General features: G+C 69.6%; 35 protein-coding genes and 1 pseudogene. 16 read left to right on the forward strand and 20 right to left on the reverse strand.

Annotation, left to right across the window (positions count from 1 at the left end; translation table 11 throughout):
* Nucleotides 1–5,385, reverse strand: a 5,385-nt coding sequence (locus VGR06_RS34490; RefSeq protein WP_327563386.1) for a PA14 domain-containing protein, incomplete at its 3' end; no start/stop codon positions are given.
* 259 nt (nucleotides 5,386–5,644) lie between these two features.
* Here VGR06_RS34490 and VGR06_RS34495 point away from each other — a divergent pair.
* Nucleotides 5,645–6,259, forward strand: coding sequence for a class I SAM-dependent methyltransferase (locus VGR06_RS34495; protein ID WP_327563387.1), 615 nt, complete (start codon nucleotides 5,645–5,647; stop codon nucleotides 6,257–6,259).
* On the opposite strand, the gene shbA is transcribed toward VGR06_RS34495, so the two are convergent.
* Nucleotides 6,256–6,870 (reverse strand): RNA polymerase sigma factor ShbA, encoded by a 615-nt coding sequence (gene shbA, locus VGR06_RS34500; protein WP_327563388.1) that lies wholly within the window; start codon nucleotides 6,868–6,870, stop codon nucleotides 6,256–6,258. The two genes, VGR06_RS34495 and shbA, sit on opposite strands and share 4 nt — an antisense overlap.
* A gap of 847 nt (nucleotides 6,871–7,717) precedes the next feature.
* Between shbA and VGR06_RS34505 the strand changes: the two genes are divergently transcribed.
* From VGR06_RS34505 to VGR06_RS34515, 3 genes are all read left to right on the forward strand, one after another.
* The gene (locus VGR06_RS34505; RefSeq protein WP_327563389.1) at nucleotides 7,718–8,683 is read left to right on the forward strand and encodes a D-2-hydroxyacid dehydrogenase; all 966 of its coding nucleotides are present in this window, start codon (nucleotides 7,718–7,720) and stop codon (nucleotides 8,681–8,683) included.
* A 113-nt stretch (nucleotides 8,684–8,796) separates the two neighbouring features.
* A complete protein-coding gene (locus VGR06_RS34510; protein ID WP_327563418.1) occupies nucleotides 8,797–10,092 on the forward strand; it encodes an acyl-CoA dehydrogenase family protein in 1,296 nt (431 codons plus the stop codon).
* Entirely contained in the window at nucleotides 10,089–11,297 is a 1,209-nt protein-coding gene (locus VGR06_RS34515; protein ID WP_327563390.1) for an acyl-CoA dehydrogenase family protein, read from the forward strand. The genes VGR06_RS34510 and VGR06_RS34515 overlap by 4 nt, the downstream gene beginning before the upstream one ends.
* On the opposite strand, the gene VGR06_RS34520 is transcribed toward VGR06_RS34515, so the two are convergent.
* The 4 genes from VGR06_RS34520 to VGR06_RS34535 all read right to left on the reverse strand — a co-directional run bounded on the left by VGR06_RS34520 (nucleotide 11,298) and on the right by VGR06_RS34535 (nucleotide 15,236).
* A complete protein-coding gene (locus tag VGR06_RS34520; protein WP_327563391.1) occupies nucleotides 11,298–12,326 on the reverse strand; it encodes a hypothetical protein in 1,029 nt (342 codons plus the stop codon).
* 51 nt (nucleotides 12,327–12,377) lie between these two features.
* A complete protein-coding gene (locus VGR06_RS34525) occupies nucleotides 12,378–13,532 on the reverse strand; it encodes a threonine synthase (protein ID WP_327563392.1) in 1,155 nt (384 codons plus the stop codon).
* A gap of 9 nt (nucleotides 13,533–13,541) precedes the next feature.
* Nucleotides 13,542–14,018, reverse strand: coding sequence for a nuclear transport factor 2 family protein (locus VGR06_RS34530; RefSeq protein WP_327563393.1), 477 nt, complete (start codon nucleotides 14,016–14,018; stop codon nucleotides 13,542–13,544).
* A gap of 159 nt (nucleotides 14,019–14,177) precedes the next feature.
* Nucleotides 14,178–15,236, reverse strand: coding sequence for an alpha/beta fold hydrolase (locus VGR06_RS34535; RefSeq protein WP_327563419.1), 1,059 nt, complete (start codon nucleotides 15,234–15,236; stop codon nucleotides 14,178–14,180).
* A gap of 98 nt (nucleotides 15,237–15,334) precedes the next feature.
* Between VGR06_RS34535 and VGR06_RS34540 the strand changes: the two genes are divergently transcribed.
* The gene (locus VGR06_RS34540) at nucleotides 15,335–16,144 is read left to right on the forward strand and encodes an SAM-dependent methyltransferase (protein WP_327563394.1); all 810 of its coding nucleotides are present in this window, start codon (nucleotides 15,335–15,337) and stop codon (nucleotides 16,142–16,144) included.
* An 18-nt stretch (nucleotides 16,145–16,162) separates the two neighbouring features.
* Entirely contained in the window at nucleotides 16,163–16,960 is a 798-nt protein-coding gene (locus tag VGR06_RS34545) for an SAM-dependent methyltransferase (protein ID WP_327563395.1), read from the forward strand.
* Here the strand turns inward: VGR06_RS34545 and VGR06_RS34550 are convergent.
* From VGR06_RS34550 to VGR06_RS34575, 6 genes are all read right to left on the reverse strand, one after another.
* A complete protein-coding gene (locus VGR06_RS34550; protein WP_327563396.1) occupies nucleotides 16,957–17,367 on the reverse strand; it encodes a hypothetical protein in 411 nt (136 codons plus the stop codon). The two genes, VGR06_RS34545 and VGR06_RS34550, sit on opposite strands and share 4 nt — an antisense overlap.
* 70 nt (nucleotides 17,368–17,437) lie before the next feature.
* A complete protein-coding gene (locus VGR06_RS34555; RefSeq protein WP_327563397.1) occupies nucleotides 17,438–19,027 on the reverse strand; it encodes an alpha/beta hydrolase in 1,590 nt (529 codons plus the stop codon).
* Between the two features lie 2 nt (nucleotides 19,028–19,029).
* Nucleotides 19,030–19,326, reverse strand: coding sequence for a hypothetical protein (locus tag VGR06_RS34560; protein ID WP_327563398.1), 297 nt, complete (start codon nucleotides 19,324–19,326; stop codon nucleotides 19,030–19,032).
* Nucleotides 19,327–19,412: 86 nt separating this feature from the next.
* A complete protein-coding gene (locus tag VGR06_RS34565; protein WP_327563399.1) occupies nucleotides 19,413–20,642 on the reverse strand; it encodes a cyclopropane-fatty-acyl-phospholipid synthase family protein in 1,230 nt (409 codons plus the stop codon).
* A gap of 18 nt (nucleotides 20,643–20,660) precedes the next feature.
* Nucleotides 20,661–22,019, reverse strand: coding sequence for an FAD-binding oxidoreductase (locus VGR06_RS34570; protein WP_327563400.1), 1,359 nt, complete (start codon nucleotides 22,017–22,019; stop codon nucleotides 20,661–20,663).
* An 11-nt stretch (nucleotides 22,020–22,030) separates the two neighbouring features.
* The gene (locus tag VGR06_RS34575) at nucleotides 22,031–22,867 is read right to left on the reverse strand and encodes a hypothetical protein (RefSeq protein ID WP_327563401.1); all 837 of its coding nucleotides are present in this window, start codon (nucleotides 22,865–22,867) and stop codon (nucleotides 22,031–22,033) included.
* Nucleotides 22,868–23,027: 160 nt separating this feature from the next.
* Here VGR06_RS34575 and VGR06_RS34580 point away from each other — a divergent pair, with 160 nt between their 5' ends.
* Together VGR06_RS34580 and VGR06_RS34585 are read left to right on the forward strand one after the other, a co-directional pair.
* Nucleotides 23,028–23,249 (forward strand): hypothetical protein, encoded by a 222-nt coding sequence (locus VGR06_RS34580; RefSeq protein WP_327563402.1) that lies wholly within the window; start codon nucleotides 23,028–23,030, stop codon nucleotides 23,247–23,249.
* The gene (locus VGR06_RS34585; protein WP_327563403.1) at nucleotides 23,249–23,560 is read left to right on the forward strand and encodes a hypothetical protein; all 312 of its coding nucleotides are present in this window, start codon (nucleotides 23,249–23,251) and stop codon (nucleotides 23,558–23,560) included. The genes VGR06_RS34580 and VGR06_RS34585 overlap by 1 nt, the downstream gene beginning before the upstream one ends.
* Before the next feature lie 32 nt (nucleotides 23,561–23,592).
* Here VGR06_RS34585 and VGR06_RS34590 read toward each other — a convergent pair whose 3' ends face one another.
* Nucleotides 23,593–25,485, reverse strand: a complete 1,893-nt coding sequence (locus VGR06_RS34590) for a Xaa-Pro dipeptidyl-peptidase (protein WP_327563404.1) — start codon at nucleotides 25,483–25,485, stop codon at nucleotides 23,593–23,595.
* Between the two features lie 133 nt (nucleotides 25,486–25,618).
* Nucleotides 25,619–26,698, reverse strand: a complete 1,080-nt coding sequence (locus VGR06_RS34595; protein ID WP_327563405.1) for a hypothetical protein — start codon at nucleotides 26,696–26,698, stop codon at nucleotides 25,619–25,621.
* Nucleotides 26,699–26,759: 61 nt separating this feature from the next.
* Here VGR06_RS34595 and VGR06_RS34600 point away from each other — a divergent pair, with 61 nt between their 5' ends.
* The 3 genes from VGR06_RS34600 (at nucleotide 26,760) to VGR06_RS34610 (ending at nucleotide 29,481) form a co-directional block, all read left to right on the forward strand.
* Nucleotides 26,760–27,497 carry a class I SAM-dependent methyltransferase gene (locus VGR06_RS34600; RefSeq protein WP_327563406.1) on the forward strand — a complete coding sequence of 246 codons (738 nt, stop codon included), beginning with the start codon at nucleotides 26,760–26,762 and terminating at the stop codon, nucleotides 27,495–27,497.
* 137 nt (nucleotides 27,498–27,634) lie between these two features.
* Nucleotides 27,635–29,032 (forward strand): O-antigen ligase family protein, encoded by a 1,398-nt coding sequence (locus VGR06_RS34605; RefSeq protein WP_327563407.1) that lies wholly within the window; start codon nucleotides 27,635–27,637, stop codon nucleotides 29,030–29,032.
* A complete protein-coding gene (locus VGR06_RS34610; RefSeq protein ID WP_327563408.1) occupies nucleotides 29,029–29,481 on the forward strand; it encodes a hypothetical protein in 453 nt (150 codons plus the stop codon). The genes VGR06_RS34605 and VGR06_RS34610 overlap by 4 nt, the downstream gene beginning before the upstream one ends.
* A 170-nt stretch (nucleotides 29,482–29,651) precedes the next feature.
* Here the strand turns inward: VGR06_RS34610 and VGR06_RS34615 are convergent, their stop codons facing one another.
* From VGR06_RS34615 to VGR06_RS34635, 5 genes are all read right to left on the reverse strand, one after another.
* Complete coding sequence (locus VGR06_RS34615) at nucleotides 29,652–30,806, reverse strand: acyl-CoA dehydrogenase family protein (protein ID WP_327563409.1); 1,155 nt, start codon at nucleotides 30,804–30,806, stop codon at nucleotides 29,652–29,654.
* Entirely contained in the window at nucleotides 30,803–32,791 is a 1,989-nt protein-coding gene (locus VGR06_RS34620; RefSeq protein ID WP_327563410.1) for an acetyl/propionyl/methylcrotonyl-CoA carboxylase subunit alpha, read from the reverse strand. The genes VGR06_RS34615 and VGR06_RS34620 overlap by 4 nt, the downstream gene beginning before the upstream one ends.
* Before the next feature lie 5 nt (nucleotides 32,792–32,796).
* Nucleotides 32,797–34,410 (reverse strand): carboxyl transferase domain-containing protein, encoded by a 1,614-nt coding sequence (locus tag VGR06_RS34625; RefSeq protein WP_327563411.1) that lies wholly within the window; start codon nucleotides 34,408–34,410, stop codon nucleotides 32,797–32,799.
* Between the two features lie 102 nt (nucleotides 34,411–34,512).
* Complete coding sequence (locus tag VGR06_RS34630) at nucleotides 34,513–35,301, reverse strand: SGNH/GDSL hydrolase family protein (protein ID WP_327563412.1); 789 nt, start codon at nucleotides 35,299–35,301, stop codon at nucleotides 34,513–34,515.
* Between the two features lie 93 nt (nucleotides 35,302–35,394).
* The gene (locus VGR06_RS34635; RefSeq protein ID WP_327563413.1) at nucleotides 35,395–36,174 is read right to left on the reverse strand and encodes an SGNH/GDSL hydrolase family protein; all 780 of its coding nucleotides are present in this window, start codon (nucleotides 36,172–36,174) and stop codon (nucleotides 35,395–35,397) included.
* A gap of 413 nt (nucleotides 36,175–36,587) precedes the next feature.
* On the opposite strand from VGR06_RS34635, the gene VGR06_RS34640 reads away from it, so the two are divergent.
* From VGR06_RS34640 to VGR06_RS34655, 4 genes are all read left to right on the forward strand, one after another.
* Nucleotides 36,588–37,196: a helix-turn-helix domain-containing protein gene (locus tag VGR06_RS34640; RefSeq protein WP_327563414.1), complete on the forward strand. Its 609-nt coding sequence runs from the start codon at nucleotides 36,588–36,590 to the stop codon at nucleotides 37,194–37,196.
* Nucleotides 37,197–37,240: 44 nt separating this feature from the next.
* Complete coding sequence (locus VGR06_RS34645) at nucleotides 37,241–37,747, forward strand: hypothetical protein (protein ID WP_327563420.1); 507 nt, start codon at nucleotides 37,241–37,243, stop codon at nucleotides 37,745–37,747.
* 163 nt (nucleotides 37,748–37,910) lie between these two features.
* Complete coding sequence (locus VGR06_RS34650; RefSeq protein WP_327563415.1) at nucleotides 37,911–38,798, forward strand: hypothetical protein; 888 nt, start codon at nucleotides 37,911–37,913, stop codon at nucleotides 38,796–38,798.
* On the forward strand, nucleotides 38,795–39,142 hold the full coding sequence (locus tag VGR06_RS34655; protein WP_327563416.1) for a transcriptional regulator: 348 nt from the start codon (nucleotides 38,795–38,797) through the stop codon (nucleotides 39,140–39,142). The genes VGR06_RS34650 and VGR06_RS34655 overlap by 4 nt, the downstream gene beginning before the upstream one ends.
* Here the strand turns inward: VGR06_RS34655 and VGR06_RS34660 are convergent.
* The gene (locus VGR06_RS34660; RefSeq protein ID WP_327563417.1) at nucleotides 39,024–39,449 is read right to left on the reverse strand and encodes a hypothetical protein; all 426 of its coding nucleotides are present in this window, start codon (nucleotides 39,447–39,449) and stop codon (nucleotides 39,024–39,026) included. The genes VGR06_RS34655 and VGR06_RS34660 overlap by 119 nt on opposite strands.
* Nucleotides 39,450–39,531: 82 nt before the next feature.
* Here VGR06_RS34660 and VGR06_RS34665 point away from each other — a divergent pair.
* Nucleotides 39,532–40,517 (forward strand): annotated as a pseudogene (locus VGR06_RS34665) (PucR family transcriptional regulator); the annotation flags it as partial.

Consider the following 40,517-nt stretch of genomic DNA (forward strand, 5'->3'; position numbering starts at 1 on the left):
GAGGGTGCCGGTGGGGGTGAGCGGGTCACCGAACGGGGTGTAGGTGCGCAGCGGGCCGGATTGATGACCAGCCTGATCGGTGGTCAAACACAGGTCGCCGCGCACAGACGGATGGTCCCACGTTGACGGGGTGGTGCCGCCGTGCAGGGTGTAGAGGGCCCCGCCGGGCAACACGATGGTGCGGGTGAGCAGGCGTTGGGTGGCGTCGAGGGTGATGTCGGCGGTGTCGCCGCTACTGGTGTAGGTGTAGATGACGGTGGTGGTGGTGTCGCCGGTGGAGGCGTCGCGGCGCACGATGCGGTTGGTCGCGTCGCGGGTATAGGAGACCTCGGCCGGGTCCGGGCCGGTCACCCTCGCGGTGGTGTTGCGGCCGGCGCCGTCCCAACCCAGAGTCGTGGTGGCACTGCCCTGGCTCCAACCCTGGGTGTTGCCGTGGCTGTCGTAGCTGATGGTGGTGATCGGGTTGGTGGCGGTGGTGGCCAGCAGGCGGTCGGCGGCGTCGTAGCAGTAACCGGTGTCGATCGTGCCTGTCGAGGTCTGGTCAAGCAGGTGAACACGGTTGGTGTTCATCCCGGCGGTGCCCTGCGTACCCGACGGGCAACCGGCCGGCGCCAGCGAGGTGAAGTCATAGCTGTAGTGGTGACCGCTCACCCACGCCTGGGTCAACCGACCCACCGCGTCGTAGACATAGTTCGGCGCATTCGGGCGCGCATCGATGCCGCCCAGGGACTCATCGACCACCGTGCCCGCACGGGTGCGACCCACTGTCGAGATCACCGAAACCTGATCACTGGTGCGCCACGTCAACGACGTCACCCGGCCGGCCGGGTCCCTACCGACCGCCGAGAGCGACGAACCGTTGGCGTAGGTCACCGACGCGAGTTCGCCGGCCGCGTCGTAGCTGGGGGTGGCCAAGGTGGTGGTGCCGAGGCGGTGGGTGAGGATGCGGCCGGCGTCGTCGTAGGTGTAGGTGCTGGTCTGGGGCGGGTCGGCCGGGTTGGGTGGGGTGACGGTTTCGGAGACCACCCGGCCGGCCTGGTCGTAGCCGGTGTCGGTGCGCAAACCATAAACGTCCACATAGGACACGACGCGGCCGAGCAGATCCATGCGGGTGGTGATGGTGCCGCGATCGTCCGATACCGAAGTGGTCAGCGGATCACCACCCACCGCGTAGTTCGTCGTCACCGTGCGAGCCGGGGTGCCGGGGAAGGTTTGGGACACGACGCGGTCGCGGGCGTCGTAGCCGGTGCAGGCCCAGTCGCCGGCGGTGGACTTGGCCACCACCCGGCCGGAGGCGTCATAGACCTGTTCGTCCACCCGGGACGGTCCGGTGGCGGGTGTGTGCCCGGTGCTGCGTTTGGCCAGGCCGCCCTGGTTGACGGCGGGGCTACCTGGGATGCAGGGGTTGGTGCGGGTTTCGGTGTCGCCGTAGTAGGTGTAGGTGGTGTGGGCGCTGGTGGGCAGGTCGTGTGCGGTGCGGCGCAGGTAGCCCGTGCCGGGCGGTTCGTAGCTGGTGTTGCGGGACAGGCCGCCGGTGGTGGTGGAGGTGGCCAGCCCGTACACCGGGTCCAGGCCGAGCCCGTCGTAGCGGGTGGTGGTGGTCTGGTCGGGGACACTGTCGGATTCGGTGGTGGTGGAGGAGGTGGTCAGGCCGTAGCGGGGGTGCACGTACTGGGCGGGGATGTTCTCCTCGGCCTGGCCGGGGCGGGCCCAGTTCAGCTGCAGTACCCCGGAGGCGGCGTTGTTGAAGTAGTCGACGCGGATGCGGTGGATGGTGCCGGCAGTGGTGTTGGTGTAGCTGCCGGTGACCTTGGTGGGTGATTGGTCGACCCAGCCGTTGACGACGAGTTGGTCGTCGATCCAGATCCGGACGCCGTCGTCGGACAGCGGCGCGAGCTGGTAGGTGCCGGTGTCGGGCAGTTGGATTTCTCCGGTAAACCGCACGGAGAAGCCGGTGGGTGGGATGCCGGGCGCCGGTGGGGTGGTGCCGTCCCAGCCGGCGATCATCCGGCCGCTGGAGTCGCCGGACCAGGTGGCGTAGACCTTGGGTGTGCCGGTGAGGCCGGTGTTGTCGTAGAGGGCCATGGACAGCCCGGGCAGGCCTTCGTCGTAGCTGGTGTGCTGGTGGGGCACGGTGTTCGCGCAGGCGGTGGTGGGGAGTTGGCCGGTGAAGCAGGACGCGGGGGCGGGTCCGTAGGTGTCGGTGGGGCGGTCGGCATAGTCGTAGACGGTGGTGGACGTCCGCCCGGCCGGGTCGGTCGAGGTGAGCAGTTGGTCCTTGACGCTCCATGTTTGCGAGCTGGTGTGTCCGGTGGCGTCTGTTGTGGACAGTAGACGGTAGACGTCGTCGTAGACGACCTTGGTGAAGAACCCGGCGGCCGGGGACAGGCCGTCGACGTCGACAAAGGTCTGACGGCCGGCCTGAGCGAAGCGGTAGGTGCGGCGCGGTCTCGGCCGGCCGGGTGCCGGTTCGGGCGCGGTGAGCTGGAAGCCTTGGACCCGACCGTTAACCACCGTGTACCCGATGACGGTGTAGGTGCCAATGGTGTTGCGGTTCGGCGGGTCCACGGCGGCCCAGTCCAGGGCGAGGGGATCCCGGACGGCGACGACGCGATCGGCGCTGTCGTAGAGGTAGTCGCTTTCCTCAGCGCCAGGATCCTCGATCCGCTCCAGCCGGCCGCCCTGGTACCACAGGCGGGTTTCGGTTCCGTCCCAGTAGGTGACGCGGCACAGCATCTGCGGCGGCGCGGCGTTGTCCGCGCCGGGCGGCGGACTGGTGGAGCCATAGCAGTCGTCGCCGGGCCGGTTGTAGTGCAGCACGTGCGAGCGGCCGGAGACGGGGTCGCGGATCTCCCGCAGCCGGGACGGGGTGCCGTCGTAGAGGTTCTGCAGTGCGGCCGGGTGCCGCGAGTCCAGTGCCGAGCTCTGGGTTTCCAGCTTGCCGTCGGCGCGGAACACGTACACGTCCGCGCCCTCGGACAGGGTGATGCGGCCCGCGGTGTCGAGGGCGAGGATGCCGTCCTCCCCGTCGGGGGGTGCGTAGCCGCCTGCGGACCTCCTGGTCCAGGTGTGCTTGGCGCCGGTGGCGTCGGTGAGCACGACGGTCTGGTCGGTGCTCACGGCCTGGGTGTAGGTGGCGCCGGTGCCGTCAAGATCGGCGGACAGCGTCCAGCCCTTCGGTAGTGGTGGGGAGTCGCTGGGCGAAAGCCAGTCGGCGGGGATGATCTGCGGCGGCACGGTGGTGCCGTCGGTGGTCTGGGTGAACAGCCGCAGGTAGGCGAAACCGGTCTGCTCGGCCAGTTCCACCTTGACCGGCACCCGCTGCCCCGCCGTCAAGGTGACTGCGGTGGACTGCGACCAGTTCACGTCGCTGCAGCAGCCCACGTTGTAGACCTGGGTGTTGTTGACCCAGATCTTGAGCATGTCGTCGTGCCAGCCGGCGAACTGGTAGCTACCCGCGGCCGGTGCCTGGAAGAAGCCCTCCCAGCGCACCACGAACCAGTCCGCGCCCAGGGCCGGGGCGAACGGCGAATCCAGCACCCAGTCCACGTTGACCTGCGGCTCGGTGCGCACCAGCACCGGTTGCTGGGCGGGATCGATGTTCCCGTTGTGCGACAGGTCGTTGAAGTACGACGCCCGCAGGCCCTTGGCGTCCTGCTGCTGGGAGTTGTAGGTCAGCGTCACCCCGGCGGTGCCGCCGACCGTGGTGAACGTCGGCGACCCGGACGAGGTGGTCACGTTGCCGTTGGCCAGGTTCACCGAGACCGGACCCAGTGTGTCCACCGGCGCCGGGCCCCGGTCGCCAATCCGCTGATCCACCCGGAAATGCCCGGCCCACGGCGGAGCGGCCGTCGTGATCCCGCTGAACGTGCTGGCCGTCCAGGTATAGGCCACCCCGTCCTGCAGCACCCCCACGGGCACCGTCCACGAAGGACCAGGCAGGCAGCCGGAGTCCACCACGACCCCCGACTTGCCATCGCTGCCGGTGGCCACCTTGAAACAGTAGGAAACCGGATCACCGTCCGGATCGGACACCGGGCTGACCGACAGCGCCGGGGTAAGCGTCGTCACCACGCTGTTGTCCGCGGGCGCCACCAGCGCGGCCACAGGCGGGGCGGTCCCGAGGTCCACCGACAGGGTGACCGCAAGGTTCTTGTAGGTCCACACGTCCGGGATCTCCGAACCCACCAGCAGATACCACGCGTCGGCGCGCCCGGCTTCCACCTGACTGCGCAGAAACCAGGTGAACTGATCGAACCGGCCGACCTGACCCACCAGCGCGCTGCCCAGATACGCCCCAACACCGCCGAACCCCACCGGACAGCAGGCGTGATACAGATCCGCGTTGAACGTCCGGTCCACCACCGCCGGGCCGCGCTGGTTGACCACGTCCATCCGCGCGGAGACCACCGTCCGGCCGAACAACGGCGACACGTCGAAATGAAACGCGCTGCGCCACACCTTTCCCTGATCCAGCGGGTTGCCGATCTTCAAACCGCAGTTGGTGCAGGTGGCCCCGTCAGACTTGTAGGCGATGGAGATGTCGTCACCGACGGAGAACGTCGGATCGACACTCACCGGGTAGACCCGCTTCGGGTCCCGCAGCCACGTCTCGTCCACCGAAACCGTGAGCACCCAGCCGTCCGCGGACTTCTCCACGGAGTACCGGCCGCCGGTCAACGCCGGGGGACGGTCCGCGGTGCCGCTCGAGTCCCAGGTTTCGACCGGCGGCAGCACGATCGGGGCCTGGCCGGCTCCGTCGACAAGGGCCACCGCGCCGTCGGGCGTCAGGCCCGGGGTCAACCCGTTGGTGCGCAACCGGAAGCGCCACGACGACGCGCCGGGCCGGGTCAACCGCACGGTCTCCTTCACCGCACCCGCGGTGATCTCGTAGCCCAGATCGGTCTCCGGCAGCACCCCGGCGTAGCCGACCCGGCTGCCCTCCACACTCGCGGCCCTGCCGGCGGCGCCCTCCAGCGCCAGCGACGCCCGCACGCCGTCCACCTCCACCGAGACCAGCGCCGGGTCGTCGGCCCGGGTGGCCAGTGAGGGGTTCAGCGGATGCCGGTTCACCCGCACCCGGCCCGCCTCGGTCCGCAGGCCGGTGTCGACGGGTTGCCACACCCCCCTCGAATCCCGCGCGTTCACCGGAACCGAGGACTGCCTCAAGGTCCGCGTGCCATCCGGGTTCGCATACTCCGTGGCAAACAACGAGCGGGTCGCCACCTGAGAGCGCAGCGCGTCGAAATGCCGTCCTCCGGCCAGCGGCGCGAAGTTCGCGTGTGGATCGGCCGGTGCGGTCGGCTCCGGCGCGGGCGGCTGGCTCGGCAGCAGGGGCACGTCCCGCGGGTCGACGGCGGGCGACGGAGCGGCACGCGCCGTCAATACCGGACCATTCACCGCTTCAACTCCGGAGATTGCCAGGCAGGAAACCAGGGCAAGCAGAAACCAGCGCGCGCGAGCGGGCACGGAAAACCCCCAGAGAGTTCGGCGCGGCCTCCCACAACCGCGCTACCAAACGAACAATGGGGTATCCACCCTGGCGCTGTCACTCCGCCGAACGGCGCAAACGCGGACCGTGTGCGTGCTCGAATGAGACGGACGGTCGATGGACCGGGGGTGGCGGGCACGGCATGCTGTGCCGGTGGCTACCGAACAGCAAGTGCCGGCCTTTGATCTGATCGGGAAACGGTACGACGAGTCCTTCGTGGAACGGGATGTTCAGCTCGCGGAGGGGGCGTGGCTGATCGAGCAGCTTCCGGAGCAGGCACGCGTGCTCGACCTGGGGTGCGGCAGCGGGCTGCCCACCGCCCGGCAGCTGCTGGACGCCGGGGTCGAGGTGGTCGGCGTCGACGAGTCACCGGTCATGCTGGAGCTCGCCGAGCAGCAGGCCTCTGGCGGCACGTACCTGCACCAGGACCTGCGGGAGCTCGGCGACCTCGGTGAGTTCGACGCGGTGGTGGCGTTCTTCGCCCTGCTCATGATCCCCCGCGGCGACATCCCGCCCCTGCTGGCGGCCGCCCGGGCGCACCTGCGCGGCCCGAAGCTGCTGCTGGTCTCCATGGTGCACGGCGACTTCGACTTCTTCCCGATCAACTTCCTCGGCGCGCCGACCAGCGTCTCCGCCTACCCGCCGGACAAGCTCCGCGACGTCGTCACCGCGGCCGGCTACGAGGTGCTCGAGCTGAAGGAGTTCGAGGCCCAGGCAGAGCCGGAACGCATCGAGGTCCAGCTCTACCTACGGGCCAGGGCGGTCTAGAGCCACTCGCTGGCGGCGAGGTTGGCGCGGAGCTTGGCCAGGGCCCGGTGCTGGGCGACGCGGACCGCGGTCGCGGTCAGGCCGATCGCGACCGCGGTCTCCTGTGCCGACAGCCCGACAACCAGGCGCAGCACCAAGATTTCGCGCTGCCGGGGAGCCAATGTGTCCAGTAGCCGCACCAGCCGGGCGCGCACGTCGGCGCGCACGGTCTGCTGCTCGGGGGTGGCTTCGAGGTCGATCCCGTCCGGGACGTCCGCGGCCGGCTCGGCCTTGTCCCGGCCGGCCCGCCGGTAGTGGTCGGCGACCTTGTGCGCGGCGATGCCGTAGACGAACGGCAGGAACGACGCGGGCTCGTCGTCGTAGCGGGGCAGCGCGCCGAGGACGGCCAGGCACACCTCCTGCGCCACGTCGTCGGCGGAGGAGTAGGCCGCGCCGGTACGGCCGATCCTGGCCCTGCAGTAGCGGATGATCGCCGGATGGATCCATACGAATAACGTCCCGATCGCATCCGGGTCCTCAGCCAGCGCCGCCGAGACAAGCTCGTGGAACGCCGCGCTCTTCAGCCTGCCGAAGATCGCGTCTGAGCTTGCACCCGGATCCGGCGCGGACATCGGTTCCGTCGATCCGAGCGGCGACTCAGTTGACGTCACGGACGAGTTCACGCGAACCCCTCATGTCGGAAACACCACCACAACGAGGCCGCCGTCGGTCGGATACGGTGCTGACGCCGCGGACGATGCTGGTGGGTGAAGGCTCCCTTCCCGGCGGAGTCTTCGCTTGCACGGACGGATAATTGCCCATTCAAGCGCGGGGGCGACAGGGTCCAAGGTCCCTATCGACGGGTCTGCCGGTGATCCGGGACTACCAGCCAGGATGCGTGGGGGAGCCGAGTTGATGGATTCGTCTGGACTGAACGGCGTAACGATGATCGTCCGGCGCCCTCTTTCCCTGCGCCCCTAGGTACCGAATACAAAAGGTCGAAGTCGGGCTCGGAAATCTCGCCCGAGGGATCTGTCCGAATGGGAATTGGGCCGTTGAACCACCGCCCGCAGGGCGGACCAAGTTGTCCGATATTCGTTTCTCCACGCCCGGGCCCGCTGATCAGACACCCCACGACCCCATGGGCGCCGGTCGACCTCACACCGATCTGACGACGCCGTGCTCACGGAGAGCAGCCAGCCGAACACCCGATGCCGGGCGGGATACGCCGCTCCCACCAACTGGGACAGAATTGGCCGACTAACCACATGCGACGGCGCGCCGGCCATGATCATAACGACCGAAAATGGGCACACTCGGACGGCTGGACATAACTCTTCCAAAAGAGATTGCCGAACGCTCTTGAATGCTCGTACCTAAGTGGTGGATCATGTCCACAAACCCGTCCACCTCATTACGGACAGCACTCGAATAGTGACAAGCGTGCCTTCCTCTGCCCCAAGGGGCACCATCGACGGTATGCGACAGCGCTCTCACCCGATCGTGGTAGTGCTCGGCGGCCCCGACCTGCCGCCGAGCATTCAGGCGATCAAGGAACGGGCGGTCGTCCGCATCGCCTCGCCGGACCGGCTGCAGGACGAGCTGCCCGGGTCGGAGGTGCTGTTCGCGTGGCGGGCCCGGCCCGGGGTGCTCGACCCGGCCTGGGCCAAGGCCGACGCCCTACGCTGGATCCACACCGCCGCCGCGGGCGCGGGCGCCCTGCTGACCCCCGAGGTGATCGCCAGCGACGTGCTGGTGACCAGCTCACGCGGGCTGTTCGACGAGCCGATCGCCGAGTACGTGCTCGGCCTGATCCTGGCCTTCGCCAAGGACCTGCCGGGCCGGGTCCGGCTGCAGGAGCGCAGAACCTGGCAGCACCGGGAGACCGAGCGGGTCGCCGGCCGCAGCGCCCTGGTGGCCGGTACCGGGTCGATCGGGCGGGCGATCGGCCGGAAGTTACGCGCCGCGGGCATGGTGGTCACCGGTGTGGGGCGCGTGGGCCTGGTGGGTGACCCCGACCTCGGTGAGATAGTCCCGATGGACCGGTGGCTGGACGCGCTGCGCTTCGCCGACTACGTGGTGCTGGCCGCGCCGCTGACCGGCGACACCCGCGGCATGCTGGACAACCGGGCACTGTCCGCCATGAAGCCGACCGCCCGCGTGATCAACATCGGCCGCGGCGGCCTGATCGTGCTGGACGAGCTGGTGCGGGCGCTGCGCGGGGGTGTCATCGCCGGCGCGGCCCTGGACGTGTTCGCCGACGAGCAGCCGGACGACGGCTCGCCGCTGTGGACGATGCCGCACGTACTGATCTCCCCGCACATGTCCGGGCAGGTCGTGGGCTGGCGGGACGAGCTGGTCGCGCTGTTCGTGGACAACCTGTCCCGCTACGTCGAGGGCCGCGAGCTGCGCAACCCCGTGGAGAAGAAGCCCCCGACCGGGTGAGTGCGCCCACAGTGTGCCCGCGTTCCCGCTACCCTACTTTAGAGTAGGTATCGGATGTTACCCGCGAGTAAGGGGCGAGCGCCGTGGCGAGCAGGGACCTGGGACGCAACGCCATCGGGGCGGCGATGGCCGCCCTCAACCGGGTGGCCGGCGCCCGGGCCGTGGCGCGCCTCGGGCTGAAACGGCCGCTCGAGCGGACCGTGTCGCAGGTGACCAAGGCGGGATTCCAGGCGGCCGGGGCGGCCGGGCGGACCTGGGTCGCCGCCCAGCGCCTGGCCGGGCCGCAACGGCCCGCGCCGGCGCCCGAGCGCGGGCTGTTCGACCTGACGCCGACCGAGGACCAGCAGCTCATCCGGGACACCGTGGCGGAGTTCGCCGCCGAGCAGCTCCGGCCGGTCGCGGCGGACGCGGACGCCAAGTGCGAGGCGCCGCAGGGAGTGCTCCGCCTGGCGACCGAGCTGGGGATCACCGCGATCGGGGTGCCCGAGGAGCTCGGCGGGGCGGGCACCGAGCGCTCGGCGGTGACCAGCGTGCTGGTGGCCGAGGCGCTCGCGCACGGCGACCTCGGGCTCGCCGTGGCCTGCCTCGCGCCCGCGGCGGTCAGCACCGCACTGGTGCTGTGGGGCGACGAGGAACAGCAGGCCACGTACCTGCCGCCCTTCGTCGGCGAGCAGGTGCCGGCCGCGGCCCTCGCGGTCCAGGAGCCGCAGCCGCTGTTCGACCCGTTCTCCTTGCGTACCAAGGCATACCGGACCACCGGCGGGTTCGTGCTGAGCGGCGTCAAGTCGCTGGTGCCGCGCGCCGCCGCAGCCGAGCTGCTTGTCGTCGCCGCCGACCTCGAGGGGCGCGGGCCGGCCCTGTTCCTGGTGGAGTCCGGGACCGCGGGGATCACCGTCGAGGCCGAGCCCGGCATGGGGCTGCGCGCGGCGGCGACCGGAAAACTGGTGCTGGACAAGGTGAACGTGCCCGCGGGCGCGCTGCTCGGCGCCGGGCAGTCCACTGTGTACACCGAATGCGTGCGGCTGGCCCGGCTCGGCTGGTGCGCGCTGGCCGTCGGCACCGCGCAGGCCGTGCTGGACTACGTGATCCCGTACGTGAACGACCGGGTGGCGTTCGGCGAGCCGGTCAGCCACCGCCAGGGCGTCGCGTTCAAGGTGGCCGACATCGGCATCGAGCTGGAGGGCATGCGGCTGGTGACGTTGCGCGCGGCCAGCCGGGCGGAGCAGGGCAAGCCGTACGCCCGCGAGGTGGCGCTGGCCCGGAAACTGTGTGCGGACAAGGGAATGGCCATCGGCAGCGACGGCGTGCAGTTGCTCGGCGGGCACGGTTACGTCAAGGAGCACCCGGTCGAGCGGTGGTACCGCGACCTGCGTGCGATCGGCCTGATGGAAGGTGCGGTGCTGGTATGACGATCAACCTCGAGATCCCGAAGAAGTTCGAGGCGCTGGTCGACCGCGCGCATCAGGCGGCCGAGGCGTTCTTCCGGCCCAACTCGCGCAAGTACGACCGGTCCGAGCACACCTATCCCACGGAGCTGGACACGCTCGCCGCGCTGCTGGACGGGTTGAACGCCACCGGAAACGGCGCCGGGGCCGGCGGCGTCCGGCGTAGTGGCACCACCGGCGGCGACGGGGTGAGCAACGGCGCGAACCTGGCCGTCGCACTCGGCACGATGGAGATGTGCTGGGGCGACGTCGGGCTGCTGCTGTCGATGCCGCGCCAGGGCCTGGGCAACGCCGCGATCGCCGCCGTGGCCAATGAGGAGCAGCGCAAGCGGTTCGCCGGCATCTGGGCGGCGATGGCGATCACCGAGCCGGACTGCGGCTCCGACTCCGCGGCCATCCGCACCACCGCGACGCTCGACGGCGACCACTACGTGCTCAACGGCGAGAAGATCTTCGTCACCTCCGGCGAGCGCGCCGGCGCCGTCGTCGTCTGGGCCACGCTCGACAAGTCGAAGGGCCGGGCCGCCATCAAGTCCTTTGTGGTCGAACGCGGCACGCCGGGCTTCGAGTTGGTGCGCCTGGAGCACAAGCTCGGCATCCGCGCCTCCGACACCGCGCACTTCCGGCTGGACAACGTGCGCGTGCCGCGCGAGAACCTGCTCGGTAGCCCCGAGATCAACACCGAGCAGGGCTTCGCCGGCGTCATGCAGACCTTCGACAACACGCGGCCGCTGGTCGCCGCCATGGCCGTCGGCGTCGCCCGCGCCGCCCTCGAGGAAACCCGCCGGACAATTGAGGAAGCCGGCGTCGAGATCTCCTACGACCGCCCGCCCCACACCCAACATGCCGCCGCGGCCGCGTTCCTCGCCATGGAAGCCGACTTCGAGGCCAGCTACCTGCTCACGCTCGAAGCCGCGTGGATGGCCGACAACAACAAACCCAACTCCCTGCACGCCTCCTACGCCAAGGCCAAAGCCGGCCGCTCCGCCACCGACATCACCCTGCGCTGCGTGGAACTCTGCGGCACCCTCGCCTACTCCGAGAGTTCGCTCCTCGAAAAATGGGCCCGCGACGCCAAGATCCTCGACATCTTCGAAGGCACCCAGCAGATCCAGCAACTCATCGTCGCCCGCCGCCTGCTCGGCAAGACCAGCGCCGAGCTGAAATAATCAGAGGGCGTCGGGCAGCTCCAGCGCAGCCCGCATACGCCATAGTTCCTGCAGCGCATGCGGCGCACTGGCCGACCAGCACCGACCTTCGGAGTCACCCGTCTCCCAGTTGGAGATGATATCGTTAACCGTTCGGCGGTCGAACTTCAGCCATTGAAATGTCTGAGCCTCATAGAGGCTGTGCGCGTCCGAAATTCGGCGATCGATCTCGCGCCGAGACAGGTGGGTCTTCACCTGCGAGTATACTTTCACCTGCGCCGTTCCGGCGTCATACCCGAGCCAGGAGACGTTCATGTCCCCGTAGTCCGACGGTTCGAGGTTCAGCTCCTCGCGCAGGCACCGCTCACTCAGCCCGAACAGGTCCTCGATGACCCCACCTGGCCTCTCGGACGCGGACAGCTGCATCGTCTCGTTCGGCCCGACCGTCCAGACGCCTCGCTTGAAATCGACCGCACTGGAGCGCTGTATCGCCAGGAAGCGGTTGTCCAGCGTCATCAGCGCGACATTGACCTTGATCGAGCTCGGCGGCGCGCTGTGCACGAACTCCATCATTCTTCCGTGTGTCATCGCCGCCCGGATCGCCGACCGGGCTTCGGGGTGCCGTTTGAGATACTCCATCGTGGCCAGATGTTCCGGGTAGGTGCACGCCGCCACCGTGTAGTGGAACAGCCGGCCTTCCCGGCTCTCGCGATGATCTACCGTCGCGTCGACCAGGTAGGCGATATCCCCGGAATGTGTCTGCGCGAACTCGTCGCGCAGCTCCGCCCATATGGCCTGGTCGAACCAGGCCTGCGCCGGCCGCCGGTTGGCCACCTTCATGACGACATTGTCACGATCGAGGCTGCGTCGAAAGGTCCACCGGTTGAGTACGAAGAGATCCACCTCAGTCGGGTCGAAATCCAGAATCTTGAGCCGAGCCGCCTTCCAATCGGCGATGAGCAGCCGAATGCGCCGCCTCCTGCCCCACATGAAGTTCGCGATGATACTGGTGACAATCCCGCTGACAAAGCCCAAGAGGACGGCATTCACAAGTGGATCTTAGACCTGGCCGGATGCCGACGGGAATGGCAACTGTCCTCGTCAGGGGTACTTGATGCCGGCGCCGGTGTTGAGCACCACCACCTCGTCATCCGGGGTGAGCCAGCCGGACTCGCGGAGCGCACGGGCGGCGGCCAGGGTGGCGGCGCCCTCGGGGCAGATGAAGGCGCCCTCGAGCCGGGCGCAGCGGGCCTGCTCGGCCAGCGTGTCCTCGTCGTCGACGGCGATCGCGGTGCCCTCGGTGGCGTACAGCGCGTCCAGGATCAGCGCGTCGCCGAGCGGTTTGGGCACGGTGAGGCCGAAGGCGACGGTGTGCGGGTCGGGCCATGGTTCGGCGCGCGGCGCCCGCTGTTCGAAGGCGCGGACGATCGGGGCGCAGCCGGTGGACTGGACGGCGACCAGGCGCGGGGACGGGCCGGTGAGCCAGCCCAGGTCGCGTAGTTCGCCCAGCGCCTTGTGGATGCCGATGAGCCCGACACCGCCGCCGGTCGGGTAGAGGATCACGTCCGGGGTGCGCCAGCCGAGTTGCTCGACCAGCTCGAGGCCCATGGTTTTCTTGCCTTCCAGGCGGTACGGCTCCTTCAGCGTGGAGACGTCCTGGAAATCGGGGCGGGTAGCCAGCTCTTCGGCGATGAGTGCGCCGCACTGTCCGATGTGTCCGTCCAAAAGATACAGTTCGGCGCCGGCGATCTCGCACTCCCGGCGGGTGATCACAGGAGCGCCGAGCGGCATGGCGATGAGGCTCGCCAGGCCGCCGCGGGCCGCGTACTGGGCCCAGGCCGCGCCGGCGTTTCCGTTGGTGGGCATGGCGATGCCGGTGACACCGAGCTCGCGGGCCCGGGACGCGCCGACCGCGGCGCCGCGGGCCTTGAACGAGCCGGTCGGGATGAGGCCCTCGTCCTTCATCAGCAACCGCGGCAGGCCGTACTCGGCGCCCAGCCGCGGCAGGCCCAGCAGTGGCGTCATGCCCTCGCCGAGGCTGATCACGGAGGACGGGGAGCGGACCGGCAACAGCTCGTGGTAGCGCCACAGGGTCGGTGGCCGGGCGGCGATCTCCTCCCGGGAGGCCCGTACCTGTCCGAGGTCGTACCGGGCGAACAGCGGGGACCCGCACGCGCACAGGTTGTTGACCAGCTCGGGGTCGTACCCGGCGCCGCACGCGGGACATTCCAATGCGTGCAGCGCCGAGTACGTCACATGATCAGCCTAGAGAACCGGCGTGTTCTGGTCGTTGAGCACCTTCCACTGTCCGTGCACGCGGGTCCAGGTCAGCGAGTTCACGAAATGCGCGTGGAAGTTCAGCGACGGGATGTCCAGGGTGAAGTCGCTGACGATGACCGCGGTCGTGCAGCCCTCCACGTTCTTCTTGATGGTCGGGAACACCGCGGAGAACTCGAGCGTGAACAGGCCCGCGAAGTTGTTCCGGATCTGCGCGTTGGTCGTGGTCACGTCGCCCGCGGTGCCGATCGTGGTCGCGTCCTGGTGATAGTGCGACACGAACTCGTCCAGGCGCTTGCCCAGGAACGCGTCGTCGAACTTTCTCACCGTCTCGTCGAACTGGCGCGCACACCCTCGCGCGGCACCGCCGCTGGCCGTGTCGGTGCTGTCCGGGCTCGCCGCGGCCGGCCCCGCGAGCGTTCCGGCCAGCGCGAGGCCGGCCAGCACAATGCCGTACTTACGCATGGAAGGACTCCTTATGTCCAGAGGTTGACAACTGCCCGGAGGGCACTATGCCCGAATCCCGGCGGGCACAGTCAAGAAATCGCCAAGAAGGTGCAAAGTTGTGCGTTGCGCACAGGCCGGCCGTTTCGCTGGGTACCTGCCCGAATACCCTGCGGCAAATCACCCCGGATTGTGGGCGGCGAGGAACTCGTCGATGTGCACCCAGGTCGTGCTCCGCGCGCCGCGACCGGTCAGCACCCCGAGGTGCCCGCCCGGGCACACCTCGAACCGCACCTCGGCCGCGTTCTCCAGCACGTCAACGAGTCTGCGCACGGCCGCCTGCGGGGCGATGCCGTCCCCCTTGCCGGCGACCACGAGCACCGGCACCTTCACGTTGCCCAGCGAGATCCGCCGGCCGCCGAGGTCGACCTCCCCTTCGGCCAGATCGTTCGCCCGGAAAAAGCGGTGATAAAGCTGCCCGAAAGTGCGACCCGGGTAGGCGACCATGTTGTCGGTGAACCGGTCCACCGCCTCGATCTGCGCGAGAAACTCCCGGTCGTCCAAATGCGAGAGGATGGCCACCGGCTTGGTGACCATCTTGTCGAACGCGGAGAGCTGGAACGCCCGCTTCACCAGGGCGCGCGGGGCGCCGCCGAGCACCCGGTAGACCGGCGTCAGGATCCAGCCGTTGGTCAGGTCGGCCAGCGGCTTGATGGGCGCGACCAGCGGAATCGCGGTCATGTCGATCGGCGCGGCCACGGTCGCGATCGAGGCGACCGGCAGCCCCGGCTGGTCCGCGCGGGTCAGCAGCGACATGATCCCGCCGAGACACCAGGCCACGACATGCACCGGCTGCCCGCCGGCGTCCGCGCTGACCGCCCGGATCGTGCGCGGCAGCACCTCGTCGATCCAGTGCTCGAGCCCGAGCCGGCGGTCGGAGAAGCTGACCGTGCCGTAATCCACGAGGTAGAGCCGGCGCCCGGTCTCGAGCAGGTGCTCGGCCAGGCTGCAGCCGCGCCGCAGGTCGAAGCAGGTCGCCGGCGCGGCCAGCGGCGGCACCAGCAGCACCGGCTCGCCACCGAGCGTGCGCCCGGGCGCGATGAACCGGTACACCCACCGGTTCGGCCCCTTGTCGATCAGCGTCCGCGGCACCGGCCGAAGGTCGGCGACCCCACCGCGCAGCACCTTGTCGAGCACGTTCGGCGTGGCGGCGGAGACCCAGGCGGATGCTGATGTCAGTGCTGACACCACAGCGGCTGCCCTCCATCTGATCGGTCCTGTCCGTGTCCATCTTGCGTCGCCCGCCGCGACGCGGCCAACTGGCTAGGATCGGTCACATGCCAGCCGAGCGGCCGTCGTGGGCTCCGCAGCACATCGACCTGGACCGGGCGAACGCCGCTCGAATCTACGACTACTTCCTCGGCGGCGCCTGCAACTTCGAGCACGACCGGGAGTTCGCCGACAAGTTCCTGCAGATCCTGCCGGACGCGGAAATGGCCGCCCGGCGCAACCGCGCCTTTCTGCGCCGGGCCGTCCGGTACTGCGTCGGCCACGGCATCCGGCAGTTCCTCGACCTCGGTTCGGGCATTCCGACGGTCGGCAACGTGCACGAGATCGCCCAGGGCATGGCCCCGGAGTGCCGGGTGCTCTACGTCGACAACGAGCCGGTGGCCGTCGCACACAGCGAGCTGATGCTGGAGGGAAACGAGAACGCGGCCATCCTGCAGGCCGACCTGTGCGACCCGGACACCATCCTGAACTCCGGCTCGGCGCACCGCCTGCTCGACCTCGACGCGCCGATCGCCCTGCTCCTGGTGGCCGTCCTGCACTTCGTCCCCGACTCGGCCGACCCCCAGGCAGCGATCAAACGCTACCTCGGCGCGCTCGCGCCGAGCAGCTACCTCGTGCTCTCCCACGGCACCGACCACGGCATCGAGACCACGCCGATGGCGAAGGACCGGACCTACGAGCGCACCTCCACCCCAGGCCTCTCCCGCAGCCGCAAGGAGATCCTGGACCTCATGGCCGGCACCGACCTGGTCGAACCCGGCCTGGTCTGGACGCCCGAATGGCGCCCCGACACCCCCGACGACACGACCCGCCCCGAGCGCTCCCTCGTGCTCGCCGGAGTCGGCCGGAAACCCTGACGACCTAGGATCGGTGCCATGCCAGCCGAGCGACCGCCCTGGGCTCCGCAGCACATCGACCTGGACCGGCCGAACGCCGCCCGGATCTACGACTACCTCCTCGGCGGCGCCTGCAACTTCGAGCACGACCGGCAGTTCGCCGAAAAGGCCATGCAGGTCATGCCGGAGATCGAGCAAGCGGCCCGGCGCAACCGCGCATTTCTCGGCCGCGCCGTCCGCTTCTGTGTGAGCCAGGGCATCCGCCAGTTCCTCGACATCGGTTCCGGTATCCCGACCGTCGGCAACGTGCACGAGATCGCCCAACGCATGGCCCCGGACTGCCGGGTGCTCTACGTCGACAACGAGCCGGTCGCCGTCGCCCACGCCGAACTGATCCTGGAGGGCGTCGAGAGCACCGCCATTCTGCAGGCCGACCTGTGCGACCCGGACACCATCCTGAACTCCGAGTCGGCGAACCGGTTACTCGACTTCACCCAGCCGATGGCCCTGCTCATGCTGGCCGTGCTGCACTTCGTCCCGGACCCCGACTCGGCCATCCAGCGGTATCTGAAGACCATGGCACCCGGCAGCTACTTCGTGGTCTCCCACGGCTGCATCGAGACCCCCACCGCCGCCGCGGTCGCCGACTCCTACCAGCGAACCCCCACCCCCGGCGTCCGCCGCACCCGCCAGGAGATCCTGGACCTCATGGCCGGCACCGAACTGCTCGAACCCGGCCTGGTCTGGACCCCACAATGGCGCCCGGACTCCCCCGACGACATCGGCGACCACCCCGAACGCGCCATCACCGTCGCCGCCATCGGCCGCAAACCCTAACCCCTCGGCCGCCCATTCGGCCACACACAAGGCGAGTCAGCGGCGAGGATCATCAGTCCAGCATCGTTGGTCGTCAGAGCCATTCGGAATGAATCCTTCGTGTTTTCCACCCTCAGGCTCCGATCACCAGACCTCCAGTTGTTGGTCACCCGGAATTCGTGTGAGGTCCACCATTGCTGGGCCGCCTGGAAGTAGTTGTCGACTTCACCGGCAGGCACATCATGGACCTGGTACACCAAAGAGGCGAAGACCCGTCCCGGCGGGCCGCCATCAGTGGGGTCGGCACAGTCCGAATTCTGCCGGAAGGTCATCTCTGGCCGCGCCGGCGCGGGAAGGGTCTCGAGGAACCACTGCGCGTAATCCTCAGCGCGCTGCTCAGCTTGACTGATCGTGATGGTGTTCTGCATGGGCTCCTCCCGAGAACCGCACGCTGTGACAAGGACGGCAACGAGCCCGACGAAAAGCCCGAATTTTCGACTAGTGCGCATCAGGCACCTGGCCGGCGATGATCTTCCCCATGTTCTCGAGGGCGGGATTCGTGGTGCCCCAATATTGACTGTGGGCCGCTCCGCTGTAGCCTCCGGTGTACCAGGGTCCCGCGGTGCCAGGGGCGGATGCGAAGACGTGCGCACCGAACTGCGTCCCAGCGGGATCCGGACCGTGTACGTCGTGCGGATCCTCGATGTTGGACATGTGGATGATGTCGTGATCAGCGACCGTGGCGTAGATGTGGTCGGTCGGAAAGTTCAGCCCGCCGGCATTGCCGACTCCGACCCCAGGGCTGCCAACGAAAACCAGTTCGTCGGCGTTGAGCCCCTCGTCGCGCGCGGCGTGCCCGATGACGGTGGAACCGTAGCTGTGACCAAGAACGGTGTTGTGAGAAGGGGCACCCTCGTGGGTGGCCCGTAGGCCGTCCTGAAAACGATCGAGATTCTTCTTGGCGCCGTCGGCGAACTGCTCCTCGGCGGCCTCGGGGACGACGTTCTGCGGGGCTTCATAGCCAACCCAAGTGATGACGGCAGTCGACGGTGAGCCCGCATTCGCCGCGGCTTGAAGCATCAGATCCGAACGATTGATGTCGCCGCCGACATTGGCGAGGTTGGCGCCGGTGCCGGGAATGTAGGTGGCGACGTTGGTGGCGGTGTCGGGGTTGCCGGAGGCGATGATGGCTCGGCCGTTTCCCTGGCCGTCGACGGCGAGGAGGAAGGCTTCGGCGGGGGCCATGAAGTTCAGCCGCTTCTCGATGTCGTCGATGCCGTGGAGCTTGTCGGTGACCTGTTTCAGCCAGAGTTCCTCGTCGTGGGTGCGGTGTTTGGCGAGGAGACGTTGCTGGTCGGCGAGCAGTTCGGATTTCTCCTCGGTGAGGCGGAGGCGGTTGGCGCGGTCCCGAGCCAGCGCCGGAACCCCGTCGAGCGCGCCGAGCTCGGCGGCGCGGGTGAAGAGCAGAGATTCCTGTTGCATCGGGGAGAGGGAATCCCACCATTTCTTGACGTCGGTGGGAGCGGTGCCGCGCGGCGGGATCGCCGTTGCGGCGGCGGTCGTGGTCGCATCACCCCCGGGCGCGGCGAGGCCGACCGCCTCGGCGGTGAGGTTGCGGAGGGCCGCCGCGATCTCGGCGTCGGCCTGGTTGGCCTCGGCCATCGCCGCGTGGAAAACGGGCTGGTACTTGGCGATGACGTCCCGGATCTGCGCCGCTTCATCGCCGTAGCGGGTGCGGCTGTGGTGGTCGGTAATCGTGCCGTCGGCGGCCACGGTCAGGCTCCAGTAGCCGACCTCGGCGGCGCCTTCGGCGATTCTCGCGTGAGCCGCGCCGATGCGGTCGCCGGCCTGGCGGAGAAGCAGGTATGCCGCGTGCAGGGCGTCCGCGCCGGCCAGGAAACGCTGTTCGTGCTCGCGGAAAGTGGCCTTGCCCGCGTCGGCCGCGGCACCGGTCCACGCTTCGAGCTTGTCCACAGCACGGCGGACGTCGTAGCCGCGTTCCTTGATGGTGTTGTACATGTCGAACCAGGCGGACTCGCCCTGGCGGAACACGTAGGGGTCGATGTCCCGGAGGTCGGCGAAGGACACCATCACCGGCCTCCGAGGGCATGAGTGTTGCTCACTTCGGTGGCAAGGTACCTGGCCGCGTTGAGGTCCAGCGTGTCGCCGTCCACGGCCAGTTTGGCCGCCTGGGTCTGGATCGCCTGCTGCCAGCTCGACTCGCACTCCGCGGCCGCCCGCATCAGGTCGAAGCCAGGAGCCTGGTCGTTCATGGCGTCCTGGACCCCGCTGAACACCGCGGCGTCGCGAAGGACCTGCTCCGCGATGCCGCACAACTCGACCGCCGCCGTTTGCAGAACCTCCGGCTTGACCGTGAACCCGTCCATCTCGTCCCCTCGCTCCCACTGGCCGTCATTGTGACGCACCTCATCACGGGTCGGAGCCAGATGGTTACGGAAACGAGTAGGAATACTTACCAGTCGGGGCGCAGCGGCATGTGCGACCGATCTCCATCCAGGCGCACGCCGAGAACCTGGTGCAGCTGGATGGTGTTGCGGTCGAAGCCGAGGCGTGACGCCGCCATGTACAGCCGCCAGACCCGGGCGCGGCCTTCGCCGACCTCGCGGACGGCGTCGTCCCAGTGCTTGTCGAGGTTGGCGCACCAGGCGGCCAGGGTGCGGGAGTAGTGCTCGCGGAGGTTCTCCTCGTGCCGCACCTCGAAGCCGTTGTCGTGCATCTCGGAGAGGATCCGACCCGGGCCTTCCAGCTCGCCGTCGGGGAACACGTAGTTGTTGATGAAGCCACCGGTGTGCGGGGGCTGGCGGTTGTCCGGGCGGGTGATGCAGTGGTTGAGCAGCCGGCCGCCGGGGCGCAGCTTTCCGCGCAGGAACTGGAAGTATGCCGGGAGATTGGCCGCGCCGATGTGCTCGGTGAGGCCGATCGAGCTGACCACGTCGAAATCGGACTCGGTGACGTCGCGGTAGTCGAGGTGGCGCACCTCGGCGAGCTCGGACAGGCCGGCCTCGGCGATGGCCTTCTGCGCCCATTCGGCTTGCCGGCGGGACAACGTCACGCCGAGGGCACGTACGCCGTAGTGCCGGGCCGCGTGCATGACCATGCCGCCCCAGCCGCAGCCGACGTCGAGCAGCCGCATTCCCTCAACCAGCCCGAGCTTGCGGGCGACAAGATCGTGCTTGGTCCACTGGGCTTCCTCGAGCGTGGCCTCCTCGGTCGGGTACACCGCACAGGTGTAGGCCATCGACTCCCCGAGAACCCATTCGTAGAACCGGTTCGACACGTCGTAGTGGTGCGCGATCGCGGCCTGGTCCCGGGCCTTGGAGTGCCGCCGGCCGTGCAGCCGGGACTCCGCCGCGGGCCGGCGCACCGGCCACCAGAGCCGCGACCAGCCCAGCCGGAGCGCGAGCTCCGCCTTCACTTTGGCGGGTATGCCTTCCAGCGTGCTGGACGCCATGCTGGACAGCGCCGTGTACATGTCGCCGGCGATGTCCAGGTGGCCGCTCACGTAGGCCCGGGCCAGCCCCAACTCTCCGGGGGCGGAGGCCAGGTGGGACAGGGCGAGTGGCGAGCGCACCTCCAGGCGCACCGGCGCGTCCGGCTGCCCGGCGCGGGTTCCGTCGTAGGCGCGAAACTCGATCGCACCGCCACTGCCAATCGCGCGTTCGAAAACCTCGGCCAGTCGCACGAGGACAGCTCCCTTCTCCTATCGCGCCCGCACGCACTTGTCGTAGAGGTCGGGCAACCGGCCCCGGGGGTCGTAGGTCTGTTTCAACTCCCGGTAGATCCTTCCGTTATACAGCGACCAGAACTCGTCTTCCCCGAAGAATGACGTGGAGTACAACGACTTGTGGCCGCCCAGTTCGACGACTTTACGCTCGATCAGCCGATTGTGCGCCCCGTCCGGTTCGTCCGAATCCAGGGGGACGGTCGCCCAGAAGCCCACGTTGACGTACAGCGTCTCCGGATCCATCGGGTACAGCGGCCAAGTCTGCCTGTCCCGCAGGCGAACCGGGCACAGCCACACCGGCGAGATGCCGATCTCGGTGTGGAAGAAGTCGAGGAAGTCGGCCAGCCGGTCCACCGGGATCTCCACGTCCTGGATCACCGGCTCGCGGGCGGGCGCCTTCTGCAGCTTGGCCACCCGCTCGGAGAGCCGGTGCCGCCGGTCGAACGCCACGATCCGCCGGTACACATCGGACCGCAGGTAGCGGCGCGGCCACAGCCGGCGCACCACCGGATGCTGCGCGCCCAACGCCTGGGAGCACCAGAACCAGTCGGTGTCCCAGCGCCACAGGTAGTCGCGTGTGGACAGTCGGTCACCGGACCGGGTCCGGATGGACCGGTAGTAGATCTCCCGCCCGGTGTAGTCGGACAGGCCGGCCGCGGCCTGGCCGAACGTGCCCAGCGTGAGGTACAGCTCGCCGGGGGAGAACACCGTGCCGTCGATGAAGTCCACTCGTTCGCCGGCGTGCTCGCGGCCGGCGCAGATCTCGCCGATGGCGGCGGCGGCCTTGGCCTCGTCAGTGAAATGGACGTGCCGCAGCGACACCGTCGGAGTCACCGGCTCCAGCTCGATCCGCAGCCGCAGCGCATAGCCGAGCGTGCCGTAGGAGTTCGGGAAGCCGTAGAACAGCGCGCGGTGCTCGTTGTCCGGCCGGGCCAGCACGACCTCGCCGGAGCCGGTGAGGATCTCCATCTCCAGCACCGACTCGTGCGGCATGCCGTTGCGGAACGACGACGACTCGATGCCGAGCCCGGCCACCGCGCCACCCAGCGTGATCGTCTTGAGCTGCGGCACCACCAGCGGCATCAGGCCGTGCGGCAGCGTGGCGTCGGCCAGCCGCTCGTAGGTGGTCATGCCGCCGACGTCGGCCGTGCGGGCCGCCGCGTCGACGTGCAGCACGTCGCCGAACGCGCTGACGTCCAGCGCCTGCCGGCCGGGCGGCTCGCGGAACCGGAACAGGTTGGACGTCGGCTTGGCCAGCCGGATCGGCGCGCCTGCCGGCTGGGCGGCCAACTGGGCACGGAGCGTGTCGACCGCCCGGTCATGCTTCACCCGCATGACCTTCGATGTTAGTGCGCGTGCCCGGCCAGATACTCGTCGAAGAGATCCTCGACATAGGCGAGGAACAACCCGGCGACGCCGGTCACCCCGGCGACCGGGTGCAGCTGCGCGAACCCGTAGGCCAGCTCGCAGCCGTGATAGGACGGCGCGGACTCGCTCACGTCGGTGAACCAGTCGTAGAACGGCACGCGCAGCCGGGCCAGCTCGGGATGGATGAGCCCGCCGTAGACCAGCAGCAGGTCGAGCACCACCGGCCGGTTGCGCAGCGTCCACCGGTACACCTCGGAGAACTGGAAGAAACGCTGCTCCACCGGCGTGGCGACCTGCCCGTGCGCCTCGGCGAGGGCCACACCGTGGTCGGTCGATGCCTGCTCCGCCTCGCTCCACGCCTGGTCATGCGCGGACCGGGTGGTGAACGCCCCTGCGGCGAGCCGCGTCAGGTAGCTCGCCCACCGCGCCGACCCGAGATTGCCGAACTCGTCCGTGCCCCGGCCGAGCGCGATCGCGACACCCCGCTCGATCCCCTCCACGATCCCGGCGTCCACGTAGGACACCCAGCTCCCGGGCGCACCGAGTCGGCGGTCCCGGAAGAACGTGATCACACCCTCGATGTTCCGCCACCGATCCGGCGCGTGCAGGCCGGCGGCCGGCCCACTCTCCATGGCCCGCACGAACTCCAGCCGCTCCGCCATGGTCAGCAGGTTGATGTCCGCCGCCGTACAGTCCAGCGCGGCGGCACACTCGGCCGGCGTTCTGCGTGCGTCAGCCCCCGCGACCGGAGCCAGGAGCCCCGCCAGGAGCCCCAGTGTTGACAGCAGCGGGATGGCGCAGCGCCGAACCAGCATGATCCGCACCCTACTGGCACCGCGCCAACACGCTCAACCAGCGAGAGGACGGCGGGCTGCCGCAGTCGGCGGTCAACCACCGACTGTAGTAGAATTGTAGTCGCGCTGATCGACTGGACGCACGGGACGGACCATTGTGTGGACCAACCACAAGGTCAGCGTGACCGAGGCGAATGAAGCCCTCACGGATGTCGATGCGCTGTGGTTCGACCCGGACCCGACCAGCAAGTCAGGCCGCAGCGCCCGGGTTATCGGCTACAGCCATAGCCGGCGCGCCGTGCTGTCGATCATCGTTGTGCATCGGGACGAGGGCGGCTACTACGGCGCGAACGGCTGGGAGTCCAACAAGTCGGACCGACGTCGGTATGAAAGGGGCGAGTGATGAGCAAGCGGGACGTGGAGATCGCGCAGGCCGAGTCCGAGGCCGCCCGCGATATGCCGTTGCCGGAGGACGTCAAGGGACAGCGGCGTGGTCGGTCGATCGTGCAGTCGGTGCGACTGCCCGAGCGCGCCTACGCGGACATCGAGCGCATTGCCAACGATGCGGGAGTGCCGGTGAGCGCATTGATTCGCGGATGGGTGCTGACCGCGCTCGCTGCGGAGCGCGGCACATCGCTGCGCGCTGCCATCGACCACTTGGCGGGCGAGGCCGAGCGACTCCGGCAGTTGGCGGCGCGCAGCGACGTGGCCTGACTTTGTCGCGGGTGGTTCCCGCGACAAGTCGTTCAGAACCCGAGGCCCCGGGCACCTCCGACGACCGGCAGGGTCACCTCGCTGCGTGCCGGGAACACCGTGAGCTCGGTGCCGGGTAGCGGACGCAGGGTGAAGTTCATGTCCGTGGACAGCACCACCAGCCCGATCCGGTGCCCCGCCGGGAAGACGTAGTCATCCGGCTGGAGGTCCCAGTTGAAGGTGTACTCGGTGCCCTGCTGGATCGGGGTGCTGCGGTCCGGTGCCCGGCGGTTCTGGACGTCCATCCAGCCGCGGGTGACCACGACCGGGGCGGCGGTGCTGCCGGACGGACCGTAGTCCATGAGCACGGCGGTGAGGTTCGCCGCGTACCGGTTGTCGACCGACGCACGGAGCGACACGGTGGGGGTGCCGGAGAGGTGCGCGCCGTTGGGCATCGGCGGGGAGAGGTAGATCAACCGGTTGGGGTTGGCCACGTCGGGGTTCGGCAGCAGGCTCGTCTCGGGGTCGAGCTCGCGGCCGCGGTCGACGAAACTCTGGCGCGGCGTCGGGCCACCGGACTGCGCGCTGGTGTCCAAAGTGCCCGGTTGGGTGGCGTTCACCGCGGCAAGGTGCAGTGTGGCGGAACGGGTGCCGGGCACCGGCCAGTCGGCGAACTTCTGGTACGTGCCGTCCGGGCGCTGCACGTCGGCCCGTGGTTCGGACATGATTCCGTTGTCCACACCGAACAGCCAGTGGTCCATCCAGCGGTTCAGGGTCCGCTGGTAGTCGGAGACGCCGCGCGGGCCGCCGTGCCCGTCCTTGTGCAGCCAGATCTTGCGCGGCACGTTGTTCTTGGCCAGCTGGTCCCACCAGGAAGCGAACGCCTTGGTCATGACGTTGTAGTCCTCGAGGCCGTGCACCACGAACACGCTGGCCCGCACGCCGCCCGCGCGGTGCAGGTAGTCGCGCTCGTTCCAGTATGGGCTGTAGTCGCCGGTGATCCGGTCCTGGAACTGCAGCAACTGGTCGGTGATGTGCCGGCACTTGTCGAACCGCGACTCGCCCTGGGTGAAGATCGCGAGCACGTCCAGGTCCTCGCCCTGGAAGTCGTTCGTCCCCACGCCGGACGGGTTCGAGTGCGGCGCGCGCACCATCCCGTTGGCCCGGTAGTAGTCGTACCAGCTCGCGATGGCCGACACCGGGACGATCGTGCGCAGGCCGGCGACGCCGGTGGTGGCGACCATGTTCGGCAGCGTGCCGTTGTAGGACACGCCGGTCATGCCGACGTCGCCGGTGGTCCAGTCCGCGGTCGCCGGCTCCCCCGCCTCGGTGAAGCCGGGCGCGCGCCCGTTGAGCCAGTCGATGATCGCCTTGGTGGCCAGGGTCTCCTTCATGTCGCCGACGGTCGGGCAGCCGTCGGAGAACGCGGTGCCGATGCTTTCGCCCAGCACCACGCCGTAGCCGCGGGGCACCCAGTAGTTGTCCAGCGACCCCGGCAGGTCCGGGATCGGCTTCGCCGCGTGGATCCGGGCGTCCTCGCCGAACGCGTTGGCGCCGCGCGGCTGGATGAACTCCTGCGGCAGCACGTCGAAGTCCACGTTGTGGTTGGGCGCGCCGTCGGTGCCGAACCGGTACGGGCTGTGCTCGAAGATCACCGGCACCTTGATGCCCTGCGACCGGGTCTCCCCTGGTCTGGACAACCGGATCCGAACCCGGTCGCGCCGGCCGTCGAGGTCACTGTCGACCGGGGTCTCGACGAACACGGTCTCCTCGATCGCGTTGCTCAGCGCGAACTGCGGCTGGCTCACCCCGTCCTGGATGAGCAGCCAGGACGGCGGCGTGGGCAGCTGATCACCACGCTGGGCCGCCGCCTGACCCGGGATGACCAGACCAATCGTGGTAGCGGCCGCTAACGCGGTGACGAGCGGCCGGCGGACCTGACGCATGCGAACCTCCGTGTGCGAAGGAGGGGCAGGGCGCGGCCATGCTACGACCAGACCACGCGCCCTCGTCAGGTCCGAAAGGCGATGAAGGGGGCCTTTCTCACGCGAGGCGCGAGAAAGGCCCCCTTCATCGCACTCAACCCTGCCGCAGCGCCGACATGGGCACCGGGATCGAATACGCGGTCGCGCCCACGCCGACACCGCCCTCGCAGGTGTTCGGCGGGGCCGTGGTCACGCCCCGGGTCGACGGCCGTTCGGCGGCCCAGAACATGAAGCCGAGCATGCCGGAGCTGCTGCCGACGCCGTTGGGCGGCACGGACTGCACGAAGCTCCCGGTGGAGTTCTGCAGCGCGGCGGCGAAGTTGTTGCACTCCGGCCGGACCTGCTTGCCCTCGGCCACGAACAGGCTGCCGGTGAACTTGGCCGGCGCCAGCGGCGGGATCGGCGGCGCGAACTGGGGTTTGCCGTCGACGTGCTCCTGCCAGTTCGCGATCGCGCCCGAGGTGGACGGCTGCCGCGCCGGCACCATCGCATTGGCGTAGTCCAATACCGGGGCGTTCGGCCGCAGCCAGTCCGCGGTGGCCTTCCGGTCGATGTCGATCAGCCACCGGTCGCCGGCCGCCACGTCGATGGTCAGCCGCGCGGCCGGGTTCGCACCGGACGCGTCGTACGGGAGCACCGCCCGGTAGGCGTCGATGAACGCCTGCAACCCAGCCAGGTTCGCGCCGGAGTTCTCCTCGTAGTCGATCTCCATGCCCACCCCGAGCCGGCGCGCCACATCGGCGGCGTTGCGCCCGAACTGCGTGGCGTTCGCCGCCAGCGCCTGGTTCCAGGGGTCCACGTAGGTGATGCCGCCGATGGAGAGCTGCACCCGGATGCCGCGCGAGGTGAAGTACCCGACCAGCTCCGGCGTGAACCCGCGCGGAATGCCGTTCAGCGTGGTCGCATCCGTGGTGAGGTTGAGCAGCTTCAACGGCTGCACGAAGCTCAGCACCACCAGGTTCACCGACGGCCGCCCGTCACCGCGATCCACCAACCAGTGGTTCTGCGAGTCGAACTCGGCGAGGTCGCGGACGGTGCCCCAGATGCACGCGTCGTTGCCGCAGTGCCAGGCGCCGTACACCTGCAACTGCGTGCCGGCCGCCGGCGCCGGGGTGGCCGGCGCGATGAGGAAGGTGAGCAGGAGGCCCAGCAGGGGAATGACCACTCGTCGCATCGGTCCCTCCGGACGGTAAATGAAATGGTCTGGACCTATCCTCGCATGCTAAACCGGTTCCGTGGTCGACCGACAGTTCGCCGACGCCAGCCTCGCCGAGTGGTACGACCTGTTCTGCGCCTGGCCCGGCCGCGGCGACTTCACCTTCTACTTCCCGCTGGTGATGTCCGCACGCTCGGTGCTCGACGCCGGCTGCGGCACCGGCCTGCTGCTGCGCAGGGCCCGCCAGGCCGGCCACCCCGGGCGCCTGCACGGCCTCGACCCCGCCGCCGCGATGCTTGACATAGCCCGAAAACAACCCGGCATAGACTGGACCGAGGGCGACCTCGGCGCCGTCACCTGGGACCGCGAGTTCGACCTGATCATCATGACCGGCCACGCCTTCCAGGTCCTCCTCACCGACGAGGAGATCCACACCGCGCTCACCACCGTCCGCGCCGCGCTCACCCCGGACGGCCTCTTCGCCTTCGAAACCCGCAACCCCGCCGCCCGCGAATGGGAGAACTGGACCCCGGGCAACGCCCGCGAGGTCACCAACCCGTCCGGCACCACCATGCGTGTGGCCCACCAGGTGCTGTCCGTGAACGAGGACCGTGTTCACTTCAGCGCGACCTACACCATGCCCGCGTGGTCAGAGCCCAAGATCAGCCACAGCACCCTGCGCTTCCCCGACGCCGCCCAGGTCGGCACATTCCTGACCACTGCCGGCCTGACGATCACCGCCCAGTACGGCGACTGGGACCGCACCCCGCTCACCGCGAGCAGCCCGGAGATCATCACCCTCGCCCGTTCGGGTTGAGCCGAGATCCGGTGACCCCACCCCCGCCAATAATGGTCAGAATGTGGCCAACTCTGCCTACTGTGGCATTCGGCCGTCATAACACCGGGCCTTCCTCGCTTCAAACAAGCGAACTACATCTGCTGGGGGAGATCCGGGTGCTGGACAACAGCACGTTGTCGGTGGAGCGCGAGGCCGCCAGAGGCAGCGGCGGCGTGGTCCTGCCCCTGCATGTTCTCCTGCTGATCGCGACCCTCGCCGCCACCGTCGTCGCACAAGGTGGGTATCACCTGGCCGGGCGAGCGTTGTCGGCGGCGCTGGTCGGTCTCGCGCTGCTCGTCGCCCTGCGCACCCGGCAGTGGTCCGGCAGCACGACGCCGGTACTGCTGGCGTGCTTCGGTCTGGCCGCATGGGCCGTCGCGCGGGCTGCCGCGAACGGTGCGGCCGGAACGGCCGGGCCGGTGGTGCTGAGCGTGATCTGCCTCGCCGGTGCGCTGCTCGTGGCGCAACGAGCTGACGCACGACAGCGGGAGCTGTGCGCGCAGGCGGTCGCCGGCATCGGCGTGCTGGTGGCGCTGACCTGTTGGCTTGGCGTCGCGGGGCGGATTCCGGGCTGGACGATGGTGGCCGACGGGCTGGTGCGGGCCGGCTCGACCCTCACCTACCCCAACGCGACCGCCGCGCTGCTCGCGTCGCTGGCGGTGCTGGCCCTCTCGCTGCAACGGTCGCGACCCCGTTCCCTGCCGCACGCCGGCGGCACCTACCTGCTCCTGGTCGGGCTGGGCGCCACGCTGAGCCGGGCCGGCCTGCTCGCGCTGCTCGTCGGTCTGGTGGTGCTGAGCGTGCTGGCCGGACCGCGCCCGACCGCACGGCACCTGGCCGCACCCGGGCTCGGCGCACTGGTCGCGATGGCCGCGCTCGCACCGTCAATCCCGGTCACGGCGCCGTCCCGCCCGGTCCTCGCCGGGCTCGGGCTGATCGCCGGCCTGGTGATCACGATCGGTCTCACTCAGCTGCGCGGCCGGGTGCGCATCATCGCGGCGCTGGTCGGGGTCGCGCTCGCGGCGACCGCGGGCACAGTGCTGGCCAGTTCAAGCGAAACGCTCCAGAGTCTGGCCGACGGACGGGTGTCCCTGAGCTCCCCCGACCGGGACGGCGCCATGCACGCGGCACTCGAGCTCGTGGCCGCCAAGCTGACCGCCGGCGTGGGTCCGGGACGCGCGTGGTTCGCCTTCGCCGCCCCCACCGGCGAGCAGCGCGTGATGCGGTACGTCCACAACGAATACCTGCAGGTGCTCGTCGAGCTCGGCCTGATCGGACTCGTCCTCCTAGTGTGCCTGCTCGTGGCGGTGGCGGTCACCGTCTGGCGCGGCCGGCGCGAATCCGCGCTGTGGGCCGGGTCCGGCGCGGCGCTGACCGCCCTGATCGTCCACAGTGGATTCGACTTTCTCTGGCACATCCCAGCCATCCTGCTGACCGCCGGGCTCCTCATCGGGCTCGCCGGACCGGCCACCGACTCCCGTCAGCAAGCACCACAAGTAGAGGGGAAATCATGAGAATTCCGAAATTCAAAGCCAGATTCAACGCCAAGGTCCTGGCCGTCATCGCCATCGTGGCGGGCGCTCTCCTGGCCATCGTCCTTCCGGGCGAGGCGCAGGTGAGCGCTGACTCGCCGTCGGTCGCGGCGATCCGCATCGAGTCACCCGCCACGCTGCAGGCCCGCGGCGCGGCGATCATCGCGCCGGTTTCCGTGGTCTGCCAGCCCGGAGCGCAGGCGTTCGTGTCGATCAGTGTCACCGAGCGGGTCGGCGGCGACATCGCCAGCGGCGGCGGAAGCGCTCAGGTCCCGTCGTGCACCGGCGGCCTCCAGACCCTCGAGCTGTCCGTGCTCGCGCAGAGCTCGCCGTTCCGCAAGGGCACGGCGTTCGCGGCGGCTACCGTCTTCGTGTCCGGCTTCCCCAGCAACCAGGCCGACGACCAGCGAGACATCGAGATCGTTCGCTGAGAAATCGCTACCGCAGCCCGAGCTCGCGGGCGATGAGCACTGCACCGGCCTGTGGCGGAGCAGGATGCGATGAATGCCTCATTCACTGCGCTGAGCGCACTGAATGAGGCATTCATCGCACCATCCTGGGCACCGCCCAACGCCTCACCGGTCCCACCTACTTCCTTGCTTCAGCGCAGGCCGAGCTCGCGGGCGATGAGCATCCGCTGGACCTCGCTGGTGCCCTCGCCGATCTCCAGGATCTTGGCGTCGCGGTAGAAGCGGCCGACCGGGAACTCGTTCATGAAGCCGTAGCCGCCGAAGATCTGGGTGGCGTCACGGGAGTTGTCCATGGCGGCGTTGGAGGCGACCAGTTTGGCGATGGCCGCCTCCTTCTTGAAGGGTTCGCCGCGGACAAGCTTGGAGGCGGCAGCGTAGTAGGCCAGGCGCGCGGTGTGGGCGCGCGCCTCCATGTCGGCGATCTTGAACTGGATGGCCTGGTACTCCCCGATCTTGCGGCCGAACGCCTCGCGCTCGTGGACGTAGCGGACGCACTCGTCGACGCAGCCCTGGGCCAGGCCCACGGACAGCGCGGCGATGGCGACGCGGCCTTCGTCCAGAATGGACAGGAACTGGGCGTAGCCGCGGCCGCGCACGCCGAGCTGGTTCTCCGCGGGCACCCGGCAGTCGGCGAACGACAGCTCGTGGGTGTCGGAGGCGTTCCAGCCGACCTTCGAGTACTTCCTGGCGACGCTGAAGCCCGGGGTGCCGGCCGGCACGATGATCGTGGAGATCTCCTTGCGGCCACCCGGATCCGCGCCGGTCACCGCGGTCACCGTGACAAGCGAGGTGATGTCGGTGCCGGAGTTGGTGATGAACGCCTTGGAGCCGTTGATCACCCACTGGTCACCGTCGAGCCGCGCGGTGGTCATGGTGGCGCCCGCGTCGGAACCGCCGCCCGGCTCGGTCAGCCCGAACGCGCCGAGCGCCTCGCCGGTGCACAGCGCCGGCAGCCAGCGCTCCTTCTGCTCGGCCGTGCCGAACCGGTAGATCGGCATGGCGCCCAGCGAAACCCCGGCCTCGAGCGTGACGGCCACCGAGGAGTCGACCCGGCCGAGCTCCTCCAGCGCCAGGCACAGCGCGAAGTAGTCGCCGCCCATGCCGCCGTGCTCCTCCGGGAACGGCAGCCCGAACAGCCCCATCCGGCCCATCTTCGCCACGATCTCGTACGGGAACTCCTCGCGCTCGTAGAAGTCCCCGATGACCGGCGCCACCTCCTCCCGCGCGAACTCCTGCACGGTCTTGCGCAGCGCCTCGTGCTCTTCATCAAGTCTGAGGTCGATCATGACGTTTCCTCCGGAGGGGTGACCACGGCCAGGGGTTGGTTCAGCGCGACCTGTTGGCCTGCCTGAACATTCAGCTCGGTGAGCACACCGTCGACCGGTGCGGTGATGGTGTGCTCCATCTTCATCGCCTCGACGACCATCAGCGGCGCCCCCGCGCGCACCCGGTCGCCCAGCGCGGCCTTCACCACGAGCACGGTGCCGGGCATGGGCGACACGAGCGGCCCGCTGCCCTCCACAGTGGACGACACCCTCTCCAGCACGGAATGCTCGCCCACCGCCCAGGTTCGCCCGTCCGCGGCCAGCCACAACGTGCCGGAATCCAGCGCCCGCAGGAACGTGGTGACCACACCGCCGTAGGTCAGCACGAGCAGGTCTCCGTCCCGGCGCGCCGAGGCCGGCACCGGATCACCGGCGTCGACGCTCACCGACGCCGACTCCGGACCGCCGGCCACCGTCACGGTCACCTGCCGGTCGCCGCAGTCCAGCCGGAACGCCGTCCCCGCGGCGCCACCGACGCGCCACCCGTTCGGCACCTCCCACGGGTCGACCACCGGCCCGGCCGGCCGCAACGCCAGCAGCTCGTCCAGCGCCGCCGCGACGAAAACCTTGTCCGGCACGGGTTCCACCCGCACCAGGGCGTCCAGCCGGCGCTCCACCAGTTGCGTGTCCAGCCGACCCGCCCGCACCTCGGGGTCGCGCAGCAGCGCCCGCAGGAACTCGACGTTGGTGCCCACCCCGAGCACGGTCATCCGGCCGAGCGCCCGGTCCAGCCGGGTGATCGCCTCGTCCCGGGTCCGCCCGTACGCGATCACCTTGGCCAGCATCGGGTCGTAGTCCAGGCCGACCCGCCCGCCGGCCCGCAGCCCGGAGTCCACCCGCACGCCCGGCCCGGCCGGCTCGTCCAGCAGCAGCACGGTTCCGCCGGTGGGCAGGAAGTCCCGCGCCGGGTCCTCGGCGTACACCCGTGCCTCGATCGCGTGTCCCCGCAGCGTTATCTCGGAAACCCGACCATAGCCGAGCGGCTCCCCGGCCGCGATCCGCACCTGCTCGGCGACCAGGTCGATCCCGGTCACCTCCTCGGTCACCGGGTGCTCCACCTGCAGCCGGGTGTTCATCTCCATGAAGAAGAACTCCTCGGGCGCGTCCGCGGACACGATGAACTCCACGGTCCCCACCCCGGTGTAGCCCACCGCGCGCGCCGCCTCGACCGCCGCCGCGCCCATCCGTTCCCGGGTTTCCGGTGTCAGCAAAGGAGAAGGGCACTCCTCGATGATCTTTTGGTGCCGGCGCTGCAGGCTGCACTCGCGCTCCCCGAGGTGCGCCACGGTGCCGTGCCGGTCCGCGACGACCTGGATCTCGATGTGCCGCGGCCGGGCGACGAACCGCTCCACCAGCAACGTGTCGTCCCCGAACGACCCGCGCGCCTCCCGCCGCGCCGACTCGATCGCCGCGGTCAACCCGTCCGCCGCGGTGACCAGCCGCATTCCCTTACCGCCACCACCCGCGGACGGCTTGAGCAGCACCGGAAACCCGATCTCGGCAGCCGCCGCGGCAATGTCCTCATCGGACAATCCTGGTTCGTTCCGGCCCGGCACAACGGGAACGCCCGCAGCCGAGACCGTCTGCTTGGCCCGGATCTTGTCCCCCATCGCCTCGATCGCGGCCGGCGGGGGACCGATGAACACCAGCCCCGCGGCCGCACACGCCCGGGCGAACTCCGTGTTCTCAGCGAGAAAGCCGTACCCCGGATGGATCGCCTCCGCGCCGGTCTCGTGCGCGGCGGCGAGGATCCGCTCGATGGACAGGTAGCTTTCCCGGGCCGCGGCCGGTCCGATGTGGACGGCGACGTCGGCCTCGCGCACGTGCCGGGAGTCCGCGTCGGCATCGCTGTACACGGCGACGGAACGGATGCCGAGCTTGCGTAGCGTGTGGATGATCCGGACCGCGATCTCGCCGCGGTTGGCGATCAGAATGCTGTCGAACAAGGGAATCACATCCTGAAGACGCCGTAGCGGACCGGCTCCAGCGGCGCGTTCGCGGCCACCGAGAGCCCCAGTCCGAGCACGGTCCGGGTATCCAGCGGGTCGATGACGCCGTCGTCCCAGAGCCGCGCGGTGGAGTAGTACGGGTTGCCCTGATCCTCGTACTGCGCCCGGATCGGGTCCTTGAACGCCTCCTCGTCCTCGGCCGGCCACTCGTCACCCCGCGCCTCGAGCTGCTCGCGCCGCACCGTGGCCAGCACCGACGCCGCCTGCTCCCCGCCCATCACCGAGATCCGCGCGTTCGGCCACATCCACAGGAACCGCGGCGAGTACGCCCGGCCGCACATCGAGTAGTTCCCCGCGCCGAACGAACCCCCGATCACCACGGTGAACTTCGGCACCCGCGCGCAGGCCACCGCGGTCACCATCTTCGCGCCGTGCTTGGCGATCCCGCCCGCCTCGTAGTCCCGCCCGACCATGAACCCGGTGATGTTCTGCAGGAACACCAACGGAATCGTGCGCTGGTCGCACAGCTCGATGAAGTGCGCGCCCTTCATCGCCGACTCGCTGAACAGCACCCCGTTGTTCGCCACGATCCCCACCGGGTGCCCGTGAATCCGCGCGAACCCGGTCACCAGCGTGGCCCCGTACTCCCGCTTGAACTCCCGGAACCGGCTGCCGTCGACGATCCGGGCGATCACCTCGCGCACGTCGTACGGCGTCCGCGAGTCCGTCGGCACCACCCCGTACAGCTGCCCCGGCTCCACCGCTGGCTCGGCGACCGGCTCAACGCTCCATGGCCGGGGCGACCGCGGCCCCAGTGTGGAGACAATGGAGCGCACGATGGACAGCGCGTGCTGGTCGTTGTCGGCCAGATGGTCGGTCACCCCGGAGGTGCGGGCGTGCACGTCGCCGCCACCCAGCTCCTCGGCCGTGACCACCTCACCGGTCGCGGCCTTCACCAGCGGCGGGCCGCCGAGGAAGATCGTGCCCTGGTCGCGCACGATGACCGCCTCGTCGCTCATCGCCGGCACGTACGCGCCGCCCGCGGTGCACGAGCCGAGCACCGCGGCGATCTGCGAGACGCCGCGGGCGGACATCGTGGCCTGGTTGTAGAAGATCCGTCCGAAGTGCTCGCGGTCCGGGAACACCTCGTCCTGCCGGGGCAGGAACGCGCCACCGGAGTCCACCAGGTAGACGCACGGGAGGTTGTTGTGCAGCGCCACCTCCTGGGCACGCAGGTGCTTCTTGACCGTCATCGGGTAGTACGTGCCGCCCTTGACGGTGGCGTCGTTGGCCACGACCACGCACTCGCGCCCGGAGATCCGGCCGATGCCGGTGATGATGCCCGCGGCCGGCGCCTCGTCGCCGTAGAGCCCGTTCGCGGCCAGCGGGGAGAGCTCGAGGAACGGCGAGCCGGGGTCGAGCAGGGAGTCCACCCGGTCGCGCGGCAGCAGCTTGCCGCGTTCCACATGCCGGACGCGGGCCCGCTCCGGACCGCCCAGCCGGGCCTGCCCGAGCCGGGCCCGGAGGTCCTCGACCAGCGCGCCGTGCTCCTTGACATACCGCTGGTACGCCGGGTCGGCCGGGTCCGCCTCGGTGCGCAGGACCGGTGCGTCCAATGTGACTCCCGCTCACGTTAGCCATCGTTAACTAGAATCCATGTTAGCGATGACTAACGTGAGCGTCCAGCCAGCGGAACTATTGAGTGAACGCTGTCGTGCTCAGCCGGTCATCGCCCGCAGTGCGGTGAAGTAACCGAGGTTGTGACCATCCGAGGTCGGATGGTACGACTCGTCGATAGAGGTCCACTCGATGCTGTGCAGCCAGAACGGCCTGGCCGCGCAGATCTCGTGGCCGGAGAACGCCGAACGGCCGTCCAGGAAGCGGAACCCGTGCGCCGAGGCCCGGGCCGAGATGACCGAGGCCAGCACGTCGGCCGACTGGTTGATGGCCGCCCGCTTGGTGTCGCTCAACCCGATGATGCAGGAGCCGCCGAGCCGGTAGATCCGCGGATATCCGACCACGATCACCTGCGCCGACGCCGACCGCGCGCGGATCGCGTTGTAGGCGGCGTCCAGCCGGCCGGGCAGCGTCGTCCGGGCGAAGTTCTGCGCCTCGTTGTTGCGGCTCACGCAGGTGCTGTCCGAACTGGTGTTGCAGGTGACCATGACGTCGGCGAACCCGGCGTCGTTGCCGCCGATGGACACGGTCACCAGCGCCGTGTCCGCGGTGACCGCGGCCGCCTGGCTGTTCACGATGTCCGCGGTCACCGCGCCGGAGCAGGCCAGGAACGTGAACGCCGACGGCGCGTGCGAGTTGGCCCAGAGCTGGGCGTAGGCGTTGCTGCTGCGCTTGCAGGTACCGCCGGAGTAGCTGCCGGCGCCCAGGCCCGAGGAGTACGAGTCGCCGAGCGCGACGTACTTTCCGGTGGCCGCGGACGCCGGTGCCGCGAACGCGATCGTGGCCAGCAAGGCCAGGAGCGCTATGGGTAGAAGGCGCAATACGCGCATGTTCGGACCTCCGATGCAGGGTTTCGGATGCCTGTGAAGTGTTATCGGTCGTTAACTTCAGGGACGGCCGCTCGAGAACCGGTCGAGAACCGGTCAACCGGTGCGGCCGGTCAGCGCCGCGAGGTAGGCCCGCGAGTGCCCGGTGGCGTTCGGGTGGTACGACTCGACCAGGTTGCCGAAGTTGATCCCGTTGATCCACGCGGACGACGTGCACACCTCGTGGCCGGCGAAGTTGTCCCGCACGTCCTCGTAGACCAGCCCGGCCGTGTCGACCCGGGCCGCCGTGAGGTCGGACAGCTCGTTGGCCGCGCCGTTGACGGCGTTGCGCTTGGTGGTGCTGAACCACCAGCAGGAGCTCGCGGTGAACAGCCGCGGGTAGCCGAGCACGATCACCCGGGCCGCCGGGGCACGCGCCTTGATCGCCGCGTACACCGCGTCCAGCCGGCCGGGCAGTGTGGTCTGGGCGAACGTTCTGGACTGGTTGACCCGGTTCACGCAGTCGCTGTCCGAGCCGAGCGTGCAGGTGACCACGACGTCGGAGAACCCGGCGTCGTTGCCCCCGATCGAGACCGTGACCAGCGTGGTGCTCGCGTTCACCGCGCTGATCTGGCTGTTCAGCACGTCCGCCGTGGTCGCGCCGGAGCACGCGGCGAAATTGAGCGTCGCGCCGTGCGCCGCCGCCCACAGCGGGGCGTAGGCGTTGGCACTGCGCAGGCACGAGCCGCTGCTGCCGTAGCTGCCCGCACCCGTACCGGACGCGTAGGAGTCGCCGAGGGCTACGTAATTTTCGGCGAGTGGAGCCGCACCGGCCGGAACGGCAAGGGCGAGCGTGGTGAGGGAACCCAAGAGCAGGGAGAGGATGGGTTTACGCATGACAACCTCCATTGGGTGTCGTGGCAGATCATCTGTACCACGGCATTTCCAGGTCTGGAAGTAGTCGGTTAGAAATTTACGTGACGAGGGGTCTGCGCAACACCGGTTGGGAGTGGTGGACTGTGCTGTCCCCGCCCCCCTCCGCCCTGCAGGCGGCAGGGACGAAGGGCCCGCCCCCAACCGGGCGGTGTTCGTTCCGACCAGCGAGGGTAGGCCGGAGGTCTGCCCGAGCGGTCGGACCAGTGACCAGCCTGCCAACCCAGCCAGAGACCCGAACACCGCACGGCACGCTGGCCCACCGGGAGCAACCGGTCCGCAGCGACAGCACCAAGACACCACAGGCCTTGCGCAGAGCCCTCATGGCATGTGGCGCTGTTAGCGTGCGCTAACGTCATCTGGCTACGATGGGGTGCGTGCCTCCAGCTCCCACCCGCCGCGAACAGATCCTCGCCGCGGCCGCAGAACTGTTCGCCCGCCACGGGTTTCACGGTGTCGGCATCGACGACATCGGCTCGGCGGTCGGGATCTCCGGACCGGCGCTGTACCGCCACTTCCGGAGCAAGGACGCGATGCTCGGGGAGATGCTGACCTCGATCAGCGAGGAGTTGCTTGCCGGCGGTCAGGAACGCGCCGAGAACGCCGGCTCCGCCGGCGCGTCGCTGGCCGAGCTGATCCGGTTCCAGGTGGACTTCGCGCTGGACAAACCCGCGCTGATCACCGTGCAGGAGCGCAACCTCGGCAACCTCACCGACCCGGACCGGCGCCGGGTGCGCGCGCTGCAGCGGCGCTACGTCGAGGTGTGGGTGGAGGCCATCCGCGCCGCGGTGCCGGGCACTGGCGAGCCCGCCGCCCGGGCCGCCGCGCACGCCGTGTTCGGCCTGATCAACTCCACTCCGCACAGCCGGCACCTCGACCGGGACGCCATGGCGGAGCTGCTACGCGGCATGGCGATGGGCGCACTCACCAGCCCGGTGATCTCCCCGGACGGCGCAGCGCCGGTAGCCGCGGTTAACAGCCGGTAACCAGCAAGACTCCCCGAATGGACGCGACCATTCGGGGCAGGCTGATGGAAGATGGGTCCGTGGACCCGCACTCGGAGCGGCAGCGGCGCATCATCGCCGCCGCGAGCCAGGCACTGGCCGCGATGCATGCGGGCGAGGACGAGGGGGCGCTCGACGAGGTCGCGGACGCCGTTCGTTCGTCCCCGAACAGTCGCACCGACGCCCGCGAGTTGATGTTGCTACTGTTCCGCGAGTGCAGCGCGATGGTGGCCGCGCTGGGCTCGGGCGGCACCACGCCGGTGCGCATGCAGGTGTACGACGACGACGGCCAGGAAGTGCCGATCGACCAGGCCGACCCGCCGGTGCGGACGGCCGTGCGCACCCTGCTCGCCGAGGTGCACGGCGACACCGACGCGGCCCGCGCGCACATCGAGATCGCGCTGGCCAACGCCGCGCCCAACGAGATGGCCATGCTCATGGTGCAGGCCCTGCGCTGGACGATCCGGCTCTCCTCGGAGTGCACCAACCGCAACCTCCCGGTCGCCGACTGGATCACCACCGCCCTGTCCTGAACCACGAACTCGCGTGCCCCAACCGGGGACTCGCCCGGATCCCGGGCCAGGATCCCGCGAGTCCCCGATTCCGGCACGCGAGTCCCGGGTTCCAGCACGCGAGTTCGTTGTTGGCGCGCGCCATGCTTGACGGCCAACTGGTTTGTGTTACAAACTTATTGGCATGACCAGCGCGGAGGAGCTGCTGACCGATGTTCAGACGTTGCGCCGGCGGGCGCGGCGGGACCGCCGGGCGTCGGCGTTTCCGTTGCTGCTGTTCGGAGTGCTGATCCTGGCCGCGCCGCTGTGCTACGTGCCGATGGAGCCGGTGGAGCTCGACTTCACTTCCGGCGTCTGGTATATGGACCAGATCCCGGAAGGCCCGTTCCCGGCGTTCTTCGGTATCGGCCCGTTCGTGGCCGTCAAGTACCCGGGCCTGATCGGGTGGTACTGGTTCCTCGTGATCGTGGTCGGCTTCGTGGCGACGGCCTGGTGGTACCGCAGGCGTGCGCTGCGCATCGGCGTGGAGACCGACACCCGGGCCTACCTGGTGTCGGCCGGCGCGGCGCTCGCCGGGTTCCTGCTGGGCGTCCCGCTGCTGAAGGAGCTGGTGCCGGCCCGCAACACGCTCTACTCGACGCCGTCGACGAACCTGCCGATCCTGTTCGGGTCCGCCGCCGTGGCCGCGGTCGTGCTGTTCTGGGCCACCCGCCGCGACCGCGCCGATATTCTCCGCGCCGCCGGGCTGCTCCTCGGCTTGCTGCTCGCCACGGTGGCGTTCGCCGCGCTCGGCGTCTACCTCATCTACGGGTTCTCCGCGCTGCTGATCGTCGCCGCCGGGCTGCTGGTCCTGGCGTGGCTGGAACGCAGTGTCCTGCTCGGGGGCATCGGCGTGGTGTTCGGCGCGGCCGCACTGCTGGCCAACCTCTACGACATCGAGAACCTGTTCTACCTGCTCGGCTGGATCCCCGATCAGCCGCAGCCGCTGGTGTTGCAGCAACTCCTGCTGCCGGCGCTGGTGCTGCTCGCCGGTAGCGCGATCGTCGCGCTGTCCGGACGGTCCGCCCGATGACCGAGCACCCCACCAACGGCCTGGACGACGTGGTGCACCAGAAGCACCGGCTCGGCATCCTCACCGTGGCCGCGGAGTCCAAACGGGTCGAGTTCGGCTACCTGCGCGAGGCCCTCGAGCTCACCGCGGGGAACCTGTCCCGGCACATCACCGTGCTGGAGGAGGCCGACCTGCTCCGGGTGGAGAAGGGCTACGACGGCCGGCGCCCGCGCACCTGGGTCAGCATCACCGCGGCGGGCCGGACGGCGCTCGCGAAGGAGATCGCGGCGCTGCGGACGCTCGTCGACCGGCACGACCAAGGGCGGCCAGAAACCCAGCCAGCGCAAGGAGACCGAACAGGCTGACGGTCCACGGGTCGCTGGCCCGGCCGCCGTGGCCCGCGTCCAGGATGTGCGACACGCCGTGCAGCAGCGAGCCCGCGGCCACCCCGGCGAGCCCGGCGGCCAGCCCGTCGGAGAGCAGCAGCCCGGCCAGCGCCGCGACCCCCAGGCCGATCAGGAACGCGCCGATGTCGTGCGTGAGATGCTCGTTGTACGGCGGATAGCTGGCGATGTTGTCCGCGAACGACTCCGGCGCGGCGAACGCCCAGACACCGGTCACCAGAGAGAACACGGCGGCCAGGCCGGCGACGATCTTGGCGAAGGTGCGCATCGGAAAATCCCTTCGTCGGTGCGAACTCCCTCGTGAAGGTGGACGATCGCGGCAGCGTGAACGTGACGGACGGGAGCCAGCCGTGATCACCGTGCGGGGTGTGGTCGACCGGGTCGGCCCGACCCTGTTGCGGATCACGCTGCCGCCGGACGATCGGGCCCCGCACGTGACCGACGTGGTGATCGCCGAGGCCGGGCACCGCACCCACGTCGGCGACGGCGACCTGGTGCTCGGCGTCTCGGTGGCCACCACCGCGCAGGCCGTCGAGCTGGTCCGGCAGAGCGGCGAACGCGGCGCGGCCGCCGTGCTCCTCAAGCCACCGCTGGCATCCCGGGCGTCGGTGCGCACCGCGGCGCGCTCGTCCGGCACCGGGATCGTCGAGGTGCACACCGGCGCGTCCTGGGCCCAGCTCGTGTGGCTCCTCCGCACGGTGCTGGACGGCGCGGCCGACGAGTCCGAGGCCAGCGAGGCACCCGGCGGGCTCGGTGACCTGTTCCAGCTGGCCGACGCGGCGGCCGCGGTGGTGGACGCGCCGGTGACCATCGAGGACGCGAACTCCCGGGTGCTGGCCTACTCGGCGCGGCAGGACCGCACCGACCCGGCCCGGATCTCGACGATCATGGGCCGCCGGGTGCCGGACGACGTGCTGGCCCGGTTCCGGTCCCGCGGGGTGTTCCGGGAGCTGAGCCGGGGCCGCACCACGATCTTCGTGCCGGCCCAGCAGGACGGCACGCTGCCCCGGCTGATCGTGCCGATCCGGATGGGCGGCGAGCTGCTCGGCTCCATGTGGGCGGTGGTCTCCGGCCCGGTGCCCGAGGAGCGCGCCGCCGCGTTCGCCGACTCCGCGCCGGTGGTGGCGCTGCACCTGCTGCGCCGCCGGGCCCGCGAGGACGCCGAGCGGCGCCGGTCCGCCGAGCTGGTGCGGGCCGTGCTGGAGGGCACCGGCAGCGTCCGGCTGGCCGCCGCCGAGCTGGACCTCGCCGACGAGCCGCACCGGGTGGTCGCGATCGACGTGGCAATAGAGGGGGGTCCGGGGGCTGAGCCCCTCGGCCGGGGGCGTGGGGGCGG

The organism is Actinophytocola sp. (genome assembly GCF_036002505.1).
Lineage (GTDB): Bacteria > Actinomycetota > Actinomycetes > Mycobacteriales > Pseudonocardiaceae > DASYTH01.

Bases quoted from the DNA above. Each gene is read 5' to 3' on its own strand.
- VGR06_RS34575 (WP_327563401.1), bottom strand. From the start codon at position 22,867: ATGCTGGTTCGGCGCTGCGCCATCCCGCTGCTGTCAACACTGGGGCTC.
- VGR06_RS34635 (WP_327563413.1), bottom strand. From the start codon at position 36,174: ATGCGTAAACCCATCCTCTCCCTGCTCTTGGGTTCCCTCACCACGCTC.
- VGR06_RS34585 (WP_327563403.1), top strand. From the start codon at position 23,249: ATGAGCAAGCGGGACGTGGAGATCGCGCAGGCCGAGTCCGAGGCCGCC.
- VGR06_RS34650 (WP_327563415.1), top strand. From the start codon at position 37,911: ATGACCAGCGCGGAGGAGCTGCTGACCGATGTTCAGACGTTGCGCCGG.
- VGR06_RS34590 (WP_327563404.1), bottom strand. From the start codon at position 25,485: ATGCGTCAGGTCCGCCGGCCGCTCGTCACCGCGTTAGCGGCCGCTACC.
- VGR06_RS34570 (WP_327563400.1), bottom strand. From the start codon at position 22,019: ATGCGGGTGAAGCATGACCGGGCGGTCGACACGCTCCGTGCCCAGTTG.
- VGR06_RS34610 (WP_327563408.1), top strand. From the start codon at position 29,029: ATGAGAATTCCGAAATTCAAAGCCAGATTCAACGCCAAGGTCCTGGCC.
- VGR06_RS34615 (WP_327563409.1), bottom strand. From the start codon at position 30,806: ATGATCGACCTCAGACTTGATGAAGAGCACGAGGCGCTGCGCAAGACC.
- VGR06_RS34530 (WP_327563393.1), bottom strand. From the start codon at position 14,018: ATGCGTAAGTACGGCATTGTGCTGGCCGGCCTCGCGCTGGCCGGAACG.
- VGR06_RS34515 (WP_327563390.1), top strand. From the start codon at position 10,089: ATGACGATCAACCTCGAGATCCCGAAGAAGTTCGAGGCGCTGGTCGAC.
- VGR06_RS34540 (WP_327563394.1), top strand. From the start codon at position 15,335: ATGCCAGCCGAGCGGCCGTCGTGGGCTCCGCAGCACATCGACCTGGAC.
- VGR06_RS34655 (WP_327563416.1), top strand. From the start codon at position 38,795: ATGACCGAGCACCCCACCAACGGCCTGGACGACGTGGTGCACCAGAAG.
- VGR06_RS34630 (WP_327563412.1), bottom strand. From the start codon at position 35,301: ATGCGCGTATTGCGCCTTCTACCCATAGCGCTCCTGGCCTTGCTGGCC.
- VGR06_RS34550 (WP_327563396.1), bottom strand. From the start codon at position 17,367: ATGCAGAACACCATCACGATCAGTCAAGCTGAGCAGCGCGCTGAGGAT.
- VGR06_RS34660 (WP_327563417.1), bottom strand. From the start codon at position 39,449: ATGCGCACCTTCGCCAAGATCGTCGCCGGCCTGGCCGCCGTGTTCTCT.
- shbA (WP_327563388.1), bottom strand. From the start codon at position 6,870: ATGTCCGCGCCGGATCCGGGTGCAAGCTCAGACGCGATCTTCGGCAGG.
- VGR06_RS34505 (WP_327563389.1), top strand. From the start codon at position 7,718: ATGCGACAGCGCTCTCACCCGATCGTGGTAGTGCTCGGCGGCCCCGAC.
- VGR06_RS34645 (WP_327563420.1), top strand. From the start codon at position 37,241: ATGGAAGATGGGTCCGTGGACCCGCACTCGGAGCGGCAGCGGCGCATC.
- VGR06_RS34595 (WP_327563405.1), bottom strand. From the start codon at position 26,698: ATGCGACGAGTGGTCATTCCCCTGCTGGGCCTCCTGCTCACCTTCCTC.
- VGR06_RS34545 (WP_327563395.1), top strand. From the start codon at position 16,163: ATGCCAGCCGAGCGACCGCCCTGGGCTCCGCAGCACATCGACCTGGAC.
- VGR06_RS34560 (WP_327563398.1), bottom strand. From the start codon at position 19,326: ATGGACGGGTTCACGGTCAAGCCGGAGGTTCTGCAAACGGCGGCGGTC.